The organism is Roseateles sp. NT4, from assembly GCF_051857475.1.
Lineage (GTDB): Bacteria > Pseudomonadota > Gammaproteobacteria > Burkholderiales > Burkholderiaceae_C > Pelomonas.
The window spans coordinates 1,841,865-1,897,687 of record NZ_JBPZGZ010000001.1; the positions used below are offsets into that span (position 1 = coordinate 1,841,865).

A 55,823-nucleotide genomic window follows, 5' to 3' on the forward strand; every position below is an offset into this window, starting at 1 on the left:
GCTCGAATCTCCCGTGAATTTGGAGCGGGTAACGAGGCTCGAACTCGTGACCTCAACCTTGGCAAGGTTGCGCTCTACCAACTGAGCTACACCCGCGCATTTCGCCTGACCTTGCGATCAAACATCGGTGCGACCGATTTTTACTGGAGCGGGTAACGAGGCTCGAACTCGTGACCTCAACCTTGGCAAGGTTGCGCTCTACCAACTGAGCTACACCCGCATGGTGTCTTTTTTGGAGGCGCGATCCGGAGTCGAACCGGACTAACCGGATTTGCAATCCGGGGCATAACCGCTTTGCTATCGCGCCGCTGTAAAACCCAAGCCAAAACCGTTGGTGCGGCTTTGACGAAAAAGGGAAGCCGGGGCTTCCCTTTCAAAAACTGGAGCGGGTAACGAGGCTCGAACTCGTGACCTCAACCTTGGCAAGGTTGCGCTCTACCAACTGAGCTACACCCGCATTGCCGGCGCAATTGCTTGCGCTCTGCAATTTCGCCGAATCACGTTGATTACTCTCTGCGATCTAGCGAAGCTGGCATTGTAATCCAATTTTCAGTCGGATGACAAGCCAGCTGCACTTCTTCAGTGAGGCACCACCGTGCTCTTGGCCGCGCCGTCTTCCGGCTTGGCCGCAGCAACAGGGACTTCCTCGTCGGGCAGCGGCGTCGGCACGGCTTCGAGAGCCACTTCCAGCACACGCTCGATCCAGCGCACGGGCACGATCTCGAGCTGGTTCTTCACGTTCTCCGGAATGTCCTGCAGGTCCTTGACGTTCTCTTCCGGAATCATCACGGTCTTGATGCCGCCGCGGTGAGCGGCGAGCAGCTTTTCCTTCAGGCCACCGATGGCGGTCACTTCACCGCGCAGCGTGATCTCGCCCGTCATCGCGACGTCCGCGCGCACCGGGATGCCGGTCAGTGCAGACACGAAGGCAGTGGTCATGGCCGCACCCGCGCTCGGGCCGTCCTTGGGCGTCGCGCCATCGGGCACGTGGACGTGCACGTCGCGCTTCTCGAAGACCTCGTCCTTGATGCCCAGGCGGCGGGCTCGTGAGCGCACCACGGTACGAGCCGCCTCGACGGACTCCTTCATCACGTCGCCCAGCGAACCCGTGCGGATGATGTTGCCCTTGCCGGGCATCGCAGTGGCTTCGATGGTCAGCAGATCGCCGCCCACTTCCGTCCACGCGAGGCCGACGACCTGGCCGACCTGGTTCTTCTTCTCGGCACGACCGAAGTCGTACTTGCGCACGCCCAGGAAGTCGTGGAGGTTGTCCTCCGTGACGACGACCTTGCTGTCGTAGGTCTTGAGCTGGATGCCCTTGACCACCTTGCGGCAGATCTTGGACATCTCGCGCTCAAGCGAACGCACGCCGGCTTCACGGGTGTAGTAGCGGATGACGCCGCGCACAGCCGATTCGGTGACGTCCAGTTCCTCGTCCAGCACGCCGTTGTTCTTGCGTTGCTTGGGCAGCAGATAGGTCTGGGCGATGTTGACCTTCTCGTCCTCGGTATAGCCCGACAGGCGAATCACTTCCATCCGGTCCAGCAGGGCCGGCGGGATGTTCATCGAGTTGGACGTGGCCACGAACATCACATCGGACAGGTCGAAGTCGACCTCGATGTAGTGGTCACCGAAGGTGTGGTTCTGCTCGGGGTCCAGCACCTCGAGCAGCGCCGAAGACGGGTCGCCACGGAAGTCCATGCCCAGCTTGTCGATCTCGTCGAGCAGGAACAGCGGATTGCGCGTACCGACCTTGGTCAGCGACTGCAGCACCTTGCCCGGCATGGAGCCGATGTAGGTGCGGCGGTGGCCACGGATCTCGGCTTCATCGCGCACGCCGCCCAGGGCCATGCGGATGAACTTGCGGCCGGTGGCTCGCGCCACGCTCTGGCCGAGCGAGGTCTTGCCGACGCCCGGGGGGCCGACCAGGCACAGGATGGGCGCCTTGACCTTGTCGACGCGTTGCTGCACCGCGAGATATTCAAGGATGCGGTCCTTGACCTTCTCGAGGCCGTAGTGGTCTTCGTTCAGCACGTCCTCGGCATTCTTGAGGTCGTGCTTGATCTTGGTCTTCTTGCTCCAGGGCAGGTTGACCAGGGTGTCGATGTAGTTGCGCACCACCGTCGCTTCGGCAGACATGGGCGACATCAGCTTGAGCTTCTTCAGCTCAGCGTCGGCCTTCTTGCGCGCTTCCTTGGGCATGCGGGCCGCGAGGATCTTCTTCTCGAGCTCCTCCATGTCGGCGCCTTCTTCGCCGTCGCCCAGTTCCTTCTGGATGGCCTTGACCTGCTCGTTCAGGTAGTACTCGCGCTGGCTCTTCTCCATCTGGCGCTTGACGCGGCCACGGATGCGCTTTTCGACCTGCAGGATGTCGACCTCATGCTCGAGCAGGTCGAGCAGCTTCTCCAGGCGCTTGGCCACTTCGGCCAGGTCCAGCACGGCCTGCTTGGCGTCGAGCTTGAGCGGCAGGTGGGCGGCGATGGTGTCGGCCAGGCGGCCCGGATCGTCGATGCCGCCGATGGACGTGAGGATCTCGGGCGGGATCTTCTTGTTGAGCTTGACGTACTGGTCGAACTGCTGCGTCACGGCGCGGCGCAGGGCTTCGACTTCAGGGGCGTGCTCGGTCTCGGGCGGGATGGGCGTGACTTCGGCAACGAAGTGCTCGCCCGGCTCGGTGATGGAGCTGGTGGTGGCGCGCTGCAGGCCCTCGACCAGCACCTTCACGGTGCCGTCGGGCAGCTTCAGCATCTGCAGGATGCTGGAGACGCAGCCGACCTCGAACATGTCTTCGGGCTTGGGCTCGTCCTTGCCGGCGGCCTTCTGGGCGACCAGCATGATCTGGCGACCGGCTTCCATCGCGGCCTCAAGCGCCTTGATGGACTTGGGGCGCCCGACGAACAGCGGGATGACCATGTGCGGGAAGACGACGACGTCACGCAGCGGCAGCAGCGGCAGCGTGATCGGGTCGGCGGGGAGGATGGGATGTCCGGACATGAAGACCTCTCTTTCTCAGGCCGATGTGCGGCCTGAGGGGGCGATTGCAAGTTGGAGGGCTCAGTGGCGGTTTACGCGCTGGCCTTTTGTTCGCGGTAAACCAGCAAGGGACGTGCCGATGCGTCCTCGATGTTGTGCTCGTCCAGCACGACCTTCTCGACGCCTTCCAGCGCCGGCAGGTCGAACATGGTGTCGATCAGGGACTGCTCCATGATGGAGCGCAGGCCGCGCGCACCGGTCTTGCGCGCCAGCGCCTTGCGGGCGATGGCGGCCAGGGCCGGCTTGCGGATTTCCAGCTCGACGCCGTCCATCTCGAACAGCTGCTGGTATTGCTTGACCAGGGCGTTCTTGGGCTCGGTCAGGATCTGCACCAGGGCGTCTTCGGTCAGTTCGCCCAGCGTCGCGACGACGGGCAGGCGGCCGACCAGTTCGGGGATGAGGCCGAACTTGATGATGTCCTCGGGCTCGCATTCGCGGAAAACCTCGGAGACGCGACGTTCGCTCTTGCTCTTCACCGTCGCGCCGAAGCCGATGCCCGACTTCTCGCTGCGGTTCTGGATGACCTTCTCCAGGCCGTCGAAGGCGCCACCGCAGATGAACAGGATGTTGGTCGTGTCGATCTGCAGGAAGTCCTGGTTGGGATGCTTGCGGCCGCCCTGCGGGGGCACCGAGGCCATCGTGCCTTCGACCAGCTTGAGCAGGGCCTGCTGCACGCCCTCGCCCGACACGTCGCGGGTGATGGAGGGGTTGTCGGCCTTGCGCGAGATCTTGTCGATCTCGTCGATGTAGACGATGCCGCGCTGCGCGCGCTCGACGTCGTAATTGCAGTTCTGCAGCAGCTTCTGGATGATGTTCTCGACGTCCTCACCGACATAGCCCGCTTCGGTCAGCGTCGTCGCGTCGGCGATCACGAAGGGCACGTTCAGCAGCCGCGCCAGCGTCTGCGCCAGCAGCGTCTTGCCGGAGCCCGTGGGGCCGATCAGCAGGATGTTGCTCTTGGAGAGCTCGACCGAATCCTTGGTCGTGCTCATGTGGCGCAGGCGCTTGTAGTGGTTGTAGACCGCCACGGCCAGCGTGCGCTTGGCAACGTCCTGACCGATGACGTACTGGTCAAGGCTGGACTTGATCTCGCTGGGCACGGGCAGGTCGGACTTGCCGGCACGCGCGGCAGGGGCCGGCGCCGGGATCTCGTCACGGACGATGTCGTTGCACAGCTCGATGCATTCGTCGCAGATGAAGACCGACGGACCGGCGATCAGCTTTTTGACTTCATGCTGGCTCTTGCCACAGAACGAGCAGTACAGAACTTTTTCGCTGGAGGTGCCTTTTTTGTCGGCCATGGGGTCTGCTCGGGGATGCCAGTGGTCAGGCGGGTGCCTGAAATGATGATAGTCCAAACGATCTCGGGGCCCTTGTAGGGATAAGGGCCCCGATTTCGCTGCGAATCCGGGGCCGGTTACGGCCCCTCACAACTCAGGGGCGGTGTTCCAGCACCTGGTCGATCAGGCCGTAGCCCTGGGCTTCGGCAGCGGACATGAAATAGTCGCGCTCGGTGTCGGCCTGGATTTTCTCCAGAGGTTGGCCGGTGCGCTCGGCCAGGATGCGATTCAGGGTATCGCGAGTCTTCAGGATTTCACGCGCATGGATTTCGATATCCGTGGCTTGGCCCTGCGCGCCGCCCAGAGGCTGGTGAATCATCACCTTGGAATTGGGCAGGGAGTAGCGCTTGCCCTTGGCGCCCGCCGCCAGCAGGAAGGCGCCCATGCTCGCCGCCATGCCCATGCACAGGGTCGAGACCTCGGGCTTGATGAACTGCATGGTGTCGTAGATGGACATGCCGGCCGACACGCTGCCGCCGGGGCTGTTGATGTAGAGGTTGATTTCCTTGTCCGGGTTCTCGCTCTCCAGGAACAGGAGCTGGGCGACCACCAGGTTGGCGACGGCGTCATTGACCGGGCCGACCAGGAAGATGACCCGCTCGCGCAGCAGGCGCGAGTAGATGTCGTAGGCACGCTCGCCTCGGCCGGACTGTTCGATGACCATGGGGACCAGCCCCAGGTTGTTGATGTCGAGAGCGCTCATTCAGATCCTTGAAAACAGATTCAGCTGCAGCCGTTATGGGGGCGGATTATGAGGTTGCAAGCAAAAGGGCGCCGAGCCTCGCGGCACGGCGCCCTCGCTGAAGCCAGGGGCTATCAGTTGCCGGCGGCCATCAGCTCGTCGAACGGCAGGGCCTTGTCGGTCACCTTGGCCGTGGTCAGCACGAAGTCCGTGACGTTGTTCTCGACGACAACGGCTTCGACTTCGGCCATGCGCTCGCGGTCACCCAGGTACCAGCGCATCACTTCGGCGGGCTTCTCGTAGCTCTGCGACAGCTCTTCGATGTGAGCCTGCAGCTGGGCCGGCTTGGCCTGCAGATTGTTGGAGCGCACCAGTTCCGAGACCACCAGGCCCAGGCGCACGCGGCGCTCGGCTTGGGGCTTGAAGATGTCGGTGGGGATCTCGGCCTTGTCGGCATCCTTGACGCCACGCTTCTTCAGGTCTTCGCGGGCCTGCTCGACCATGCGGGCGGCTTCACCCTCGACCAGGGCGTTGGGCACATCCAGTTCGGAAGCAGCGACCAGGGCGTCCATGACGGCACCCTTGTTGCGGGCCAGCACGCGGAACTTCACTTCGCGCTCAAGGTTCTTCTTGATGTCGGCGCGCAGGCCGTCAACGGAAGCGTCCTTGATGCCCAGGGACTTGGCGAAGGCCTCGTTCACTTCGGGCAGGTGCTGGGCTTCGATCTTCTTGACCGTCACGAGGAAGTCGGCTTCCTTGCCGGCCACGTCCTTGCCGTGGTAGTCCTCGGGGAACTGCAGCGGGAAGGTCTTGGACTCGCCAGCCTTCATGCCACGCACGGCGGCGTCGAACTGCTCCAGCATCTGGCCTTCGCCGATCAGGAACTGGAAGCCTTCGGCCTTGCCGCCCTGGAAGGGCTCGCCGTCGATCTTGCCTTCGAAGTCGATGGTGACGCGGTCGCCGGCCTGGGCCACATCGGCGGCCGGGCGCTGGGCGAAGTTGCGGCGCTGCTTGCGCAGGATCTCGACGGTCTTGTCGATGGCGTCGTCGGTGACTTCGCTGGTGACGCGCTCGACTTCAGCGGCGGCCAGGTCGCCGATCTTGACTTCGGGGTAGATCTCGAAGGTCGCGTCGAAGGCCATCTGGCCTTCCGGCGCTTCGTTCTTCTGCTCGATGCGGGGAGCGCCGGCGACACGCAGCTGGGCTTCGTTGGCGGCAGTCATGAAAGCCTGACCGACCTTGTCGTTCACGACTTCGTACTGCACCGAGTAGCCATAACGCTGGGCGACGACATTCATCGGCACCTTGCCAGGACGGAAGCCGTCGGCCTTGACGGTGCGGGCCAGCTTCTTCAGGCGCGACTCGACTTCGTTGTTGATGTCAGCGGCCGCGACGTGCAGGGTGATGCGGCGTTCCAGCTTTTCGAGGGTTTCGACGGTGACGGCCATGATGGACTCGGGAGCAGTTGAAGGACAGTGGTGCGCGGGGCCGGACTCGAACCGGCACGCCCGTGAAGGCGTCAGGACCTAAACCTGGTGCGTCTACCAATTTCGCCACCCGCGCAACGGGATGGTTTTTGTTGGGCCGCTTGGAAAGCGACCCCATAGGCGATTCGGCAAACCGGCGATTGTAGCGACCTCGCACGGCTTACCCGCCGCCCCGATGCGCGGGGCGGCAAAACCCTAAAAAATGGAGCCCCTCGCCCAGCCCGGCACCGCTGAACGCGTGCCGGTCTGGTCGGTCTTGCAGACCGCGCAGCCGACGGAGCGGCTGCTCTCCGGCAGGCACGCCAAGTCCACAGGACTTGCCGTGTCCGGCCTCAGCCCCCGAGGGGACGAGGCCGCTTGCGGCATTGAGCCGCTAACGGCCTCAGGCGGGCCGGCTCGGCGAACTGAAGTCGGACACAAGCAGTCCCTGCGGACTGCTTGTGCCTACGGAAGGCCTTGGGCCTCTGGCCCAAGGCAGGCCCAGCGCTCGGCCCGTAATGCAGCATCGACGCTCAGGCTGGTTCGGACGCTTCGGTGTCGGCGAAGCGGCTGTGCAGCCGGCTGTGCTCCTCCTCCTTGGGGCGCACGACGCGGAACCAGGCCGCGTACATGGCCGGCAGGGCCAGCAGCGTCAGCACGGTGGCGACGATGAGGCCACCCATGATGGCCACGGCCATCGGGCCCCAGAACACGCTGCGCGACAGCGGGATCATGGCCAGCACGGCCGCAGCCGCCGTCAGCACGATGGGACGGAAGCGCCGCACCGCCGACTCGACGATGGCCGACCAGTCCGGCACGCCGCGGGCGCGGTCCTGCTCGATCTGGTCGATCAGGATGACCGAGTTGCGCATGATCATGCCCATCAGCGCGATGACGCCGAGCAGTGCAACGAAACCGAAGGGGCGGTTCAGCACCAGCAGGGCCATGGCGACGCCGGCAATGCCCAGCGGCCCGGTCAGGAAGACCAGCATGGCGCGGCTGAAGCTCTGCAGCTGCAGCATCAGCAGCGTAAAGGTGATGAAGAGCATGATGGGCACGCCGGCCGCGATCGAGCCCGTGCCCTTGCTGCTCTCCTCCACCGCACCGGCGATCTGGATGCCGTAGCCCACGGGCATCTTCTTCTGCAGTTCCTCCAGCTGGGGCCAGACTTCCTTGGTGACGGTGGCGCCCTGCAGGCCTTCGGCGACGTCGCCCTGGACCGTGACGGCGTACAGCCGACCTTCGCGCCACATGACGCCCGGCTCCCAGTCGAAATCGACCTTGGCAATCTGGGTCAGCGGAATGGCGCGGCCGGTGCTGGCCGGCACATAGGCGTTGGCGATGTCGGTGATGACGGCGCGCTCGTCCAGGGGCTGGCGCAGCACGATGTCGATGAGCTTGTCCGCCTCGCGGTACTGGCCGATGACGGTGCCCGACAGCAGGGTGCGGGCCGACTGCGCCAGGGTCTGGCTGGACACGCCGAGCGCCCGCGCCTTGTCCTGGTCGACCTTCAGGCGCAGCATCTTGACGTTCTCGTTCCAGTTGTCGTTGACGCCGCGCATATTGGGGCTCGCGCGCAGGATGTCCTTGGCCTTGTCGGCCCAGTCGCGCACGATCTTGGGGTCGGCGCCGGTGACGCGGAACTGCACCGGATAAGGCACCGGCGGGCCATTGGGCAGCAGCTTGACGCGGCCACGCGCCTCCGGGAACTCCTCGGCCAGCACGGCCGGCAGGCGCTTTCGCAACTCCTCGCGCTCGGCCAGGCTCTTGGGCACCAGGATGGACTGCGTGACATTGGCCTGCGGGAAGATCTGGTCCAGCGGCAGATAGAAGCGCGGCACGCCCGAGCCGATCCAGGTCGTCACCGTGGAGATGCTCTGCTCCTTCAGCATGCGCGCCTCGAAGCGCTTGGCCAGGGCCTCGGTCTCCTGGATGGTCGAGCCCTCGGGCAGCCACAGGTCGACCAGCACCTCGGGGCGGCTGGAGTCCGGGAAGAACTGCTGCTGCACCCGGCCCATGCCGACCAGGCCCAGTGCGAACACCAGCAGCGTGATGGCAATCGTCTTCCAGCGGTTCTCCACGCACCAGCGCACGACGCCACGGAAGCGGTTGTAGAAGGGCGTGTCGAAGAGCTCGTGCACCTCGCCATCGGCCGCCGGCTTGCTCTTCAGCAGCAGGGCGCCGAGATAGGGCACGAAATAGACCGACACCGCCCAGGAGATGACCAGCGACGCCGCGGTGACGGCAAAGATGGCGAAGGTGTACTCGCCCACCGTCGACTTGGCCAGGCCGATGGGCAGGAAGCCGACCGCCGTGATCAGGGTGCCGGTCAGCATGGGCATGGCCGTCACGTCGTAGGCATACGTGGCGGCATGCATCTTGTCGTAGCCCTCTTCGAGCTTGCGCACCATCATCTCGACGGCAATGATGGCGTCGTCCACCAGCAAGCCGAGCGCGATGATCAGCGAGCCCAGCGAGATCTTGTGCAGGCCCACGCCCCAATAGAACATGGTCGTGAAGGTGATGGCCAGCACCAGGGGGATGGTGATGCCGACGACCAGGCCCGGCCAGATGTCGATGCGTAGCGGGCGGGTGTGCAGGCCCAGCGAGATGAAGCTGACCGCCAGCACGATGACGACGGCCTCGATGAGGACATGCACGAACTCACCGACCGAGGTCGTCACGGCCTTGGGCTGGTCCTGGATCTGCTCGAGCTGGATGCCGGCCGGCAGTTCGCGCTCGATGCCCTTGAGGGCGCCGGCCAGGGCCTTTCCCATGGCGATGATGTCACCGCCCTTGGCCATGGACACGCCCAGGGCCAGCACTTCCTTGCCCTGGTGGCGGACCTTGGTGGCCGGCGGGTCGACGTATTCGCGCTTGATGGTGGCGATGTCGCCCAGGCGCATCTGGCTGGCCACGCCGGTCTGCGGATTCGTCGCGCGGATGGGCACCTCGGCCAGGGCCTGGGCCGTGCTGAACTGGCCCTGCACGCGGATCTGGAAGTTGGCGCTGCCGGCGTTCAGCACGCCCGCGCCTTCGACGGCGTTCTGCGCACCGATCTGATTGATGACCTGGTTGAAATCCAGACCCAGCTGGGCCAGGCGCTTCTGCGAGACCTCGATGAAGACCTTTTCGGGCTGGATGCCGAAGATCTCGACCTTGGCCACGTCCTTGACCTGGAGCAGGGCCTGGCGCACGCGGTCGGCATGCTCGCGCAGCTCCTCGCGGCTGAAGCCATCGGCCGACAGCGCGTAGATGGAGCCGTAGACGTCGCCGAATTCGTCGTTGAACACCGGCCCCAGCACGCCTTGCGGCAGTGTGGAGCGCATGTCACCGATCTTCTTGCGCGTCTGGTACCAGAGGTCGGCGACCTCCTTGGGCGGCGTGTTGTCCTTGACCTGGAAGACCGTCAGCGACTCGCCTGGCTTGGTGTACGAGCGGATCTTGTCCGCGTGGTTCACTTCCTGCAGTGTCTTCTCGATCTTGTCGGTGACCTGGTCGGCCATCTGCTGGGCCGTGGCACCCGGCCAGAAGGCCTGGATGACCATGGCGCGGAAGGTGAACGGTGGGTCCTCGTCCTGTCCGAGCTGGAAATAGGCGACAAAGCCCATCAGCATCAGCACCACCATCAGGTAGCGCGTCAGGGCCGGGTGCTCGAGCGCCCAGCGCGAGACGTTGAAGCCGCCGACGTGGGGCTGTTTGGTGATATCGGGACTCATGTGCGGTCCCGGTTCAACGTGAGGCAGCAGCAGCCGGCGCCGCCGTCGTGCGCGGCGGCACGTAGCGCTTGACCTTCTGGCCCGGGTTCAGCACATGCACGCCCGCAACAACGACCTCCTGGCCGGCCGTCAGGCCGCTGGCTATCACCACCTCGTTGCCCTCGGCGCCGCCGACCTGCACGGCCACGGGCTTGACCGTCATCGACGGGCCGTCCAGCGCCCAAACCGAGGTCTTGCCGCCCTGCTGCAGCACGGCCGCGAGAGGCAGCTTGATGACGCCGGCCATCTGCGGCAGGTCCAGCACAACGGTGGCGGACTGGCCGAGTCCAACGTCCAGCTTGCCGGCATCGGCCTTGATGAGGAAGGTACGCGTGACCGGGTCCGCCGCGGCGGCCACTTCGCGCAGCGTCAGCGGATAGGTCTTGTCGGCGCCCCAGAGGCGAACCTTGAGCGCCCCCGGCTGGCCCGCCGCGGCCTTCACGCGGGCGATCTGATCCTCGGGCACCGAGAAGACGATGTCGCGCGGGCCATCCAGGGCCACGGTGACGACCGGTGTGCCCGCGGCCAGCACTTGGCCGGGCTCGGCGTTGATGCCGGTGACGACACCGGCGCCATCGGCCGTGAGGACGGCATAGCCGGACTGGTTGCCCTGCACATCGGACTGCGCCTTGGCCTGCTCCAGCTGGGCCTGCGCGGCCTTGAAGGCCGAATCGCGGCGCTCCAGCTCGGCGGCGCTGATGAAGCCCTGGCGCTGCAGGTCGACAAAACGCTTGTAGTCCTGGCCGGCCTGATCACGGTTGGTGCGAGCGGCCATGACGGCGGCGCTGGCGGCCGCTTCGGCCAGTTTCAGGTCCTGGGCGTCAATGCGGGCCAGGGCCTGGCCGGCCTTGACCGGATCGCCCAGGTTGACCGAGCGGCTCAGCAGCTTGCCACTGACGCGGAAGGACAGGCGGGACTCGATGCGCGGCCTCACCTCGGCCGCATACTCATGGCTGGCGCTGGCCGAGCCGGCGCTGACGACTTGCGTGCGCACCGCCCGCTCCGGCTCGGGGGCAGCAGGCTGCTTGCCGCATCCGGACAACAGTGCGGAAAGCAGCGTCGCCAGCAGCAGGGGCGGCGCAAGACGCAGAAGATGGGACATGCAGACCTCGGCAGGGATGAAACGACCAGCCCTGAAATTTAATGACCGGCGGGTCAGTAATGTATTCAGACCCTGTGACAGCTGTCAAACCTCGCCGAATTTCGCTGGAACATCGCGGCTTTGCAAGCGGAACTTGAGAAAAAGCTTGAGCGTCGACCACTACGAGAACTTTCCCGTTGCTTCCGTGCTGTGCCCGCCCGCCCTGCGGCCGGCGGTCGCCGCCATCTACCATTTCGCGCGGACGGCCGACGACCTGGCCGATGAAGGTGACGCCTCCACGGCCGAGCGTGTCCAGGCCTTGCACGACTACCGTGCCGACCTGGCCGCCGTCGTGGCCGGCCAAGCCCCCTCGTCGCGCTGGCCCCACGTCTATGGCCCGCTTGCGCGGGAGATGCATCGGCTGCAGCCGCCGCTGCTGCACGACCTGCTGGACGCCTTCGAGCAGGACCTGACCCCGCCGCGCTACCGCGACCGCGCACACCTGCTGGACTACTGCCGCCGTTCGGCCAACCCGGTGGGCCGGCTGTTGCTGGGCCTGTACGGCGTGGGTGACGCCGTCTCGCTGCGCCAGTCAGACGCCATCTGCTCGGCCCTGCAGCTGATCAACTTCTGGCAGGACTTCAGCCGCGACGGCCCCAACGGTCGCCTCTATGTGCCGCAGAGCGATCTTGACCACCACGGCGTCACAGCCGATGGCGTGCTGGCCTGCCAGGACGGCCCGGCCGCCCGCGCGCTGATTGCTGACCTCTGCGCCTGGGCCCGCGAACTGATGCTCGAAGGCGCCCCACTGGCCCTGACCCTGCCCGGGCGAGCCGGCTGGGAGCTGCGCCTGGTCGTCCAGGGCGGCCTGCTCATCCTCGACAAGATCGAGGCGCGCCACCACGACAGCCTGCTGCACCGCCCTGCCCTCAGGGTTTGGGATGTCCCACGACTGCTGTGGCGCGCCCTGACAATGCGGGCCGCACCATGAGCCCAGAGCAATACGTCCAGGAAAAAGCCGCCGCGAGCGGCTCGAGCTTCTATTACGCCTTCCTCTTCCTGCCGCCGCCGCGGCGGGCAGCGATCACGGCCTTCTATGCCTTCTGCCGCGAGGTGGACGACGTCGTCGACGAAACCCAGGACGCCGGGGTCGCCGCGACCAAGCTGGCCTGGTGGCGCAAGGAAGTGGCCAGTGCCTTTGCCGGCCAGCCCAGCCACCCGTGCATGAAGGCGCTGATGCCGCACACGGCCACCTATGACATCCGGCTGGAGCATCTCAACGCCGTCATCGAAGGCTGCGAGATGGACCTGCAGCAGACGCGCTACCTGGACTACCCCGGCCTGGCGCGCTACTGCCACCTCGTGGCCGGCGTCGTTGGCGAGGTGGCCAGCGGCATCTTCGGCCGCAGCCAGCCGCAGACCGTCGAATACGCCCACAAGCTGGGCCAGGCCATGCAGCTGACCAACATCATCCGCGACGTCGGTGACGACGCGCGGCGCGGTCGCATCTACCTGCCGGTGAACGAGCTGCAGCAGTTCGGCGTCAAGGCCAACGAGATCCTGCTGCGCAGCAAGCCCTGGGGCTACTCCGACCGCTTCACGGCGCTGATGAAGTTCCAGGCGGAACGGGCGCATCGTCTCTACGAAGAGGCCCTGGCCCTGCTGCCCGAGGTCGACCGCGTGGCGCAGAAGCCGGGCCTGATGATGGCCAATATCTACCGCGCCCTGCTCGTCGAGATTGAACGCGAGAACTTCCAGGTGCTGCACCAGCGCATCGCGCTGACGCCGCTGCGCAAGCTCTGGATCGCGATGAAAACCAACTGGCGCGGCAAGTGAGCCGCGTCGCCATCGTCGGCGGCGGCTGGGCCGGCATTTCAGCCGCCGTCGCGCTGGCCGATGCCGGCCATGACATCACCGTCTTCGAGATGGCACCGCAGCTGGGCGGGCGCGCGCGCAGCGTCACGGGAGAGCCGCCCTATGACAACGGCCAGCACATCCTCATCGGCGCCTACCGCGACAGCCTGGCCCTGATGGCGCGTCTGGGCGTGGATACGGGTCAGGTGCTGAAGCGCCTGCCGCTGGCCCTGCCCTATCCCGGCGAACCCGGCCTGCGCCTGCCGCCGGGCTCGCCGCTGATCGCTTTCACCCGCGGCGTGCTCGCGCATCGCGGCTGGCCGCTGTCGGCCCGGATCGGCCTTCTGCTGGCCGCGGGCGGCTGGCTGGCGCGCGGCTTTCGCTGTGACGCCCGCCTCAGCGTCGCCGAGCTCTGCGCCGGCCTGCCCGCCGCCGTGAAGCGCGATCTTGTCGAGCCGCTGTGCGTGGCCGCGTTGAACACGCCGGCTCCGCAGGCCAGCGCCCAGGTCTTCCTGCGCGTGCTGAAGGATGCTCTCTTCAGCGGCCCGGGCAGCGCCGACCTGCTGCTGCCGCGCCGGCCGCTGTCCGAGCTGCTGGCCGGCCCGGCCACGGCCTGGCTGGGCGAACGCCTGCGCCTGGGCAGGCGCGTGCAGCAGATCGAGCCCGGCTGGCGTGTTGACGGCGAGGCTTTTGACGGCGTCGTGCTGGCCTGCACCAGCGTCGAGGCGGCCCGCCTGACAGCCGGGATCGCCCCGGGCTGGTCGGCCACGGCCGGCGCCCTGGACTTCGAGCCCATCATCACCGTCTACCTGAGCAGCCCCGGCAGCGCCCTGCCCTCACCCATGCTGGCCCTGCGCGAGGGGCCGGATGCACCGGCGCAGTTCGTCTTCGACCATGGCGCTCTTGGCGGTGCGCCGGGCCGCTTTGCCTTCGTCGTCAGCGGCGCCGCGGCCTGGGTCGAACGCGGCGGTTGCGCCGAGGCGGTGCTGGCCCAGGCGACACGCGAGATCGACTGGGTCACGCCGCCCGTCAGCGACAGGGTGCTGACGGAGAAGCGTGCCACCTTTGCCTGTACGCCCGGCCTTCAGCGAGCCTCAGCCCGCATCGCTCCTGGCCTGTGGGCCGCGGGCGACTACATCGCCGGCCCCTACCCCGCCACGCTTGAAGGTGCGGTACGCGCAGGTCTCGCTGCCGCTCAGGGCGTGGGCGCCGACGCCGGTACGGGCGCGAAGGGTGCGGCCAGCGGCTCGCCGACAAACACGCCCTGAGCCGGCCAGGCCACGCTGTGCCAATAGGCCTCCAGGGCACTCAGGCCCTGGGCATAGGCCGCGATCAGCATCTGTGGATGCGGGAACTTCTGGAGGTGGTTGCAGGGCTCGCTGACCGTGCCATAACTGGCGATTGCGCCAGCGTCGATCCAGTCGAGGATGTTCATCTGGCCCTCGGTCGCGGGCGGCTTGTCCAGCAGGCCGCCGGCCGAGGTCAGGTGATCAGCCAGGGCGCCGGGCAGCCATTCGCCACCCAGGGGCTTGGGCACGCGCACCAGCCCGGTCTGATAGATGAGGGTGCGGCGCATAGCCGGCAGCGCCTCGCTCCTGACCCTGGCGACCTCGAAACCGGCCACGCCGGGTACCGGGCCCGAAGGCGGGAACAGGCGCTCGCGAACATTGCGGGCTGCGTCCGGCGTGGCCGCCAGATAGGCCATGGCCGGTTCGGCAGAGCCGGCGGCCAGCGTATGGTCGGACGCCATGCCTCGCTCGATCATGGCCATGGCAGCGGGCACCGACCGGGCAGCCAGTTGCATCGTCGGCCGCAGGCCGATGACCAGCCAGGGCTTGGCGCCGAAATAACCCGTGTAGGGGCTGGTGCGGGTGGCGGCGCAGCTGTTCGAGCAGACCTGAGGCTGCAGTCCCATGCCGAGGGCGCTGGTCAGGGCGTTGCAGTCCACGGCATAGGGCGTCACCCAGGCCAGGGCCAGGCCGTTGACGTGCTCGGGCATCTGGTTGCGGATGGCCTGATCCAGGGCCGCGAACTCCTCGCGCGTCAGGCTGGCCCGCAGCGGCAGCTGCACACGCAGGATCTGCTCCGCCGGTATGCCGCGACGCCTGGCGTAGTACTCGCCCACCGTGACGGAGTAGGGGTCGGCCGTGTTGATCACGAGGCCCAGTTCATTGGCGGTGATGCGCCCGTAAAACCTGGGCACCCGGCCCCAGCGCGCCTCATTGGTCGCCGCCGGTGCGGAGGCCGGCTCGGCAGCCTGCACGGCGCCCAGGAAGGCCAAGGCCAACAGCGCACCAATTTGCCATCTTCTGAAGCCCGCTTTCGCCATACAAAACACAGGCAATCTCCCCCACAATGACGGCATGAAATCCAAAGAGGCCCAGCAGACACCGGCGATCCAGGTGCTGGAACGCATGTTCTCGCTGCTGGACGTGCTGGCCCAGCATCAGGATCCGGTCTCGCTGAAGGCCCTTTCCGAGGCCACGGGCCTGCACCCCTCCACGGCGCACCGGATTCTCAATGACCTGACCCTGGGCCGCTTCGTGGACAGACCCGAAGCCGGTAGTTATCGACTCGGCATGCGCATGCTGGAGCTGGGCAATCTCGTGAAGGCGCGCCTGGACGTGCGCGACGCCGCCCTGCCGGCCATGCGCGAACTGCACAAGTTCACCCACCAGCCCGTCAATCTGTCGGTGCGCCAGGGCGACGAGATCGTCTACATCGAGCGCACCTATTCCGAGCGCTCGGGCATGCAGGTCGTGCGCGCCGTCGGCGGCCGCGCGCCGCTGCACCTCACGTCGGTGGGCAAGCTCTTCCTGGCCAGCGACGACAGCCCGCGCGTGCGCGCCTACGCCACGCGCACCGGCCTGTCGGGCCACACGCGCAACAGCCTGACCGACATCGGCTCGCTGGAGCGCGAACTGGCCATGGTGCGCCAGCGCGGCATTGCGCGGGACGATGAGGAGCTGGAACTGGGCGTGCGCTGCATGGCCGCCGGCATCTATGACGACCAGGCCAAGCTGGTGGCCGGGCTGTCCATCTCCGCGCCGGCCGACCGGCTGGAAGAGAGCTGGGTCGTGAGGCTGAAGGAAACGGCGGCGCAGATCTCGGCAGCCCTCGGCCACCGCGCCTGACGCTCAAAAGCAAACGCGGCGCCGAGGCGCCGCGTTTTCATTGGCGTCAGCTGCTCAGAGCTTGGCGGAGACGGCCGCCCCTTCGCTTTGGGTGGACAGCCACTTGCGCATGCGCTCGGCATCGGCAATCCGCGAGGCCTTGCCGCTGGAGTCCAGGAACACCATGATGAGCTTGCGGCCGGCCATGCTGGCCTGCATGACCAGGCATTTGCCGGCTTCGTTGATGAAGCCCGTCTTCTGCAGACCGATGTCCCACAGCGGGTTGGACAGCAGGCCGTTGGTGCTGTGGAACTGCACCAGGCGCTTGCCCAGGGCGACGCGGGCTTCGCGGGAGGTGGACAGGTCGCGCAGCAGCGGCACCTGGCTGGTCACGTTGACCAGCTTGGCCAGGTCAGCGGCGCTGCTCTGGTTGCGGCTGGACAGGCCCGTGGGCTCGACGTAATGGGTGTCGGCCATGCCCAGGCTCTGGGCCTTGGCGTTCATGGCGGCGACGAAGGCGTCCAGGCCGCCCGGATAGTTGCGGCCCAGCGCATGGGCGGCGCGGTTCTCGCTGGCCATCAGGGCCAGATGCAGCATGTCGCCACGCGTCAGCGTCGTGCCGACGGTCAGGCGCGAGCGGGTGAACTTCTCGGTGTCGATGTCCTCGTCGGTGACCGAGATCTTCTCGTCCAGCGACAGGCCGGCTTCGACCACCACCAGGGCCGTCATCAGCTTGGTGATGGAGGCGATGGGCAGCACGGCCTGGGGATTCTTGGAGAACAGCACCTCGTTGGTGTCCTGATCCAGCACATAGGCCACGCTGGACTTCAGGGCCAGGGGGTCGTCCACCTGGTGCAGGCCGGCGACCTGGCCGAAGGTCGGCACGGCCGGAATTACGGGGACAGCCGCCTTGCGCAGCACGACCGAACGCACCTTGCGCGTCGGCGCGGCAGCCGTCTTGGCGGCCGTGCGGGTGGCTTTGGACTTGGTGGAGGTGTCGGCGGCAGCCGAGGCGGCACCGGGCAGTGCGGCCAGGAAGGCGAGGCTCAGAAAAGCGGCGGCAAATGTCTTCAACGGAGGTCCCCAACGCAGGGCGTCAGTGTACGTGACGCCAAAAGTACCGACAAGATAAGAACTTAAGTGAGATACCTCAAGTGAACTCTTGTCCCGTACTGACGGGCCGTCACCTCAGGCTTGCCACCGGCTCTTTCGCTTCGCAGCGGGCTCCAAACGCATGCAAGTAGGCCTTGGCTGACAAGCCAGGGGTATCCGGACAGGCCCGAATGCCCACTTTTACCTTTCAGCCGACCCGCGCGCTGCTCGCGGGTCATCCATGGACTGGATTTTGAAGGGGTAGGCCGGGGTTTGAAGCAGGAGCAGACAGGGCTTTCCGCGCCAGATTCCGCAAGCGCGTGAAAACGTTTGTGAGCGCCGTGATCGCGGTCACGGCGGTTACAGGCGCCTGGCGCCGTCAGCCCTGGGCGGCAACCCGCTCGGCCTTGCTCTGCAGCTTGTTCAGCGCACTCAGATAGGCCTTGGCCGAGGCCACGATGATGTCGGGGTCGGCACCCACGCCGTTGACGACCCGGCCGGCATGCTGCAGCCGCACCGTCACCTCGCCCTGCGACTCGGTGCTGCCGCCGGTGATGGCGTTCACCGAATACAGCAGCATCTCGGCGCCCGACTGCACGACGGACTCGATGGCCTGCAGCGTCGCGTCCACCGGGCCGTTGCCGTCGCTCTCGGCGCGGTGCTCCTGGTGGCCGACGGCGAAGACGATGGCCGCATGCGGGCGCTCGCCCGTCTCGCTGCGCTGGGCCAGCGACAGCAGTCGGTAGTGTTCGACATCGTTGATGACGGACTCGTCCATGACCAACGCAATGATGTCCTCGTCGAAGATCTCGTTCTTGCGGTCGGCCAGGTCCTTGAAGCGCACGAAGGCGTTGTTGACCTCGGCCTCGCTTTCCAGCTCGATGCCCAGCTCCTGCAGGCGCTGCTTGAAGGCATTGCGGCCCGACAGCTTGCCGAGCACGATCTTGTTGGCGGCCCAGCCCACGTCCTCGGCGCGCATGATCTCGTAGGTATCGCGAGCCTTCAGCACGCCGTCCTGGTGGATGCCCGAGGCATGCGCGAAGGCATTGGCGCCGACGACGGCCTTGTTGGGCTGAACGACGAAGCCCGTCGTCTGCGAGACCAGCTTGGAGGCGGGCACGATCTGCGAGGTCTCGATGCCGACGTCCAGGCCGAAATGGTCGCGGCGCGTCTTGACGGCCATGACGATCTCTTCGAGCGAGCAATTGCCGGCGCGCTCACCCAGGCCGTTGATGGTGCACTCGACCTGGCGAGCGCCACCGATCTTCACGCCGGCCAGGGAGTTGGCGACCGCCATGCCCAGGTCGTTGTGGCAGTGCACGCTCCAGATGGCCTTGTCGCTGTTGGGCACCTTCTCGCGCAGGCGGCGGATGAAGTCGCCGTACAGCTCGGGGATGGCATAGCCGACGGTGTCGGGGATGTTGATGGTGCCGGCACCTTCCTTGATGACGGCCTCGCAGACGCGGGCCAGGAAGTCGATGTCGGAACGGTAGCCGTCCTCGGGCGAGAACTCGATGTCGCCGCACAGATTGCGCGCAAAGCGCACGGCCAGCGTCGCCTGCTCCAGCACCTGGTCACGCGTCATGCGCAGCTTCTTCTCCATATGGAGTTCGCTGGTGGCGATGAAGGTGTGGATGCGTGCCCGGTGGGCCGGCGCCAGGGCCTCGGCGGCGCGCGAGATGTCGCGGTCGTTGGCACGGGCCAGCGAGCAGACCGTGCTGTCCTTGACCGCCGCGGCAATCGCCTTGACGGCCTCGAAGTCGCCATTGCTGGACGCCGCAAAACCGGCCTCGATGATGTCGACCTTCATGCGCTCCAGCTGGCGGGCAATGCGCATCTTCTCCTCGCGCGTCATGGACGCGCCCGGGGACTGCTCGCCGTCGCGCAGCGTGGTGTCGAAGATGATGAGTTTGTCGGTCATCGCACGTTTTCCTCTCGAATCTGGGGCACGGCCACCGGCGCCCGCGAAAGGCCGGACAGGATGGCCTGCATGGACGCACGCACGATGCTGCCATCAATGCCGACGCCGTGGCGAGTCACATCCCCTACCCGCAGTTCCAGATAGGCCACCGCGCGCGCATCGGCACCGCTGCCGATCGAATGCTCGTGGTAGTCCAGCACGCGCACGTCCTGGCCCAGGCGCGACGACAGCGCATTGACGAAGGCGTCGATGGGGCCGTTGCCCTCGCCCTGCACATGTCCCATCCAGCCGCCCAGCACAACCTCGGCCGACAGGCGCATCGCGCCGCCCGCCACCTCGGTCATCTGCGGCTGCACGACGGAGGCGCCGGCGTTGCCGATGCCGTACTCGCGCTCGAAGATGGCGTAGATGTCAGCCGCAGTCAGCTCCTTGCCGGCGTCGTCCATGACGCGCTGCACGACCTGGCTGAACTCGATCTGCAGGCGGCGCGGCAGCTCCAGCCCGTACTCGGCCTCGAGCAGATAGGCGATGCCCCCCTTGCCTGACTGGCTGTTCACGCGGATGACGGCGTCATAGCTGCGGCCCAGGTCCTTGGGGTCGATAGGGAGATAGGGCATATCCCAAATCTCCCCCTCCCGGCGCGCCGCAAAGGCCTTCTTGATGGCGTCCTGGTGGGAGCCGGAGAAGGAGGTGTAGACGAGGTCGCCCACATACGGATGGCGCGGGTGCACCGGGATCTGCGTGCAGTGCTCGACGCAGCGGCGCACCTCGTCGATGTCCGAGAAGTCCAGCTGCGGGTCCACACCCTGGGTGTAGAGATTGAGTGCGATGTTGACGAGGTCGACATTGCCAGTGCGTTCGCCATTGCCGAACAGGCAGCCTTCGACGCGATCAGCACCGGCCATCAGCGCGAACTCGCCCGCCGCCGTGCCCGTGCCGCGATCGTTGTGCGGGTGGACGGACAGCACGATGCTGTCGCGACGCTCGAGGTGGCGGTGCATCCACTCGATCATGTCCGCAAAGATGTTGGGCGTGCTGTGCTCGACGGTGGACGGCAGGTTGATGATGCACTTGCGCTCGGGTGTGGGCGCCCAGACAGCCGTCACCGCATCGACGACACGCTTGCTGAAGGCCAGCTCGGTGCCGGAGAACATCTCGGGCGAATACTCGAAGCGCCAGTCCACGCCGGGACGAGCCGCGGCCAGCTCCTTGATCTGACGGGCATGCGAGGCGGCGAGTTCGACGATGCCGTCTTCGTCCGTGCCCAGCACGACGCGCCGCATGATGGGCGCGACGGCGTTGTAGACGTGGACGATGACCTGCTTGGCGCCGTCCAGCGACTCGAAGGTGCGCTCGATCAGGTGGGCCCGCGCCTGGGTCAGCACCTGGATGGTCACGTCGTCGGGGATGTGGCCGCCGTCGATGAGCAGGCGCACGAAGTCGAACTCGGTCTGCGACGCCGAAGGGAAGCCGACCTCGATCTCCTTGAAGCCGATCTTCACCAGCTGCTGGAACATTCGCAGCTTGCGGGCGATGTCCATGGGCTCGATCAGGGCCTGGTTGCCGTCACGCAGGTCGGTGCTCAGCCAGATCGGCGCACGCGTCAGCACGGCGTCGGGCCAGGTGCGGTCCGGCAATGCGATCGGGGCGAAGGGGCGGTACTTTTGCTGCGGTTGCTTCAACATGGTGAGTCCATCCGGTTGGGGTGGGCGCAACCTGCAGCATTCGGAAAACGAGAAAGGCCCGCTGCGGTTGCATACGGGCCGTTGGTGTCAGGTGTGAGCGTGTACGTGCGTGACTGACTAGCGAACCCGTGGTTCCTCTAGGGCTAGTAGCAGGCTAATTCGCGCGGCGCAGCTCATGGGTCGGGAATCTAGCACGAAAGCTTATTGATGCAAGCCACGTTCATCGGGCTCGTCGGTGCTGGTGGAGATGACGCTGACCTGTTTTCCCTTGGCCTTGCGCCAGCCGTAGATGACATAGCCGGACAGCCCATACACACAGAAGATCACGAACAACACTGTGGGCGGATCGAGGGCGATGAGGCCGATGCCGAGCATGATGGCCACCAGCACGATGAAGGGAACGCTGCGCCGGCGGTCGAAGACTTTGAAGCTGTAGAAGGGCGCATTCGTGACCATCGAAAGCCCGGCGAACAGGGTCACGCCAAACGCGACCCAGCGCAGCCAGGGCATGTTGCCCACACCGGAGTACCAGGGCGCGTCGATCGCGCACCAGATCAGGCCCATTACGATGGCGGCTGCCGCGGGACTGGGCAGCCCTTGGAAGAAGCGCTTGTCGACGACGCCGATGTTGACGTTGAAGCGCGCCAGCCGCAGCGCCGCACCGGCGATGTAGACGAAGGCCGGGATCCAACCCGGCTTGCCCATGTCCTTCAAGGCCCACATATAGATGATGAGGGCCGGCGCGGCGCCAAAGGCGACCATGTCGGACAGGCTGTCCATCTGCTCGCCGAAGGCCGATTGGGTGTTGGTCATGCGCGCAACGCGGCCATCCAGGCTGTCGAGGATGGCGGCGGCGAAGATAGCGACGCAGGCCACTTCGAAACGGCCGTTGATGGCCATGACGATGGCGTAGAAAGCGCTGAACAGCGCGCTCAGCGTGATCGCGTTGGGCAGGGCGTAGATGCCTTTGCGCCGGGGACGGACGGCGACGCTGGGCTCGTCGTCCTCGATGGGGTCAGGGGTCATAGGCCGGCAGGATAGCTGACAGGTCCCGGCAAAAGACGCTCCTAGCATTCACGAAAACGACAGGAGACCGCCATGAAACTCATCGAAGTCCGCACCTACCGCCTCAAGCCCGACAGCGCCGAACGCTTCGTCGCCGCCGTGCGCGCGGCCCTGCCCCTGGTGCGCGCCAGCGGCATGGATGTCGTCGCCTTCGGCCGCTCCGACCACGAGGAAGAGAGCTTCTTCCTGATCCGCGCTTTCGACAGCCGCGAGCAACTGGTCGCCCAGCAGGACGCCTTCTACGGCTCGGAGGTCTGGCGCCAGGGCCCACGGCAGGCCTTGGTCGACTGCCTGGACACCTATCTGAACACCCTGCTCTGGCTGCCCAAGGATGCCGTTGAGGCGCTGCGCGCCAACCACCAGCCCTGAATAAAAAAGGCCGGCATGCGCCGGCCTTTGTGTGCAAGCACCAGGTGCTCAGTTCTTGGCCTTGTCGACCAGCTTGTTGGCCTTGATCCAGGGCATCATTTCGCGCAGCTTCTCGCCGACCTGCTCGATGGGGTGCTCGGCGGTCAGGCGGCGACGGCTGATCAGCGTCGGGGCGCCGGCCTTGTTCTCAAGGATGAAGGACTTGGCGTATTCGCCGGTCTGGATGTCCTTCAGGCACTGACGCATGGCGTTCTTGGTGTCTTCGGTGACGACGCGCGGACCGGTCACGTACTCGCCGTACTCGGCGTTGTTCGAGATCGAGTAGTTCATGTTGGCGATGCCGCCTTCGTAGATCAGGTCCACGATGAGCTTGAGCTCGTGCAGGCACTCGAAGTAGGCCATCTCGGGGGCGTAGCCGGCTTCCGTCAGCGTCTCGAAGCCCGCCTTGATCAGCTCGACAGCACCGCCGCACAGCACGGCCTGCTCGCCGAACAGGTCGGTCTCGGTCTCTTCGCGGAACGAGGTCTGGATGATGCCGGCCTTGCCGCCGCCATTGGCCGCGGCATAGCTCAGCGCCAGGTCACGCGCCTTGCCGGTCTTGTCGGCATAGATGGCGATCAGATGGGGCACACCGCCGCCTTGGCGGTAGGTGTTGCGCACCGTGTGGCCGGGGGCCTTGGGAGCGACCATCCAGACGTCCAGGTCTTCGCGCGGCTGGACCTGGCCGTAATGGACGTTGAAGCCGTGGGCGAAGGCCAGCGACGCGCCCTGCTTGATGTTGGGCTCGACTTCCTTCTTGTAGACGTCGGCAATCTGCTCGTCGGGCAGCAGGATCATGACCACGTCGGCGGCCTTCACGGCTTCGGCGATCTCGGCGACCTTGAGGCCAGCGCCTTCGGCCTTGGACCAGGACGCGCCGCCGCGACGCAGGGCGACGGTGACCTTGCAGCCGCTGTCGTTCAGGTTCTGCGCGTGGGCGTGGCCTTGTGAGCCGTAGCCGATGATGGTGACGTTCTTGCCCTTGATGAGGCTGAGATCGGCGTCCTTGTCGTAGTAGACGTTCATGATGGGTCGCTCCAGGAAAAAAACTGTGAATGTGTGGGGGTGAAGACGGATCAGACGCGCAGGATGCGCTCGCCGCGGCCGATGCCGCTGGCACCCGTCCGTACGGTTTCGAGGATGGACGCGCGGTCGATCGCGTCGATGAAGGCGTCGAGCTTGCTCGCGTCGCCGGTCAGCTCGATGGTGTAGGTCTTCTCGGTGACGTCGATGACGCGGCCACGGAAGATGTCGGCGGTGCGCTTGATCTCCTCGCGCTCCTTGCCGACGGCGCGAACCTTGATGAGCATCAGCTCGCGCTCGGTGTAGTTGCCCTCGGTCAGGTCGACGACCTTGACGACCTCGATGAGGCGGTTCAGATGCTTGGTGATCTGCTCGATGACTTCATCGGATCCCGTGGTCACGATGGTCATGCGCGACAGCGACGGGTCTTCCGTCGGCGCGACGGTCAGGCTCTCGATGTTGTAGCCACGGGCCGAGAACAGCGCCACGACGCGCGACAGCGCGCCCGGCTCGTTCTCGATGAGCAAAGCAATGATGTGTTTCATGGGGATGTCGTCCTTCGCGCTCTTCAGTGCCGACGGCGGTAACCGACGGACCTTGGCTGCGGGTTCGAATCGTTAAAAAGGACTGCCGTCTCGGCCGTTCTCTGCGTCCGCCGCCGGTCTCAACGAGGACGGTAACCCTCGCCAAAACCCGCGGCTTCAGCCGATCACAGGTCTTCCGAGCCCAGCAGCATTTCCGAAATACCCTTGCCCGCCTTGACCATGGGCCAGACGTTCTCGGTCGGATCGGTACGGATGTCGAGAAAGACCGTGCGGTCCTTCAGGCGCATCGCTTCCTTCAGCGCCGGCTCGACGTCGCTGGGCTTCTCGACCAGGATGCCGACGTGGCCATAGGCCTCGGCCAGCTTCACGAAGTCGGGCAGCGCGTCCATGTAGCTGTGCGAGTAGCGGCCTTCATAGTCGAGCTGCTGCCACTGGCGCACCATGCCGAGATAGCGGTTGTTCAGCGAGACGATCTTGACCGGCGTGCGGTACTGGAAGCAGGTCGACAGCTCTTGGATGCACATCTGGATGCTGCCTTCGCCGGTGATGCAGAACACATCCGACTCCGGCTTGGCCAGCTTGATGCCCATGGCATAAGGCAGACCCACGCCCATGGTGCCCAGGCCACCGGAGTTGATCCAGCGGCGCGGCTCGTCAAACTTGTAGTACTGCGCGGCCCACATCTGGTGCTGGCCGACGTCCGACGTGATGTAGGTGTCACGGTCGCGGGTCAGCTGCCAGAGCTTGTCGACCACCATCTGAGGCTTGATGACCTCGTCCGAGCCCTTGAAGGCCAGGCAGTCGCGGCCACGCCATTCGTTGATCTGGCTCCACCAGGCGTTGACGGCCGTCGCGTCCGGCTTGGCCTGGGCTTCCTTCAGCTGGGCGATCAGTTCCTGCAGCACATCCTTCACATCGCCCACGATGGGGATGTCGACGCGCACGCGCTTGGAGATCGACGAAGGGTCGATGTCCACATGGATGATCTTGCGCTCGACCGAGCCGAAATGCTTGGGGTTGCCGATGACGCGGTCGTCGAAGCGCGCGCCCACGGCCAGCAGCACGTCGCAGTGTTGCATGGTCATGTTGGCTTCATAGGTGCCGTGCATGCCCAGCATGCCCAGGAAGCGCGGGTCGGTGCCAGGCATGGCGCCCAGGCCCATCAGCGTGTTGGTGCAGGGGAAGCCCAGCATGTCGACCAGCTGGCGCAGTTCGGCCGTCGCTTCACCCAGGATGACGCCGCCGCCCGTGTAGATGTAGGGGCGCTTGGCCTGCAGCAGCAGCTGCACGGCCTTGCGGATCTGGCCGCTGTGGCCCTTCTTCACCGGGTTGTAGGAGCGCATCTCGATGCGGTCCGGATAGCTGAAGGCCGTCTTGGCCAGCGACACATCCTTGGGGATGTCCACCACGACCGGGCCGGGGCGGCCGGTGCGGGCGATGTGGAAGGCTTTTTTGAGCGTCAGCGCCAGGTCGCGCACGTCCTTCACCAGGAAGTTGTGCTTGACGATGGGACGGGTGATGCCGACGGTGTCGCATTCCTGGAAGGCGTCCAGGCCAATGGCAGGCGTCGGGACCTGACCCGTGATGATGACCATCGGGATCGAGTCCATGTAGGCGGTGGCGATACCGGTCACGGCATTCGTCACACCCGGGCCCGAAGTGACCAGCGCCACTCCGACCTCGCCGCTCGCACGGGCAAAGCCGTCGGCGGCATGGACGGCGGCCTGCTCATGGCGCACCAGCACGTGCTGGATGCTGTCCTGCTTGTACAGGGCGTCGTAGATGTAGAGCACCGCGCCGCCGGGGTAACCCCAGAGATGGCGCACCCCTTCGGCCTGCAGGCAGCGAACGAGGATCTCGGAGCCATTGAGCTCCGCGGTGGAGGAATTGGGGGATTGGGAATTCGGCTGCGCCAGAGCGGCGCGCTTGATATCCGCGGCAGACATGTCCATTTTTCGAACCTCTGTGAATTTCTCTAACGAAAAACCATTGGTGCCCCTCCTCTCGCCCTCGTGAGGCGGATTCGGAACCTGCGCGATCAACCGGTGGGGCCCCAGTCGGGCGGCCACGGTGAGAGCTTTACTCTTTGTGCGAAGCAGCATTATGCCGAGCAAAATCGTGTGAGCCTTCGTATCAGACGAATGCCATAATCCGCGCTGCTGTCCGGACCCGCTCCAGCCTTGGCCACCGACAAAGAACTCAACGATTTCCTGCGCACCGTGGACCGTCGCGCCTTCAAGCGCACGGCCTATCTGGTTCGTGACGACGATGCCGCCCTGGACATCGTGCAGGACGCCATGATCAAGTTGGCCGAGAACTATTTCGACCGCCCCGCGGCCGAACTGCCCCTGCTCTTCCAGCGCATCCTGTCCAACGCGACGATGGATTACTTCCGTCGCCAGAAGGTGCGCAAGGCGGTCATGACGAATATGTCTGACTTCGAGGGCGCCGACGCCGACGGCGACTTCGATCTGCTTGAAATCCTGGAAACGCAGGATGGCGCCATGGGTGCCCTCAGCGCGGCCGACGAAGTCAGCCGGGCGCAAATCTTGCAGTCCATCGATGCAGAAGTTCAGCAGCTGCCGACGCGTCAACGCGAAGCCTTCCTGCTGCGTTACTGGGAGGAACTGGATGTTGCAGAGACCGCGTCTGTGATGGGTTGCTCGGAAGGCAGTGTCAAAACTCACTGTTCCCGTGCCGTCCATGCGCTGGCGAAGTCGCTCAAGGCCAAGGGGATCACGCTATGAAGTCGCCGCAAAATTTTTCCGCCCTCCCTGCTGACCTGGACGCTCGCGTTACACGTTTCGGCCTGCGCGTCGCTGCCGGCCTGACCGAGCGCAGTGCCGCCCTGCCGCACGACGTGTCCGAGCGCCTGCGCTTCGCCCGCGAACAGGCCATGGCCCGCGCCGCCCAGGCCCGCGCCGCACGCACCTCGGTGAGCACCGCAAGCCCCGGCGTGGTGCAGATGGGTTCGACGCTCGCCCTGAGCGGCGGCCCCCGCGGTGCAAGTGGCGACAACGGCCTGTGGGCCAAACTGGTCTCCGCCCTGCCCCTGCTGGCCCTGCTCGCCGGCCTGCTGCTGATGCAACAGAGCCAGATCCACGAACAGATCGTCGCTGCAGGTGAAGTCGACACCGCGCTTCTTAGCGACAACCTGCCGCCCTCCGCCTTCAGCGATCCCGGCTTCGCTGAATTCCTGAGAGATGGTCAAGAATGACCGGATGCCCATGAGTCGAGTCGCGCGAACAGGTTCCACCTCTCTTCGCCCACTGATGGCCCTGCTGCTCGCTGCAGCGGGGTTTTCTGCTTTTGCGCAGGGCCCCGAGGCGGCTTCGGCACCTGAAGCCACGGCGGTCACTGCACCCGCCGCACCGCCCCAGGCTGTGCGGCCGGCTGCGCCAGTCTTGCCTCCCGTCTCCGCCCTGGCCTCTGCGCCGACCTGGCAGGCACTGACGCCCGCCCAGCGCGACTTGCTGGCACCTCTGGCGAAGGATTGGGACACCCTCGGCCCCAACCAGCGCAGCAAATGGCTGAACGCAACTCCTCGCCTGGCCGCGCTGCCCGCCCCCGAACTTGCACGCCTGCATGAGCGCATGCGCGACTGGGCCCATCTGAAGCCTGGCGAACGGGTGGATGCGCGCATCGGCTTCCAGGTCGCCAAGCAGGTGGATGCCGAGCAACGCCAGGCCAAGTGGGAGGCTTACCAGGCCTTGCCGCCGGAAAAGCGCCAGGAACTCGCCGACAAGGCGGTGGCCCGCCGCCAGGCGCAGACCAAGGCGGCCGGGTCGGTGCCCAAGACCCTGGAAGCAGCGCCGAAATCCAATATCGTGCCCGCCGCACCCAAGCTCCTCACACCCACGCCCGTCGCCGGCAGCCTGATCCAGGCCAAGCCCGGCGCCACGACCGTGCTGATCACGCGCGGATTCGTCTTGCCCGCCCATCACGCCGCGGGGGAGACCAAGGTCGTGGCAGACCCCGCCCTGGTCGACCCCAAGACCCTGCTGCCCAAGTCGTTGAGAGCGCAGCCCGCATCCGCCCCACGCACATGATGGCGGCAGCGGACTTGAACGCCGCGCCCGCGGGCCTGGCGAGGCGGTTTGCGGCCTTCCTCTATGAAGGCGTGCTGCTGTTCGGCGTCGTCTTCTTCACCGGCTTCCTCTATTCGGTGCTGACGCGCCAACAGCATGCGCTCGAGGGCCGCACCGGCCTCGGCATCGTGCTGCTCCTCGTGCTGGCCCTGTATTTCATCGGCTTCTGGACCCACACCGGCCAGACACTGGCCATGAAGACCTGGCATCTGCGTGTCGTCGACTCGGCAGGCCATCCCCTGGGCTGGGGTCGAGCAGCGCTGCGCTATCTGCTGAGCTGGCTGTGGTTCCTGCCCGCCCTGGTCAGCGTCTGGGCCCTGGGCCTGCATGGCGGTGGCGCCATCGTCGGCAGCCTGATTGCCGGCATCGCTGCCTATCTGCTGATCGCCCGTCTGCACCCACAACGACAATTTCTGCACGATACGATCGCCGGCTCGCGCATCATCACCCAGCTCCCGCAGCGTTCATGAGCAACCCCCACAAAGGCCGCACCGGCTTCGATCGCGTCATCCACGCCGCCGGCTATTCCTGGGCTGGCTTGAAGGCCGCCTACACCGGCGAAAGCGCCTTCCGCCAGGAGACCTGGCTCTGCGTCATCGCCGCGCCGCTGGCCTTCTGGCTGGCCAAGACCTGGGAACAGGCCGCTCTGCTGCTGGGCTCGCTGCTGCTCATCCTCATCGTCGAGCTGCTGAACTCGGCCATCGAAGCCGTCGTGGACCGCGTGTCCTTCGAACGGCATGAGCTGTCCAAGCGCGCCAAGGACATCGCCAGCGCCGCGGTGCTGATGGCTTTGGTGCTGGCCGCCGGCATCTGGGGATCGGCCATCTGGCAATACCTGCGTTGACAGTGTGACACTCGGGCCATGACTTCGGCCCGAGGCTTCCAGCTGCTGCGCTCCGGCATGGCCGGCGTCGAGGTCGTGGTGGCCGATTCGGCCCACGCCTTCGGCCGGCATACCCATGATGAATTCGGCATCGGCCTCATCGAGCGCGGCGCGCAGAAGTCGGCCAGCGGACGCGGCGTCGTGCAGGCCTGCGCCGGCGACATGATCACCGTCAACCCCGGCGAGGTGCATGACGGCAAGCCCTTCGACAACAGCGGCCGGCGCTGGCGCATGCTCTATATCGCGCCACCCCAACTGCTCGAAGCCTCAGACGACATTGCGCCCGGCACGGCCTTCGAATTCACCGCGCCCGTCATCCGCGACGCTGTGCTGACGGCTCGCTTTCGCGAGCTCTTCGACGCCGCAACGACTGCAGGAGCCTTGCGATCCGATGCCGCCTTGCTCTCTCTGGTCGCGCGCCTGCTGAAACCCGTGCCGCAAGAGCGCCCTGCCCTCGTCGCCGGCGTCACGGCGGCGCGGGAGCGCATGGACGACGCGCCGGACCTCACCCCAACGCTGCAGGCCCTGGCTGCAGATGCCGGCTTGAGCCGCTATCAGTTCCTGCGCGCCTTCACCCGCCTCACTGGCCTGCCGCCCCACGCCTATCTGCTGCAACGCCGCGTTCAGCATGCCCGTGGGCTGGTGCGGGAGGGCATGGCGCTCGCCGATGTGGCCGCCGCCAGCGGTTTCGCAGACCAGAGCCACATGACACGCTGCTTCGTGCGCAGCTTCGGCCTGACACCCGGCTCGTTCGTCCAGCGCTGAAATTTCGTTCAAGACGGCGCCCAGCCGGCACCGCAGCATGCGCCCATCCAAGGAGCGCCTGCATGAACCTCGAATTCCTGACCGTCTCGCTGCTCGTCGTCGCCTCGCCAGGCACGGGGGCAGCGATCACCATCGCCACCGGCCTGTCGCGTGGCGCGCGCACCGCGGCCATCGCCGCCTTCGGCTGCACCCTCGGCATCGTGCCGCACATGCTGGCGGCGGTGACCGGTCTGGCAGCCCTGCTGCATGCCAGCGCCCTGGCCTTCGAGACGGTGAAGTTCGCCGGCGTCGCCTACCTGCTCTACCTCGCCTGGATGACCTGGCGTGAGCGCGGTGTCATGACGATAGAAGCCGATGGCGTCGAACGCTCGAGCTGGCAGGTCATCCGGCACGCCGTGCTGGTGAACCTGCTCAACCCCAAGCTGTCGATGTTCTTCCTGGCTTTCTTGCCGCAGTTCATCGCCAAGGATGAAGCGGCGCCGACGCTGGCCATGCTGCAGCTCTCGGCCATCTTCATGGCCATGACCTTCGCGGTGTTTGCCGTCTATGGGGCCTTCGCGGCACGCATGCGTGAGCATGTGCTCGGTAGCCCGACGGCCATGGCTTGGCTCAGGCGCAGCTTCGCGGCCACCTTCGTGGCACTGGGCGCCAAGCTGGCGCTGACGCAGCGCTAAACAGCGGCTTCGTCCGTCTCGCCGGTGCGGATGCGGATGACCTGCTCGACGGGCACGACGAAGATCTTGCCGTCGCCGATCTTGCCGGTCTTGGCGGCCTTCAGGATGGCGTCGATGCAGCGGTCCACCTCGTCGTCCTTCACGACCACCTCGACCTTGACCTTGGGCAGGAAGTCGACGACGTACTCGGCGCCGCGGTAGAGCTCGGTGTGGCCCTTCTGGCGGCCAAAGCCCTTGACCTCGGTGACCGTCAGACCCGAGGCACCCACCTCAGCCAGCGCCTCGCGGACCTCGTCGAGCTTGAAGGGTTTGATGATGGCGGTGATCTGCTTCATGGGGCGAGGCTCCTGATTTCGTCTGTCGTCGATTTAAGCACGTTCATCCGGGATCCGGTCCACGTCGGCGAGCCAGACAACAGCTTCGGAATCGCTCGGCGCCCGCCAGTCGCCACGCGGCGACAGCGAGCCGCCGCTGCCCACCTTGGGCGCATTGGGCACGCAGCTGCGCTTGAACTGGCTGCCCTTGAAAAAGCGCTGCACGAAGATGCGCAGCACGCGCTTGATTTCGGCCAGCGCGTAGACCTCACTCCACGCATGACGCGCCAGGAAGGCGATCTTGGTCGGCGCGTAGCCATGGCGCAGCGTGTAGAACAGGTTGAAATCCTGCAGCGCATAGGCACCCACCGTCGCTTCCGTGCTCTGCAGGCCGCCTGGCACCAACTCGGGGCTGATCTCGGTGCCGAGGATGTCCAGCAGCACCTGGGTGTCGGTGCCGGCACCGAGCTGGCCGGTCTCGGCCACCCAACGCACCAGGTGCTGGATCAGCGTCTTGGGCACGCTGGCATTGACGTTGTAGTGCGACATGTGGTCGCCCACGCCATAGGTGCACCAGCCCAGGGCCAGTTCAGACAAATCGCCCGTGCCCAGCACCAGGCCGCCGCTCAGGTTGGCCAGGCGGAAGAGATGGCTGGTGCGCTCGCCGGCCTGCACGTTCTCGAAGGTGACGTCGTAGACCGGCACGGCCTCGCTGTGGGGATGACCGATGTCCTGCAGCATCTGTGTGCAGCTGGGCCGGATGTCGATCTCGCGCGCCTCGCAGCCCACGGCCACCATCAAGCGACGCGCTTGCTCAAGGGTGCGCTCGCCGGTGGCGAAGCCCGGCATGGTCACGCCGATGATGTGGGTACGCGGCAGGCCCAGCGCGTCCATGGCGCGCGCAGCGACGAGCAGCGCATGCGTGGAATCCAGCCCGCCCGAGATGCCAACGACCAGCTTCTTGATGCCGCTCGAGGCCAGGCGCTGGGTCAGGCCCTGCACCTGGATGTTGTAGACCTCCTGGCAGCGCTCGTCGCGACGGCTGGGGTCCGCGGGCACATACGGATAGCGCTCGACGCGGCGCCGCAAGGCCAGCGGCTGGTCGCGATCCAAGTCGAGCTTGAACGAGACCTGCCGGAATGCAGCAACCGCCGCCGCATGCAGGCGCACCGAATCGCCAAAGCTCGTCTGCCGCATGCGCTCGCGAGCCAGTCGCTCCAGGTCCACGTCCGCCGTCACGAGCTGCGAACCGCGCAGGAAGCGCTCGGACTCGACGAGCAGCTCGCCGTTCTCGCAGACCAGGGCCTGGCCGTCCCAGGCCAGATCGGTGGTCGACTCACCGGCACCTGCCGACGAGTAAACATAGGCCGCCAGGCAGCGCGCCGACTGCTGCGACACGAGCTGTCGCCGGTAGGCGGCCTTGCCGATGACGACATTGGATGCCGACAGATTGACGAGCACGGTGGCGCCAGCGAGGGCAGCGAAGGAGGACGGCGGGATGGGTGTCCACACGTCTTCGCAGATCTCCACGTGCAGCCGCAGCAGCGGCAGGTCGTCGGCGGCGAAGATCTGCCGGCTGCCAAAGGGCACGCGTTGGCCCAGCAACATCACGGTGTCGACCGTCGCCTCCTCGCCCGAGCAGAACTGGCGCGCCTCGTAGAACTCGCCGTAATTGGGCAGGAAGGTCTTGGGCACAACGCCGAGGATGCGGCCGCGCAGCAGCACGACGGCGCAGTTGAGAAGCCGATGCTCGACACGCAACGGCATGCCGACGATGGCTACCGGTGGCAGCTCCGCAGTAGCCGCCAGCACCTCGGCCAGCGCCGCCTCGCAGCCATCCAGCAGGGCCCGCTGGTGGAAGAGATCGTCGCAGCTGTAGGCCGACAGGCCCAGCTCGGGAAAGGCGATGACGGCCACGCCCTCGGTCGCCGCCTGTCTGAGCAGGGCAATCGTCTGCCCGGCGTTGAAGGCGGGATCGGCCACGCGACACTGGGGCACACCCACGGCGACGCGGGCAAAGTTATGGCTGTAGAGGTTGTCGAAACGCATGGGCGGCATCAGCAAAACCCCAGTCTAGTGCGGCGTTCCGCGGCTGCATTCCAATAGGCCGCCATGCCCACCCTCCGCGTCCACGATTCGCCCGCAGACTTACCCGCCGACGCCTGGAATCGCCTGCTCGCCGCGTCGCCACGGCCCACGCCTTTCATGCGCCATGAATATCTGCAGGCCCTGCACGACTCGGGCTCAGCAGTGGCCAAGACCGGCTGGGCGCCCAGCTTTCTGGGCGTCTGGGACGACGATCAACTGATCGCCGCCTGCCCGGCCTATCTGAAGACGCACAGCTATGGCGAATATGTCTTCGACTGGGCCTGGGCCGACGCCTACCACCGCCATGGCCTGAGCTATTACCCCAAGCTGCTGGTGGCCGTGCCCTTCACGCCGGTGCCGGGCAGCCGGCTGCTGGCGGTCAACGACGAAGCCAGGGCGCTGCTCGCCCAGGCGCTGCGGGCCCTGGCCAAGGAGACCGAAGCCTCGTCCCTGCACGTGCTGTTCGGCGACGAGGCCGACCAGGCCGCGCTGGCGGCGGCGGGCTGCACGGCGCGTGCCGGCGTGCAATTCCACTGGACGGCCGAGGGCGACGCCGACTTCGCCGGTTTCCTCGCCCGGCTGCAGCGCGACAAGCGCAAGAAGATCCAGCAGGAGCAGCGCCGCGTGCGCGAGTCCGGCGTCGTCTTCGAAGCTCGCACCGGTGCCGACATCACGACCGAAGACTGGGACTTCTTCTACCGCTGCTACCAGCAGACCTATCGCGAGCACCACAGCAAGCCCTATCTGAGCCGCGACTTCTTTGCCCGCATGGCCAGCGACATGCCCGACAACTGGGTGATGTTCACCGCCCGCCGTGGCGGCGAACGCGTCGCCACCTCGCTGGTCGCCCTGGACCCCGAGCGCCGCGCCGCCTTCGGCCGCTACTGGGGCGCCGTCGAGCACATCCCCAACCTGCATTTCGACGCCTGCTACTACCAGCCGCTGGCCTGGTGCATCGCCAACGGCTACCAGCGCTTCGAGGGCGGCGCCCAGGGCGAACACAAGATGGCCCGCGGTCTGATGCCGACGCCGACGGCCTCCAGCCATTGGCTGGCCCACCCCTCATTCGCAGACGCCGTGAACGACTTCCTGGCTCGTGAGGGCGAGGCCATGTCGGGCTATATCGACGAGCTGGGCGAGCACGCCCCCTTCAAGACCGCGAAAGCGGGCTCGTAAAAAAAACAAAACGCCGCAGATGCGGCGTCTTGAGTAGGGCGAAAAACCGGATCAGGCCTTGGCGTAGTTCGCCATGCCTTCGGTGATCTCGGACTTGGCCTTCTCCGGGCCTTCCCAGCCCTTGACCTTGACCCACTTGCCCTTCTCCAGGTCCTTGTAGTGCTCGAAGAAGTGCTGGATGGCAGCCAGGCGGGCCGGGTTCACGTCCTCGATCTTCTGCCAGTGGTCGTACATCGGCAGGATCTTGCTGGTCGGCACGGCCAGCAGCTTGGCGTCGCCGCCGGCTTCATCGTCCATCATCAGCACGCCCAGGGGGCGGCAGGTCACGACTACACCAGGCTGAAGCGCGAAGGGGGTGATGACCAGCACGTCGACCGGGTCACCATCGTCCGCCAGCGTCCTGGGGATGTACCCGTAGTTGCACGGGTAGTACATAGGCGTTGTCAGGAAGCGGTCGACGAACAGCGCGCCGCTCTCCTTGTCCACCTCGTACTTGATCGGGTCGGCATTCATCGGGATCTCGATGATGACGTTGAACTCGTCAGGCACCTTGGCGCCGGGGGTCACGTTGTGCAGGCTCATGGTCGTTTTGTTGGCTAAGGAAAACCCGCATTCTAGGTTTCCCGTACTGCACTGGTAAACGTGCAATCCGACCGTCAAACCCGGACCTTAAGCTCGGCCGTCGAGCCCCGGCATACCCCCGCCGTCGGCCACAGATGACACGCTAAACAGGAGACTCATACATGTCGACGGAAATGGCGCTGTATTTCGCGCTGGCTTGCGGCCTCGCGGCCGTTCTTTATGGCTTCATCCAAAGAAGCTGGATCCTGAGTCAGGATGCGGGCAATGCCCGCATGCAGGAGATCGCCGCGGCGATCCAGCAAGGGGCCGCGGCCTATCTGGGCCGGCAGTACCGCACCATCGGCATGGTCGGCGTCGTGCTGGCCATCGCGATCGCGGTGTCGGGCCTGGGCACGACGACCGCCATCGGCTTCGTCGTCGGCGCGGTGCTGTCGGGCATCTGCGGCTTCATCGGCATGAACATCTCGGTGCGCGCCAATGTGCGCACCGCCCAGGCCGCCTCCAAGGGCATCGGCCCGGCGCTGGATGTGGCCTTCAAGGGCGGCGCCATCACCGGCATGCTGGTCGTGGGCCTGGGTCTGCTGGGCGTGGGTGGCTTCTACATGGCCATCGGCGGCGGGCATGACAGCACGGCGCTCAAGCCCATGCTGGGTCTGGCCTTCGGCTCGTCCCTGATCTCCATCTTCGCCCGCCTGGGCGGCGGCATCTTCACCAAGGGCGCTGACGTCGGCGCCGACCTGGTGGGCAAGGTCGAGGCCGGCATCCCGGAAGACGACCCGCGCAACCCGGCCGTCATCGCCGACAACGTCGGTGACAACGTCGGCGACTGCGCCGGCATGGCCGCCGACCTGTTCGAGACCTATGCCGTCACGCTGATCGCCGCGATGGCGCTGGGCGCGCTGATGGTCACCGGCTCGAGCGCGCTGGCCGGCGTGGTCTACCCGCTGGCCCTGGGCGGCGTGTCCATCATCGCCTCCATCATCGGCTGCTACTTCGTCAAGGCCAGCCCCGGCATGAAGAACGTGATGCCGGCCCTGTACAAGGGCCTGATCGTGGCCGGCGTTCTCAGCCTGATCGCCTTCTTCTTCGTCACCAAGGCGATGTTCCCCGGCGACATTGAGCTGAGCACCGGCGGCACGACCAACGCCATGGCCCTGTTCGGCGCCTGCGCGGTCGGCCTGGTGCTGACGGCGGCCATGGTCTGGGTCACCGAGTACTACACCGGCACCCAGTACCACCCGGTGCAGCACGTGGCACAGGCCTCCACCACGGGCCACGGCACCAACGTCATCGCCGGCCTGGGCGTGTCCATGAAGTCCACCGCCTGGCCGGTGCTCTTCGTCTGCGCGGCCATCTACTCGGCCTACGCCATGGCGGGCCTCTACGGCATCGCGGTGGCCGCCACGTCCATGCTGAGCATGGCCGGCATCATCGTGGCCCTGGACGCCTACGGCCCCATCACCGACAACGCCGGCGGCATCGCCGAGATGGCCGAACTGCCGGCTGCCGTGCGTGACGTCACCGACCCGCTGGACGCCGTCGGCAACACCACCAAGGCCGTCACCAAGGGCTATGCCATCGGCTCGGCCGGCCTGGCAGCCCTGGTGCTGTTTGCCGACTACACCCACGCGCTGGAAGCGCGCGGCATGCATGTCGCGTTTGATCTGTCCGACCACAAGGTCATCCTGGGCCTCTTCATCGGCGGCCTGATCCCCTATCTGTTCGGCGCCATGGCCATGGAAGCCGTGGGGCGCGCCGCGGGTGCTGTCGTCGTCGAAGTGCGCAAGCAGTTCGCCGACGGCGCCATCATGGCCGGCCAGCGCAAGCCCGACTACAGCGCCGCGGTCGACATGCTGACCACCGCCGCGATCAAGGAAATGGTCGTGCCTTCGCTGCTGCCCGTGGCCGCGCCCATCATCGTGGGCCTGACGCTGGGTCCCGCGGCCCTCGGCGGCCTGCTGATGGGCACCATCGTGACCGGCCTCTTCGTCGGCATCTCGATGTGCACCGGCGGCGGCGCCTGGGACAACGCCAAGAAGCTGATCGAAGAAGGCTTCACCGACGCTGCGGGTGTGCTGCACAAGAAGGGCGGCGAAGCGCACAAGGCCGCCGTCACCGGCGACACCGTGGGCGACCCCTACAAGGACACCGCCGGCCCGGCCGTCAACCCGCTGATCAAGATCATCAACATCGTGGCCCTGCTCATCGTGCCGCTGCTGCCGATGACGGCGGGCAGCAAGGCCCCGGAAGCAACGCCGGCTCCGGTCGCCGCGATGGCGGCCAGCGAGCCTGCGCCGGCGCTCGTGACGCCGGCTGCGAGCATGGCAGAGATGCCAGCCTCGGCCGCGTCACAGTAAATCCAGCGTAAACCCGGTAAATAACGGCCCGCTTGCGGGCCGTTCCCACGTCTGGCCACGGCAAAATCGCAGCTCATGGCAAGCATGGCGATCACGAGGCACGAACTGACGCGGCGACGCGAGCAATTGCAGGATCTGCAGCGCTACCTCGCCGTGCTGGAGGCCGACCATGATGGGGCCCGCGCCAAGCTGCTGGGTTTTCGCCTGCGCTACCTCGAGGCGTTAGGCCCCTTGATGCGCGAGCTCGACGAGCTCGAGACCCAGCTCCACCAGGCCACCGCCCTGCTGTCCGAGGCCTTGAAGCGCCAGGGTGTCGACGCGCCGGTGTCGGCCATTCCGCGCACCAAGGCCTGGCCCGACATCCCGGCCTTGCCCGACGCGACGCCGCTGCCGACAGAGCCCACCGGCCCGACCATGGACCTACCGCCGCCCAGCCTGAAGACGCTGTACCGGCGCGCCGCCATGCGTTTCCACCCCGACCTGGCGCCGTCCGGCCCCGAGCGCGAGGTCTGCGAGCAGCGCATGATGGTCGTCAACGAAGCCTATGCCAACAGCGACCGCGCCAGGCTCGAAGCCCTGCTGCTGGCCGCCGGCGAGGCGCCGGAAAAAGTCATCGGCGGCCCGGCGGACGCCGTGCGCGCCTGGCTGGGCCTGTGCGAGCACATGGTGCAGGGCCGCATCCGCGTCGTGCAGGCGCAGACCGCCCTGCTGCACAACCTGCAGATGCACCAGCTGCGCATCGCGGTCGAGCGCGCCGAGACCGGCGGCATGAAGCCGCTGGACATCATGGCCAACCGGCTGCGCGCCCAGATCGGCGAGCGCCGCCAGGAGCTCTACATCGGCGAGCGCGTGGGCACCGATGCCCGCCTGGCGGCGGACTTCCTGCGCAAGCGCTACCAGCGCATGACAGGATTGGGGCTGGGCTGAAGCACAGGCCGGCCCCGGCTTCCCTTATTCGGGATCGTTCTGGGTCTGCGGGTCGGCGCTGGGGACGAAGGCCACCATATTGCCGTTGTTGTCGACAATGGCAAACAGCAGCACCACACCACGCGTGGTGTAGGTATTGGGCGACCAGGGCACCGTCAGGTAGTCGACCCAATCCCCTTTCTCCGACTGCTCGCGCACCGCATAGAGGTAGTTGTAGGTCTGCATGGTGGGGTCGTTGCCCACGGTCTTGACCGCGGCACCCAGCAGGCGCAGGTTCTGGCCACCCACAACCGTCTCACCGAAGTCAAATTCGAGGCTGCCGTCCGCATTGGCGGGCGTCTGGGTGGTCAAGGTGACGCCGGGCGGCACGGTCACGCCATTGCCGTCCACATAGGTACATGCAGCCAGCCCGCCCGCCGTGGAGGTGACGGTGACTTGGTAGGGGGAAACATAGGTCGTCATGAGGGGTCCTGTTGGGGTTGAGAAATCAGCGTTCAAGCTGCTGTTGAAGCCAGCCACGCGCAGCTTGCCAATCGGCGTGCTGGGAAGACGCGGGATCCAGACACTCCTGCACCTGCAGCCAGCGTCGAGTCAAGTCGGCGTTCATTTGCATCCAGCCCTCACGTTGAGACAGCAGGGCGGAGGCCTGGGTGCAGGCGGCCTGGCGGTCACTCGCAGTCGCCGTCGATGCACGCAGCAGGGCGAGATGGACGGCCGTGGCCAGCATTTGCTGGTCACCGGGGCTGCGCTTCAGTGCCGCGTCCAGGCGTTGCTGCAAACGGTCCGGCGACACACAGTCGTCCGCCTGGCAAGCCAGACCGCGTGACGCCTCCAGCAGCTTGACCTGACGCGACAGCGAACTCTCTGGCGGCGCCTTGCCGGGACGCAAGGTCTCGATGCGGCTCAGCAGACGCTGCGCTGCGCGCGCCCGCTCCTGGGCATCGGAAAGATGCAGAGCCTGCCACTCCGCCTCGATATTGATTGCCAGCAGCGCCCACGCCAGGTTGGCGGGGTCGCCACGGGTCAGCGTCTGCGCGGCTTCGCGAGCCTGCCCAAGCAGCGGCTTGCCCGTGCCATCCAGTTCCTGCTGCGTCAGCGCAAGATAGAACTGGATGCTGGCTTCCTTGGCCAGCCAGGCCAGGTCACGTGGGCGCTGCTCGCGCAGCCGGGTTACGCCGCTCAGCGCCGATTCATAGTGGCTGCGCGCCGTGCGCAGCCGGCCCGCACGCGTCAAGGTCGTGCCCAACCAGCTCGCGGTGTCGGCCCAGTTGCTTTGCAGTTCCGCGTCATCGGGCCGCCCCTGCATGGCCCTCTCCTTCAGGGCCAGCGACTCTCGCAAGGCATGGTCAGCGGCGTCCAGCCGTCCCTGACGCAATTGCAGGACCCCCAGGCTGCTCTGGGCGTACGACAACTCCACCAGCGCGTCGATCGAATCCGGCGCAGCAGCCAGCCAGCGCCGCCCGTAGTCGAGGTATTGCTCCCAGGCCCGTTGGGCCAGTTCCAGTTCGCGGCGCTGGTGGTGCACTTCGCCCGTCCAGAAGGCCGCCGCGCCCTGGGCCTTGCGCCAGTCATCCCTGAGTTGAAGGCTGGGTGGGTCGGCATCGAGCAATTGGCTGGCGAGCTTGAGCGGCTCCAGCGCGCCGTCCAGTTCGCGCTTGGCCACGCGCACTTCGGCGATCACGGTCAGGGCCTTGGCGCGCTGCAGGCGCTCCATGGGGCCGGGGGAGCGCCCGCCCTGGTCCAGCTGGCCCAGGGCTTTGCTGCCGATGCTGTCCAGCAACTCCAGGCGCCCGATCGGCCGCAGCTTGTCGGCGAATTCACCCAGCATGAAGCTCAGCGTCTCCTCGGCCTCCTGGCGCTTGATCTGGGCTTCGCGCTCGGCTTCGGCAGCCCGGTGAGCCTGCCAGGTGCTGAACACCGTCAGGCCGACCAGGGCCAGACCGGCGAGGCTGCTGAAGGCGACGGCCCAGCGATGCCGCTGCACGAAGCGGCTGAACACGTAGAGCCGGCTGTCCGGATGGGCCTGGATGGGTTCATGGGCCAGCCAGCGCTGCAACTCGTCGGCCAGGGCCTGGGCGTTGACATAGCGCTCGGTCGGCGACTTCTTCAGGGCCTTGGCGACGATGGTGTCGAGGTCGCCGCGCAGGCGACGCGACTGGCTGGCGATAGAACTGTCATCCTGGCGCGCAGCCACATCCGACAAGCGCTTCGGCACATGGTCCACAACGGCCTTGAGCCGGTCCAGCTGGGTCTGGGTGTCGTCGGCCGTCGGGTGGCTGCCTCCCAGCAGCAGGAAGAGCAGCACGCCCAGCGCATAGACGTCGGTGGCCGTCGTCACGTCGGCCTGCTGCACCTGTTCGGGCGCCGCGAACTGGGGCGTGAAGGCGCTGCCGGCGCGCTGTGTCAACTCGGTGGCGGCCGCACCCTCCTGGGCCTGGCTCGCATCGGCCAGCAGCTTGGCGATGCCGAAGTCCAGCAGCTTCACCTCGCCGTCGCGCGTGACGAGGATGTTGCTGGGCTTGAGGTCGCGATGCAGGATCAGCCGCGCATGCGCGTGGGCCACGGCGGCCAGCACGTCGAGGAAGAGGCGCACCCGGGCCTCGATGTCGAGCTGGTGCTGTCGGCAATAGACGTCGATGGGCTGGCCGTCCACATACTCCAGCACCAGATAGGGCTGCTGGCCCTGGTGCAGGCCGGCATCCAGCAGCCGGGCGATATGCGGGTGGGACAAGCGCGCCAGGATCTCGCCCTCGCGCGCGAAGCGGCCCGCGTCGCCGCGCCCGAACAGGCCGGCCATCAGGAACTTGACCGCCACCTGGCCTTCGAACCGGCCATCGGCACGCCGCGCCAGCCAGACCGTGCCCATGCCGCCCTGCCCCAGCTGGCGCTCCAGCACATAGGGGCCGATGGACTGGCCGGACAGGTCGGGGGGCGGCGGGATGTCGTCCGGCACCGAAGCCAGCGCCTCCTGCCACTGGGCAACGACGGGCTCGCTCAGGAATCCCTGGCTCTGCAGTTCCCGGGCCCGCGCCAGCATGCGTCCCAATTGATCGGCCGCCTCCGGGTCTTCGATCTGCAGTTGGGACAGCCGCAGCTCGCGGGCCGCCAGCGGCAGGTCCAGCAACTCATCCAGCAGAGGGCTCAGCGAGAGCCAGCGTTGCTTGTCCATGACTCAGGCTGCCAGGCTCATCGACAGGAAGAGGCGCGCCTTCTGCCAGTCACGCTGCACGGTGCGCTCGGTCACGCCCAGGGCCTCGGCGATCTCGGGCTCGCGCAGGCCGGCGAAATAGCGCATCTCCACGACCTGGGCCAGGCGGGGTTCGACCTGGGCCAGCTCGTCCAGGGCCTCGTGCACGCGCAGCACATCCTCGTCCGCCTGCGGCAACTGGTCGGCCAAGGCGGTGTCCAGCGTCAGATGGGCTTCGCCGCCACCGCGGCGCTCGGCGCGGCGGGCGCGCACCAGGTCGACAACGACCGAGCGCATGGCCTGGGCGGCATAGGCCAGGAAGTGGCGCCGGTCCGGAAACTCGGCCCCCTGTGAGCCGGCCACGCGCAGCCAGGCTTCGTGGACCAGGGCCGTGGTATCGAGCAGCGTCAGATGACCCGCGTCGCGCACATGCCGGCGCGCCAGGCGCTGCAGGTCGACATAGAGCTGCGCCACCACCTGGTCGGCGGCGGCGCGGTCGCCCGAACGGGCGGCCTGCAGCAGTTGGGTGATGGCTTGCACGGGCGGTGACTCTAACGGTTGGTCACGGTGGCGCAGGGCTTGGTTACGAGCTGGCAAGCAGGCAGAAGCAATTTTTTTGCAGCTCGATGTCGGGTTTGGCGGACAGCCACCGTTTTAAAGGATGAGGAGCGATGGCCCAGCCCGGCCAGGGAGCCGGCACTGCCGGGGCCGCGCCGCCGTCGCGCCTCAACCCATCGTGCCCTCCCACCCCATGGATGCCATGTCCCAGCCCCTGCTCGTCAACAATCTCCCCGCTTCCGAGCGCGCTGGCGCTTTCACCCAGTTGCCGCAGGCCGACTCGGCCGCCGCGTTCGGCCTGCGCGTGTCGCGCCAGTTCGCCCAATGCCGCCGCAAGGGCGAGCAGCTCGCCCTGCTGTGGCTGGAGGTCGAGTTGAAGATGAAGCCAGACGCCAGCCTGGCGCCGGCGGAGCGCGATCAGCTGATCCAGACCGTCAGCCTGCGCCTGCGCAACCGCGTGCGCGGCGCCGACGAGGTCGTGCACATGGGCGAGCAATGCTTTGCGGTGCTGCTGGTGGCAGCCGGCGCCGACGAGGCTGAGCTGGTCGAACAGCGGCTGCGCCAGGCACTTCGAGGCTCCTACGGCGTCGACGGGCGGCTGACGCAGGTCGGCGTGCGCCTGGGCACGGCGGTGTATCCGGAGGCGGGGCGCAATGGCGCCGAGCTGGCGGAGGCAGCGCGCGGGAATCTGTCGGAAGCCGGCGGCGCCTGAGCGCCGCCCCCATCACACCTCCAGCCACTCCTTGCGGATGTAGGCGTTGGCGCGCAGATCGGCCGGCGAACCCTCGAAGACGATGCGGCCGTGGCCCATGACATAGCAGCGTTCGGAGATTTCCATCGCGATGGCCAGCTTCTGCTCGACGAGCAGCACCGCGATGCCGCGGTTCTTCAGCTCCTTGAGGTACTCGGCCACCAGCTCGACGATCTTGGGCGCCAGGCCTTCGGTGGGCTCGTCGATCATGATGAGGTCGGGGTCGCCCATCAGCGTGCGGCAGAGCGTGAGCATCTGCTGCTCGCCGCCGGACAGCACGCCGGCTTCGGTGTGCTGGCGCTCGCGCAGCCGCGGGAACATCTTGTACATGTCCTCGAAGCCCCAGCGCGGCTTTCTGGCACCCGACTTCTCGCCCAGCATCAGGTTCTGGTGCACCGTCAGCTTGGGGAAGATGTCGCGGTTCTCGGGCACATAGCCCAGGCCCATGTGGGCGATCTCGTAGGCCTTGCGACCGACCAGCTCCTGCTCGCCCCAGCGCACCGAGCCCTTGGCATCGACCTGGCCCATGATGGTCTTGACGGTGGTGGAGCGGCCCGCGCCGTTGCGGCCCAGCAGGCTGACGATCTCGCCCGGCTTCACTTCCATGCTGACGCCATGCAGCACATGGCTCTTGCCGTAGAAGGCATGGACGTTGTCGAGCTTGAGGATTCTTCCGGTGCTCATGCTGCCGCCGCCTGTGTTTCTGCGAGCACGGAGCCCAGATAAGCCTCCTGCACCCGCGCATTGGCACGCACCGCGTCGGGTGCGTCGAAGGCGATGACCTCGCCATAGACCAGCACCGCGATCTTGTCAGCCAAGCCGAAGACCACGCCCATGTCGTGCTCCACGGTCAGCAGGGTCTTGCCGACGGTCACGTCGCGGATCAGCTGGATGAAGCGCTTGGTCTCGCTCTTGCTCATGCCCGCCGTGGGTTCGTCCAGCAGGATGACGCTGGAGCCGCCGGCAATGGTGATGCCGATCTCCAGCGCCCGCGCCTCGGCATAGGTCAGGTTCATGGCCAGCACGTCGCGGCGCTTGTCGAGCTTGATCATCTCCAGGATCTGCTCGGTGCGGTCGTTGGCGTCGTCCAGGTCGGCCAGGAACTTCCAGAAGGCATAGCGGTGGCCCAGGCTCCACAGCACGGCGCAGCGGATGTTCTCGAACACGCTGAGGCGCGTGAACAGGTTGGAGACCTGAAAGCTGCGCGACAGGCCCTGGCGGTTGATCTCGTAGGGCTTCTTGCCATCGATGCGCTGGCCGTGCAGATGGATCTCGCCCGAGGTCGGCGCGAAGCGGCCGCTGATAAGGTTGAACAGCGTGCTCTTGCCCGCGCCGTTGGGGCCGATGATGGCGACGCGCTCGCCGGCCTGCACGGCCAGGTTGGCCCCCCGGATGATCTCGCTCTTGCCGAAGCTCTTGCGGACGTCGCGCAATTCAACGGCGTAGGAACTGCTGCTCAAAGCGCTTCCCTCCGCTTGATTTCCTTCTCGATGTCTTCCTGGATCTCGCCCCACTCGTGCACGTACTGGCGCCGCACCAGTTCGAACAGGGCCACGCCGATGACGACGAGGAAGCCGGCGCCGAACCAGGCATCCAGACCCGCGCTGTTCAGCGTCGCACCCATGAACTTCAGCTCCGGTCCGAGGGCCTCGTTGAGCTGGCGGTGGTAGACCATCTCGATCATGGTGGCCGCACCGACGAGGGCCGCCAGCGCCGTGCCGGCCAGGGCCAGATAGGACGTCCACAGCTTCTTCAACTTGCCGAAGGCCGCGACGCGCAGGTTCATCAAGATGAGGCTGGCGAAACCGCCCGGCGCGTACATGACCATGAAGAGGAAGATCAGGCCCAGATAGAGCAACCAGGCCTTGGTCAGCTCCGACAGGAGCACGCCGCAGATGACCATCAGCACCGCGCCGATGATGGGGCCGAAGAAGAAGGTCGCCCCGCCCAGGAAGGTGAAGAGCAGATAGGCGCCGGACCGGGCGGCATGCAGCACATCGCTGCCGTTGACGATCTCGGCATTGATGGCGCCCAGGCCGCCCGCGACGCCAGCGAAGAAGCCCGAGATCGTGAAGGCCATGAAGCGCACCCAGTGGGTGTCATAGCCGATGAACTCAACGCGCTCCGGGTTGTCGCGCACGGCGTTCAGCATGCGGCCCAGCGGCGTGCGCGTCAGGGCGAACATGGCCGCCGTGCAGATGAAGCAATAGACGGCAACGAGGTAATAGACCTGGATCTGCGGCCCGAAGGTGATGCCCATGAAGGGCTGGCCGATGACGCGGTTGCTGGACACGCCGCCCTCGCCGCCCGAGAACTCCGGCAGCATCAGGGTCAGTGCAAACACCAGCTCGCCAATGCCCAGCGTGATCATCGCGAAGGGCGTGCCGGATTTCTTGGTGGACACATAGCCCAGCAACGCCGCGCACACCAGGCCGGCAAAGCCGCCCACCAGCGGGATCAGGCTGACGGGAAGGCCCAGCGTACCCGCCCCGGCCATGTTCAGCGCATGGATGGCGAGGAAGGCCCCCATGCCGCTGTAGACCGCGTGGCCGAAGCTCAGCATGCCGCCCTGGCCGAGCAGGATGTTGTAGGCCAGGCAGGCGATGACGCCGATGCCCATCTGGGTGAGCATGGTCTGCGCCAGGCCCGTCGTCCAGATGCGCGGGGCCACGAACAGCATCAGCGCGAACAGGCTCCAGATGAACCAGCGCCCGACGTTGTGGGGCTTGAAATGGAATTCCTTGGCCTGGCTCATCAATCCTCCCGCGTGCCCAGCAGACCCTTGGGCCGGAAGATCAGGATCAGCACCATCAGCAGATAGGGCAGGATGGGCGCGACCTCGGCCATGGTCAGGCGCAGCAGCGGGTAGCCCGGCGTGCTCGCGGTGACGGTGAAGCCCATGTGGGTCAGGAAAGTGGCGAGCGATCCGTTGATGGTCAGCGGCAGAGTCTGCAGCAGGCCCACGACGATGGAGCCCACGAAAGCCCCGGTCAGAGAGCCGATGCCGCCCACGACGACCGCCACGAAGATGATGGCGCCGATGAAGGCCGCCATGTTTGGCTCGGTCACGATGGTGATGCCGCCGATGACGCCGGCCAGTGCCGCCAGGGCGCAACCGCTGCCGAACACCAGCATCAGCACGCGCGGCACGTTGTGCCCCAGCGCTTCCACCATTTCCGGGTGGGTCAGCGAAGCCTGGATGATCAGCCCCACGCGGGTGCGCGTCAGCAGCAGCCACAGCGCCAGCAGCATCAGCAAGGCCACCAGCATCATGAAGGCCTTGGTGGCGGGGAAGGTCGAACAGTTGGTGGCGGCCGCGCAGATCTCGGGTGAGGCCTTGCCCAGCACCAGCGACATCCCTTGCTGCGCATGGGACACGACGGTCAGGGCCGAGCCCTCCAGCAGCGCCGGCGGCGTGAACGGCACGGCCGTGCGCCCCCAGACGAGTTGCACCAGCTCGAGCACCACATAGGACAGGCCGAAGGTGATCAGCAGCTCGGGCACATGGCCGAACTTGTGCACGCGCCTCAGCGCCAGGCGCTCAAAGCCCGCACCCATCATGCCCACGATCACCGGTGCGAGCAGCAGCGCGGGCCAGAAGCCCACCACACCCACCAGCGAATAGGCGACGTAGGCGCCCAGCATGTAGAAGCTCGCGTGGGCGAAGTTCAGCACGCCCATCATGCTGAAAATCAGCGTCAGGCCCGAGCTCAGCATGAAGAGCAGCAGGCCCGACGACAGGCCGTTCAGCAGGTTGATGAAGACTTGATCCAAGACGGCAGCCGGCAAGGTCTGGGGATCGCGCCGCCACTCAGGGCGGCGCGGCCGTGGCAGGGCTCAGGCGATCAGCCCGGGCGCTTCATCTGGCAGGACGTGGGCGTCGACGACACATAGCTGTCGTACTGTTTGACCGGCGCCAGCGTCATGCCCGTCTTCTCGGGGCTGTAGGGGTATTTGGCATCGGCCTTCTGCCAGACCGAGATGAACAGCGGCTGCTGCAGCTGGTGGTCGGTCTTGCGCATCGTCACTTCGCCGTTGAAGCTCTTGACGGTCAGGCCTTCCAGCGCTGCCGCCACCTTCACCGGGTCGGTGGACTTGGCATTGGCCATGGCCTGGCTCAGCAGCGTGTAGATGTGCTGCACGCTGAGGGTGTACATGTCGTCGCCGAACTTCTTGTTGAACTCCTCGGCATCCTTCTGCGCCTGGCCGCCCATGTTGTAGTGGCTGTAGGCGACCTGGAAGACGCGACCCGCGCCGCCCGTGCCCAGGGCCGTGGGCGTGCCGGTCACGCCGGTGTAGTAGGTGAAGAACTTGCCGTTGTAGCCGGCCTCGTTGGCGGCCTTGACCATCAGCGCCAGGTCGGAACCCCAGTTGCCGGTGATGACGGTGTCGGCACCGCTGGCCTTGATCTTGGCGATGTAGGGCGCGAAGTCGCGTACCTGGGCCAGCGGGTGCAGGTCCTCGCCGACGATCTGGATGTCGGGGCGCTTGCGGCCCAGCATCTCCTTGGCGTACTTGGCGACCTGGTGGCCGTGGGCGTAGTTCTGGTTCAGCAGGAAGACCTTCTTGACGTCGGGCTGGTCCTTCATGAAGGTGGTCAGCGCTTCCATCTTCATGGAGGTGTCGGCGTCGAAACGGAAGTGCCAGTAGCTGCACTTGCTGTTGGTCAGGTCGGGGTCCACCGCCGAGTAGTTCAGGTAGACGATTTCCTTGCCGGGGTTGCGCTCGTTGTGCTTGGTGACGGCATCGCTCAGCGCCAGCGCGACACTGGAACCATTGCCCTGCATGATGTAGCGGATGCCCTGGTCGGCGGCGGCCTTCAGCAGGTTCAGCGACTCGGCCGGGCTCAGCTTGTTGTCGAAGGTGACGACCTCGAACTTCACGCCGGCGGGATTGCTCTTGTTGGTCTTCTCGCCCAGGAACTGGAAGGTCTTGACCTGGTTCTGGCCCACCGGGCCCATCAGGCCGGACAGCGCGTCGATATAGGCCAGCTTGACCGTCTCGCCCTTCTGAGCCTGGGCGGCACCGGCCGCCAGGGCCAGCACGGCGACGGCCGTCAATGCGCGCGGCAGGCGGCGGACTTGGGCCGAAGTGATCTCGAACATGCTTGTCTCCTGTTGTGGCTCTGAATGTGAACGAAAGTTAATCCAGCCCGGCTGCCGCGCAGTCCCGTGCTTACCCCAGACGTTTCAGCTCGTCGGCAACTTGTGCTCGATGAACTGGTCGCGCAGCTTGAGCTTCTGCACCTTGCCGGTGGCTGTGTGCGGAATCTCGGCGACGAAGACGACGTCGTCGGGGATCTGCCACTTGGCGATGCGGCCGTCGTAGAAGGCCAGCAGCTCCTCGCGCGTCAAGGCCGCGTCGGGCTTCTTGACGACGACCAGCAGCGGTCGCTCGTCCCACTTGGGGTGTTTGGCGGCGATGACGGCGGCCTCGTGCACCGCCGGATGGGCCATGGCGATGTTCTCAAGGTCGATGGAGGAGATCCATTCGCCGCCGGACTTGATGACGTCCTTGCTGCGGTCGGTGATCTGCATGAAGCCATCGGCGTCGATGGTGGCCACGTCGCCGGTGGGAAACCAGCCCGGCTCGCCATCCACGCCGACCAGCGGCGACTCGTCATGGTTGTAGTAGCGCGCAATGACCCAGTGGCCGCGCACGACGAGATTGCCCGAGCTCTCGCCGTCCCAGGGCAGGGAGCGGCCTTCGTCGTCGATGATGGCCATGTCGACGCCGTAGATGACGCGACCCTGCTTCTCCAGCAGGCGCTGCTGCGCTTCAGCCGGCAGGTTGAGCTGGCGCGTCGTCAGCTTGGACAGCGTGCCCAGCGGCGACATCTCCGTCATCCCCCAGGCGTGGATGACCTCGACGCCATAGTCCTGCTGCAGCGACTTCATCATGGCGGGCGGACAGGCCGAGCCGCCGATGACGGTGCGCTTGAAGGTCGTGAACTTGAGGTTGTTGGCCTTGACGTAGTTCAGCAGGCCCAGCCAGACCGTCGGCACGCCGGCGCTGAAAGACACCTTCTCGCTCTCGAACAGCTCGTACAGGCTCTTGCCGTCCAGATGCGGCCCAGGCAGCACGAACTTGCAGCCGACGATGGCCGCGCTGTAGGGCAGGCCCCAGGCGTTGACGTGGAACATCGGCACGACGGGCAGGATGACGTCGCGGCTGGAGCAGTCCATCGCATCCGGCAGCGCCGCGGCATAGGCGTGCAGCACCGTCGAGCGGTGGCTGTAGATGGCGCCCTTGGGGTTGCCCGTGGTGCCCGAGGTGTAACAGATGCTGGAGGCGGTGTTCTCGTCGAACTGCGGCCACGTGTAGTCGCCGGTCTCGGCGGCCAGCAGGTCATCGAAGCACAGCAGATTCGGGATGCCTGTGCTGGCCGGCATGTGGGCCCGCGAGGTCATCAGCACGAAATGCTGCACGCTCTTCAGCAGCGGCGCGATCTTCTCGACCAGCGGCAGGAAGGTGGCGTCGAAGCACAGGATGCGGTCCTGCGCGTCGTTGGCGATCCAGACGATCTGCTCGGGAAACAGGCGCGGGTTGATGGTGTGGCAGACCAAGGCCGAGCCCGAGCTGCCGTAATAGATCTCCATGTGGCGATGGCCGTTCCAGGCCAGCGTCGCGACACGGTCGCCGGGTTCGCAGCCCAGGCGTGCAAAAGCCTGCGCGGCCTGGCGCGAACGGCGCGCCACCTCGCGCCAGTTGCTGCGGTGCAGGTCGCCCTCGACCCGCTTGCTGACGATCTCGGTCTCGCCCGAATGCCGCTCGGCGTGCTTCAGCAGCGACGAGATCAGCAGCGGATCCGACATCATCCGGCCCATCAATGCCATGGTTGTCTCCTGGCGGTCTTATCGACCCAGTCTAGTCGCCACTGTGTTGACAGAAACGTCACAACCGCGACCCTCGGACCCCGGGGAAACACCCGGATGAGCGAGGTGAAAGGCCCCCTCACTAAACTGGTGCGATGAACCCCTTCGACGGCCTCGCCTGGACCAACCGTTTCGCTGGCCTGGGGCCCGACTTCTTCACCGAACTGCCGGCCCAGGGCCTGCCCGATCCGCACTGGGTGGCGCAGAGCCCCGACTGCGCGCAACTGCTCGGTTTGCCTGCCGACTGGACGGCTCGCCCCGAGGCCCTCGCCGCCCTGTCCGGCAATGGCGCATGGCCCGGCATGCAACCCCTCGCCTCGGTCTACAGCGGCCACCAGTTCGGTGTCTGGGCCGGGCAGCTGGGCGACGGCCGCGCACTGTGGCTGGGCGAGCTCGACACGCCGAGCGGCCCTCAGGAACTGCAACTCAAGGGCGGCGGCCTGACGCCCTACTCCCGCCGCGGCGACGGCCGCGCCGTGCTGCGCTCGTCCATCCGCGAGTTCCTGTGCTCGGAGGCGATGGCCGCCCTGGGCGTGCCGACGACGCGCGCCCTGTGCATCACCGGCTCGCGCCTGCCCGTCATCCGCGAGACGGTCGAGACGGCGGCCGTCGTCACCCGCGTCGCGCCCAGCTTCATCCGCTTCGGCCACTTCGAGCACTTCGCCCATCACGACCAGCTCGACGCGCTGCGGCGCCTGGCGGACTGGTTCATCGCCCATCACGCGCCCGAATGCGCCAACGACCCCGAGCCCGCCGTCGCGCTGCTGCGCAAGGTGTCGTTGCAGACCGCTGATCTCATCGCGCATTGGCAGGCCGTGGGCTTCTGTCACGGCGTCATGAACACGGACAACATGTCCATGCTGGGCCTGACCTTGGACTACGGCCCCTTCGGCTTCATGGATGCCTTCGACCCGGGCCATGTCTGCAACCACAGCGACGACCGCGGCCGCTATGCCTATGCGCGCCAGCCGGCGGTCGGTTTCTGGAACCTGCATGCGCTGGCCCAGGCCTTTGTGCCGCTGCTCGAAGGCGAGCAGGAAGCCGTCGGCGAGCGCCTGCTCGAGGCCGTCGAGGCCTACCGCGAGCGCTTTGCCAGCCAGATGCTGGGCCGGCTGCGCGCCAAGCTGGGCCTGGAAGGCGAGGACGCCGGCGACCAGGCCCTGGCCGACGACTTCCTGAAGCTGATGGCCGCGTCCAGCGCCGACTTCACGATCACGTTCCGCCGCCTGTCCCGCGCGCCGACCAACCCCGAGCCGCTGCGCGACATGTTCATCGACCGCGAGGCGATTGATGCCTGGCTGGCTCGCTGGCGCGCCCGCGTCACGCCGGGCGCCGAGGCGCGCATGCTGGCCGTCAACCCGGCCGTGGTGCTGCGCAACCACCTGGCCGAGGGCGCCATCCGTGCAGCCCAGCAGAACGATTTCACGGAGACAGCCCGGCTGCTGAAAGTTCTGGGCCGCCCGTTCGACGAACCCGCAGTCCCCAGCGACGCGGCTCTGCCGCCCGACTGGGCCTCCACTCTCGAAGTGTCCTGTTCATCATGAGCCAAGACTCCAGCAAGACCTATCCCGTCCAGAAGAGCGACGCCGAATGGCGCGAGCAGCTGGACCCCATGCAGTACCAGGTCGCCCGTCATGCCGCGACCGAGCGCGCCTTCACCGGCCAGTACTGGGACCATTTCAAGGACGGCCACTACAACTGCATCGGCTGCGGCACGCCGCTGTTCGAGTCCGACACCAAGTTCGACGCCGGCTGCGGCTGGCCGAGCTACTGGGCGCCGGTCAACAGCGAGGTCATCGAGCGCGTGGTCGACCGCAGCCACGGCATGGTGCGGGTCGAGGTGCGCTGCAACAAATGCGGGTCTCACCTCGGCCACGTCTTCCCCGACGGTCCCGAGCCGACGGGAGAGCGTTACTGCATCAACTCGGCCGCCATCGATTTCGTGAAAGACAATCCCGGCGCATGAAGCTGCTGCTCGACTTTCTTCCGCTGATCCTGTTCTTCATCGTCTTCAAGGGCGCTGAAGGCCATGCCGATGCAGCCGCCGCGTTCTCGACCGAGCATTTCGGCTTCCTCGTCTCCGGCGGCGTCGTCGGCGCCCAGGAGGCCCCGGTGCTGCTGGCCACGCTGGTCGTCATGATCGCCACGCTGGTGCAGGCCGCCATCCTGAAGCTGCGCGGCAAGAAGATCGACCTGATGCTGTGGATCAGCCTGGTGCTGGTCGTCACGCTGGGTTCGGCCACGGTCTGGTTCCACAACGAGACCTTCATCAAGTGGAAGCCCACCGGCCTGCATTGGGCGATGGCGCTGACGTTCTGGATCTCCCAGGCCTGGTTCGGCAAGAACCTCATCCAGTCCATGCTGGGCGCCGAGCTGACGCTGCCGGACGCCATCTGGCTCAAGCTCAACCGCGCCTGGGTGCTGTTCTTCGCCGTCATGGGCGTCGTCAACATCTATGTGGCCTACAACTTCTCGACCTCGGCCTGGGCCAACTTCAAGGTCTTTGGCGTCACCGGGCTGATGCTGCTGTTCACGCTGCTTCAAGGCCTCTACCTCGGCAAGCACCTGCCTCCCGAAGAGGACAGCAAGCCGTGATCAGCGCCGAGATCGAGACCCGCCTGCGCGCCGAACTGGCGCCGCTGGAACTCCACATCCGTGACGACAGCGCCCAGCACGCCGGCCATGCCGGGGCCCGCGAAGGCGGCCACTTTCATGTGGCTGTCGTGTCAGATCGCTTTACAGGTCTGCAAAGATTGGCCCGGCACCGCCTCGTTTATCATTGTTTGTCCGACCTGATGCAGCGCGGCATCCACGCGCTGGCCATCGACGCCCGTGCCCCGGGTGAACCCTGAAGCAGGTCGAGCGTGATTGAAGAACCGCGCGCCCGGCACCGGGCGCGATTTTTTTAGCCTGACTCACATTCCCCACCCATGAAGAAGCTTGCGCTCGCCGCCGTCGTCGCGGCCACCGTTTCGGCACTGGTTCCGGCCGCTGCTGTTGCGCAGAACGTCGCCACCGTCAACGGCAAGCCCGTGCCCAAGGCACGTGTCGAGACGCTGATCCAGCAGGTCACCAAGAGCGGCCAGCAGCAGCGCTCGCCCGAGCTGGAAGCCCAGGTCAAGGACGAAGTCGTCCGCCGCGAGATCTTCATCCAGGAAGCCGAGAAGCGCGGCATCCCCCAGGGCGCCGACTACAAGGCCCAGATGGACCTGGCCCGCCAGATGCTGCTGATCCGCGGCCTGATGGAAGACTTCAAGGCCAAGAACCCCGTCAGCGACGCTGAAGCCCAGGCCGAGTACGAGAAGTTCAAGGCCGCCAACGCTGGCAGCGAATACCGTGCCCGCCACATCCTGGTCGAGAAGGAAGAAGACGCCAAGGCCCTGATCGCCCAGATCAAGGCCGGTGCCAACTTCGAAGAACTGGCCAAGAAGAACTCCAAGGACACCGGCTCTGCCGCCAACGGTGGCGACCTGGACTTCGCCAACCCGAACAACTTCGTGCCCGAGTTCAGCAAGGCCATGGTCGAGCTGAAGAAGGGCGAGATGACGCAGGAGCCGGTGAAGAGCCAGTTCGGCTATCACATCATCAAGCTCGAAGACATCCGCGCCGCCACCTTCCCGGCCTTCGACGACGTCAAGGCCCAGATCAAGCAGCGCATCGAGCAGCAGAAGATGGCCGAGTTCCAGGACGGCCTGATCAAGAAGGCCAAGACCGACTACACCTTCAGCAAGTAAAGCGCAGCGCGCACTTGTCGCAAGACCCGCTCCGGCGGGTCTTTTGCCATCTGGACCCGAAAACACCATGTCCGACGCCCTCAGCACCCGCCTCGTCCATGCAGCCGGTGGCGACCGCCCCTCCGGCGGCGTCCACCCACCCGTCCACCCCTCGGTGCAATACGCCTACGAGAACGTGGAAGACCTGATCGGCGTCTTCCAGGGCAAGGTCAAGGGCAGCTTCAACTACGCCCGCCAGGGCACGCCGACGACGGCGGCGCTGGAGGCCGTCATCACCGAGCTGGAAGGCGGCACCGGTACGGTCAGCTTCGCCACCGGCATGGCGGCCCTGAGCGCCCTCTTCCTGACCCTGCTGAAGGCGGGCGACCATCTCGTCACCAGCGCGCGCGTCTTCGGCAACACCAACAGCCTGTTCCAGACGCTGGAAGGCTTGGGCATCGCGGTCAGCCGCGTGGACGCCGGCGATGTCGAGGCCGTGCGAGCCGCGCTGCGGCCCGAGACCCGGCTGGTCTTCGTCGAGACCATCGCCAACCCCAGCACGCGCATCCCCGACCTCGAGGGCATGGGCGCCCTGTGCCGCGAGCGTGGCCTGCTCTACGTCGTCGACAACACCGTCACCTCGCCGGCCCTGTGCCAACCCAAGCGTTTCGGTGCCGGCCTGGTCATGAACTCGCTGACCAAGACCCTGGCAGGCCATGGCGAGGCCCTGGGCGGCGCCATCACCGACACAGGCTGCTTCGACTGGTCGACCTATCCCAACATCTTCCCGGCCTACCGCCAGGGCGACCCGCGCGGCTGGGGCCTGCAGCAGATCCGCAAGAAGGGCCTGCGCGACATGGGCGGCACCCTGTCCAGCGAGGCGGCGCATCGCATCCTCGTCGGCGCCGAGACGCTGACCCTGCGCCTGCAGCGCAGCAGCGAGACCGCCCTCACCCTGGCTCGCCATCTGGCCGCCCACCCGGCCATCGCCCAGGTCCACTACCCGATGCTCGAAACCCATCCCGAGCACGCCAAAGCCAAGACCTGGTTCGGCGGCAACGGCTCGTGGATGATGAGTTTCGAGCTGCGCGACCCGGATCGCCTCGTCGAGGTGCTGAACCGGCTGCGCCTGCCGCTCAAGGCCACCGGTCTGGCGGACACGCGCACGCTGATCATCCCGGTGGCGCCGACAATCTTCTGGGAGATGGGCCGCGAGGCGCGCGCCGCCATGGGCATCGCCGAAGGGCTGGTGCGGCTGTCGGTGGGCCTGGAAGCGGCTGAAGACCTGATGGCCGATTTCGACCGGGCGCTGGCCTGATCAGACGGCCAAGCGGCCGGCCTCGATCTTCAACTGGCGCTCGCAGCGCGCCGCGATCTCGCGGTCGTGGGTGACCAGCACCAGCGTCGTGCCGGCCTCGCGATTCAGCTCGAACATCAGCTCCATCACCGAAGCGCCGGTCGCGAAGTCCAGGCTGCCTGTCGGCTCGTCGGCCAGCAGCAGGGCCGGGCGCTGCACGAAGGCACGCGCCAAGGCCACGCGCTGCTGCTCGCCGCCCGACAGCACGCGCGGGTAATGGCCCAGGCGCTCACCCAGGCCGACACGGGTCAGCATGGCCGCGGCCTGCTCACGGGCGTCGCGGGCTCCGCGCAACTCCAGCGGCAGCATCACGTTCTCCAAAGCCGTGAGATTGGGCAAGAGTTGAAAGCTCTGGAACACGAAACCCAGCTCGCGGGCGCGCACCGCGGCGCGCTCGTCCTCGTTCAGCGTGAACAGGTTCTGGCCCCGCAGCTTCACGGAACCGTCGCTGGGCGTGTCCAGACCGGCCAGGATGGCCAGCAGCGTGCTCTTGCCGGAACCCGAGGCGCCGACGATGGCGACTGATTCCTGCGCGGTCAGCTCGAAGCTGATGTCATGCAGAATCGTCAACTCCCCGGTCGCGTCGCGCACGCGCTTGGTGATCTGGTCAACTTGAACAAGGGCTTCGGGCATGTCGGGACTGCGGCGGCGATGGGTGTTGGCGCACTTTAGCCTGGGGGTGATGGCCGGCTGGTCGTCAGGGGTCGCGGCTGCTGCCGAGGCGCCGGTCGTGCTGGTCGTCGGCGACAGCCTGTCGGCCGAATACGGCCTCAAGACCGGTGACGGCTGGGTGGCCCTGCTGCAGAAGCGTCTGGCGGAACAGAAGAAGCCCTACCGCGTCGTGAACGCCAGCATCAGCGGCGACACGACCTCGGGCGGCCGCAGCCGGTTGCCGGTGGCCCTGCGCAGCCACAAACCGGCCATCGTCATCCTCGAGCTCGGCGGCAACGACGCCCTGCGCGGCCTGCCGCTGTCCAGCACGCGCGACAACCTATTGACGATGGCGCGAGCTGCTCAGGAGGCCGGCGCCAAGGTGGTCATCGCCGGCATGCAGGTACCGCCCAACTATGGCGCCAGCTACGGCAAGGAATTCGAGGCCGTGTTTGCGCAAGTGGCCAAGGATTCGCGCGCGAGCCTCGTGCCGTTTCTGCTCAAGGGCGTGGCAGACCGGGCCGACGCCATGGACTGGTTCCAGGGTGACCGCATCCACCCGCTGGCCAAGGCGCATCCGCTGATGCTGGACAACGTCTGGCCGGCGTTGAAGCCGCTGTTGTAGCGCGCGTTACCGCTCGTTCTGCCGCTTCTCGTCGCCGCGGCGCTCCTTGGCCGGGCCGTCCTGGCGGCCGCGCTGCGGGCCTTCGTCACGCGGCTGGGCGCGGGGCTGGGCCTGAGGTTGCGGCTGCTGCTGCGGCACCTGGACACGCGGCGGCTCAGCCTGCCGCTGGGGCTCGGGCTGAGGCAT

General features: G+C 66.5%; 51 protein-coding genes and 5 tRNA genes (1 of these 56 only partly in view). 23 read left to right on the forward strand and 33 right to left on the reverse strand.

The annotated features are described in order from the left end of the window. Positions 1-20 precede the first annotated feature (20 nt). The 11 genes from ACS5PN_RS08650 to ACS5PN_RS08700 form a co-directional block, all read right to left on the reverse strand. A tRNA-Gly gene (locus tag ACS5PN_RS08650) sits at positions 21-96 on the reverse strand. A gap of 48 nt (positions 97-144) precedes the next feature. Continuing rightward, positions 145-220 (reverse strand) — tRNA-Gly (locus ACS5PN_RS08655). Positions 221-233: 13 nt separating this feature from the next. Beyond that, a tRNA-Cys gene (locus tag ACS5PN_RS08660) sits at positions 234-307 on the reverse strand. 74 nt (positions 308-381) lie between these two features. Further along, positions 382-457, reverse strand: a tRNA-Gly gene (locus ACS5PN_RS08665). Between the two features lie 122 nt (positions 458-579). After that, positions 580-2,994 (reverse strand): endopeptidase La, encoded by a 2,415-nt coding sequence (gene lon, locus ACS5PN_RS08670; RefSeq protein WP_439463517.1) that lies wholly within the window; start codon positions 2,992-2,994, stop codon positions 580-582. Positions 2,995-3,065: 71 nt separating this feature from the next. Next, positions 3,066-4,334: an ATP-dependent Clp protease ATP-binding subunit ClpX gene (gene clpX / locus ACS5PN_RS08675; RefSeq protein WP_439463518.1), complete on the reverse strand. Its 1,269-nt coding sequence runs from the start codon at positions 4,332-4,334 to the stop codon at positions 3,066-3,068. A 133-nt stretch (positions 4,335-4,467) separates the two neighbouring features. Next, positions 4,468-5,076 (reverse strand): ATP-dependent Clp endopeptidase proteolytic subunit ClpP, encoded by a 609-nt coding sequence (gene clpP / locus ACS5PN_RS08680; RefSeq protein ID WP_439463519.1) that lies wholly within the window; start codon positions 5,074-5,076, stop codon positions 4,468-4,470. Positions 5,077-5,189: 113 nt separating this feature from the next. After that, positions 5,190-6,503, reverse strand: a complete 1,314-nt coding sequence (tig, locus tag ACS5PN_RS08685) for a trigger factor (RefSeq protein ID WP_439463520.1) — start codon at positions 6,501-6,503, stop codon at positions 5,190-5,192. Between the two features lie 28 nt (positions 6,504-6,531). Then, positions 6,532-6,618 (reverse strand) — tRNA-Leu (locus ACS5PN_RS08690). A 436-nt stretch (positions 6,619-7,054) separates the two neighbouring features. Then, positions 7,055-10,240 carry an efflux RND transporter permease subunit gene (locus tag ACS5PN_RS08695; RefSeq protein WP_439463521.1) on the reverse strand — a complete coding sequence of 1,062 codons (3,186 nt, stop codon included), beginning with the start codon at positions 10,238-10,240 and terminating at the stop codon, positions 7,055-7,057. A gap of 13 nt (positions 10,241-10,253) precedes the next feature. Beyond that, entirely contained in the window at positions 10,254-11,381 is a 1,128-nt protein-coding gene (locus tag ACS5PN_RS08700; RefSeq protein ID WP_439463522.1) for an efflux RND transporter periplasmic adaptor subunit, read from the reverse strand. A 145-nt stretch (positions 11,382-11,526) separates the two neighbouring features. On the opposite strand from ACS5PN_RS08700, the gene hpnC reads away from it, so the two are divergent. Genes hpnC through hpnE form a run of 3 tightly spaced genes read left to right on the forward strand, consistent with a single transcriptional unit; the run spans position 11,527 to position 14,482 of the window. Continuing rightward, complete coding sequence (gene hpnC, locus ACS5PN_RS08705) at positions 11,527-12,351, forward strand: squalene synthase HpnC (protein ID WP_439463523.1); 825 nt, start codon at positions 11,527-11,529, stop codon at positions 12,349-12,351. Continuing rightward, a complete protein-coding gene (gene hpnD / locus ACS5PN_RS08710; RefSeq protein WP_439463524.1) occupies positions 12,348-13,196 on the forward strand; it encodes a presqualene diphosphate synthase HpnD in 849 nt (282 codons plus the stop codon). The genes hpnC and hpnD overlap by 4 nt, the downstream gene beginning before the upstream one ends. Beyond that, positions 13,193-14,482, forward strand: a complete 1,290-nt coding sequence (gene hpnE / locus ACS5PN_RS08715; protein ID WP_439463525.1) for a hydroxysqualene dehydroxylase HpnE — start codon at positions 13,193-13,195, stop codon at positions 14,480-14,482. The genes hpnD and hpnE overlap by 4 nt, the downstream gene beginning before the upstream one ends. Here the strand turns inward: hpnE and ACS5PN_RS08720 are convergent. Continuing rightward, positions 14,410-15,501: a TIGR03790 family protein gene (locus ACS5PN_RS08720; RefSeq protein ID WP_439463526.1), complete on the reverse strand. Its 1,092-nt coding sequence runs from the start codon at positions 15,499-15,501 to the stop codon at positions 14,410-14,412. The two genes, hpnE and ACS5PN_RS08720, sit on opposite strands and share 73 nt — an antisense overlap. Positions 15,502-15,577: 76 nt before the next feature. Between ACS5PN_RS08720 and ACS5PN_RS08725 the strand changes: the two genes are divergently transcribed. After that, positions 15,578-16,348 carry an IclR family transcriptional regulator gene (locus tag ACS5PN_RS08725; protein WP_310261887.1) on the forward strand — a complete coding sequence of 257 codons (771 nt, stop codon included), beginning with the start codon at positions 15,578-15,580 and terminating at the stop codon, positions 16,346-16,348. 54 nt (positions 16,349-16,402) lie between these two features. On the opposite strand, the gene pbpG is transcribed toward ACS5PN_RS08725, so the two are convergent. The 4 genes from pbpG to pssA form a co-directional block, all read right to left on the reverse strand. Continuing rightward, complete coding sequence (gene pbpG, locus ACS5PN_RS08730) at positions 16,403-17,401, reverse strand: D-alanyl-D-alanine endopeptidase (RefSeq protein ID WP_439463527.1); 999 nt, start codon at positions 17,399-17,401, stop codon at positions 16,403-16,405. Positions 17,402-17,798: 397 nt separating this feature from the next. Further along, positions 17,799-19,340 carry a 2-isopropylmalate synthase gene (locus ACS5PN_RS08735; RefSeq protein WP_439463528.1) on the reverse strand — a complete coding sequence of 514 codons (1,542 nt, stop codon included), beginning with the start codon at positions 19,338-19,340 and terminating at the stop codon, positions 17,799-17,801. Further along, a complete protein-coding gene (leuA, locus tag ACS5PN_RS08740) occupies positions 19,337-21,025 on the reverse strand; it encodes a 2-isopropylmalate synthase (RefSeq protein WP_439463529.1) in 1,689 nt (562 codons plus the stop codon). The genes ACS5PN_RS08735 and leuA overlap by 4 nt, the downstream gene beginning before the upstream one ends. Before the next feature lie 201 nt (positions 21,026-21,226). Further along, positions 21,227-22,051: a CDP-diacylglycerol--serine O-phosphatidyltransferase gene (pssA, locus tag ACS5PN_RS08745; protein WP_439463530.1), complete on the reverse strand. Its 825-nt coding sequence runs from the start codon at positions 22,049-22,051 to the stop codon at positions 21,227-21,229. 72 nt (positions 22,052-22,123) lie between these two features. On the opposite strand from pssA, the gene ACS5PN_RS08750 reads away from it, so the two are divergent. Then, positions 22,124-22,459 (forward strand): NIPSNAP family protein, encoded by a 336-nt coding sequence (locus ACS5PN_RS08750; protein ID WP_439463531.1) that lies wholly within the window; start codon positions 22,124-22,126, stop codon positions 22,457-22,459. A 48-nt stretch (positions 22,460-22,507) separates the two neighbouring features. Here the strand turns inward: ACS5PN_RS08750 and ilvC are convergent, their stop codons facing one another. The 3 genes from ilvC to ACS5PN_RS08765 all read right to left on the reverse strand — a co-directional run bounded on the left by ilvC (position 22,508) and on the right by ACS5PN_RS08765 (position 26,018). Further along, a complete protein-coding gene (ilvC, locus tag ACS5PN_RS08755) occupies positions 22,508-23,524 on the reverse strand; it encodes a ketol-acid reductoisomerase (RefSeq protein ID WP_119045329.1) in 1,017 nt (338 codons plus the stop codon). A 50-nt stretch (positions 23,525-23,574) separates the two neighbouring features. Continuing rightward, on the reverse strand, positions 23,575-24,066 hold the full coding sequence (gene ilvN / locus ACS5PN_RS08760) for an acetolactate synthase small subunit (RefSeq protein WP_310261914.1): 492 nt from the start codon (positions 24,064-24,066) through the stop codon (positions 23,575-23,577). 164 nt (positions 24,067-24,230) lie between these two features. Continuing rightward, the gene (locus ACS5PN_RS08765) at positions 24,231-26,018 is read right to left on the reverse strand and encodes an acetolactate synthase 3 catalytic subunit (RefSeq protein ID WP_439463532.1); all 1,788 of its coding nucleotides are present in this window, start codon (positions 26,016-26,018) and stop codon (positions 24,231-24,233) included. A gap of 228 nt (positions 26,019-26,246) precedes the next feature. Between ACS5PN_RS08765 and ACS5PN_RS08770 the strand changes: the two genes are divergently transcribed. The 7 genes from ACS5PN_RS08770 to ACS5PN_RS08800 all read left to right on the forward strand — a co-directional run bounded on the left by ACS5PN_RS08770 (position 26,247) and on the right by ACS5PN_RS08800 (position 30,476). Then, entirely contained in the window at positions 26,247-26,813 is a 567-nt protein-coding gene (locus ACS5PN_RS08770) for an RNA polymerase sigma factor (RefSeq protein WP_439463533.1), read from the forward strand. Next, the gene (locus tag ACS5PN_RS08775; protein WP_439463534.1) at positions 26,810-27,283 is read left to right on the forward strand and encodes a DUF3619 family protein; all 474 of its coding nucleotides are present in this window, start codon (positions 26,810-26,812) and stop codon (positions 27,281-27,283) included. Before ACS5PN_RS08770 ends, ACS5PN_RS08775 begins: the two co-directional genes overlap by 4 nt. Before the next feature lie 187 nt (positions 27,284-27,470). Further along, positions 27,471-28,115: a DUF3106 domain-containing protein gene (locus tag ACS5PN_RS08780; RefSeq protein ID WP_439463535.1), complete on the forward strand. Its 645-nt coding sequence runs from the start codon at positions 27,471-27,473 to the stop codon at positions 28,113-28,115. Positions 28,116-28,129: 14 nt separating this feature from the next. Continuing rightward, entirely contained in the window at positions 28,130-28,624 is a 495-nt protein-coding gene (locus ACS5PN_RS08785) for an RDD family protein (protein ID WP_439463536.1), read from the forward strand. Further along, positions 28,621-28,998: a diacylglycerol kinase gene (locus ACS5PN_RS08790; protein WP_439463537.1), complete on the forward strand. Its 378-nt coding sequence runs from the start codon at positions 28,621-28,623 to the stop codon at positions 28,996-28,998. The genes ACS5PN_RS08785 and ACS5PN_RS08790 overlap by 4 nt, the downstream gene beginning before the upstream one ends. An 18-nt stretch (positions 28,999-29,016) precedes the next feature. After that, positions 29,017-29,802 (forward strand): AraC family transcriptional regulator, encoded by a 786-nt coding sequence (locus tag ACS5PN_RS08795; protein ID WP_439463538.1) that lies wholly within the window; start codon positions 29,017-29,019, stop codon positions 29,800-29,802. Between the two features lie 62 nt (positions 29,803-29,864). Further along, a complete protein-coding gene (locus ACS5PN_RS08800) occupies positions 29,865-30,476 on the forward strand; it encodes a LysE family translocator (protein ID WP_439463539.1) in 612 nt (203 codons plus the stop codon). On the opposite strand, the gene ACS5PN_RS08805 is transcribed toward ACS5PN_RS08800, so the two are convergent. Together ACS5PN_RS08805 and ACS5PN_RS08810 are read right to left on the reverse strand one after the other, a co-directional pair. After that, positions 30,473-30,811 (reverse strand): P-II family nitrogen regulator, encoded by a 339-nt coding sequence (locus ACS5PN_RS08805; RefSeq protein ID WP_268151514.1) that lies wholly within the window; start codon positions 30,809-30,811, stop codon positions 30,473-30,475. The genes ACS5PN_RS08800 and ACS5PN_RS08805 overlap by 4 nt on opposite strands. 33 nt (positions 30,812-30,844) lie before the next feature. Further along, the gene (locus tag ACS5PN_RS08810; protein ID WP_439463709.1) at positions 30,845-32,848 is read right to left on the reverse strand and encodes an NAD(+) synthase; all 2,004 of its coding nucleotides are present in this window, start codon (positions 32,846-32,848) and stop codon (positions 30,845-30,847) included. 54 nt (positions 32,849-32,902) lie between these two features. Here ACS5PN_RS08810 and ACS5PN_RS08815 point away from each other — a divergent pair, with 54 nt between their 5' ends. Then, positions 32,903-34,054 carry a GNAT family N-acetyltransferase gene (locus ACS5PN_RS08815; protein WP_439463540.1) on the forward strand — a complete coding sequence of 384 codons (1,152 nt, stop codon included), beginning with the start codon at positions 32,903-32,905 and terminating at the stop codon, positions 34,052-34,054. A gap of 51 nt (positions 34,055-34,105) precedes the next feature. Here the strand turns inward: ACS5PN_RS08815 and ppa are convergent, their stop codons facing one another. Further along, positions 34,106-34,636 carry an inorganic diphosphatase gene (gene ppa / locus ACS5PN_RS08820; protein WP_439463541.1) on the reverse strand — a complete coding sequence of 177 codons (531 nt, stop codon included), beginning with the start codon at positions 34,634-34,636 and terminating at the stop codon, positions 34,106-34,108. Positions 34,637-34,797: 161 nt separating this feature from the next. On the opposite strand from ppa, the gene ACS5PN_RS08825 reads away from it, so the two are divergent. Beyond that, the gene (locus tag ACS5PN_RS08825) at positions 34,798-36,993 is read left to right on the forward strand and encodes a sodium-translocating pyrophosphatase (protein ID WP_439463542.1); all 2,196 of its coding nucleotides are present in this window, start codon (positions 34,798-34,800) and stop codon (positions 36,991-36,993) included. A gap of 84 nt (positions 36,994-37,077) precedes the next feature. Further along, positions 37,078-37,920 carry a hypothetical protein gene (locus tag ACS5PN_RS08830; RefSeq protein ID WP_439463543.1) on the forward strand — a complete coding sequence of 281 codons (843 nt, stop codon included), beginning with the start codon at positions 37,078-37,080 and terminating at the stop codon, positions 37,918-37,920. Positions 37,921-37,944: 24 nt separating this feature from the next. Here the strand turns inward: ACS5PN_RS08830 and ACS5PN_RS08835 are convergent, their stop codons facing one another. The 3 genes from ACS5PN_RS08835 to ACS5PN_RS08845 are packed head-to-tail and all read right to left on the reverse strand — an operon-like array spanning position 37,945 to position 41,647. Beyond that, positions 37,945-38,382 (reverse strand): hypothetical protein, encoded by a 438-nt coding sequence (locus tag ACS5PN_RS08835; RefSeq protein WP_439463544.1) that lies wholly within the window; start codon positions 38,380-38,382, stop codon positions 37,945-37,947. Between the two features lie 25 nt (positions 38,383-38,407). Then, a complete protein-coding gene (locus ACS5PN_RS08840) occupies positions 38,408-41,089 on the reverse strand; it encodes a protein kinase domain-containing protein (protein ID WP_439463545.1) in 2,682 nt (893 codons plus the stop codon). A gap of 3 nt (positions 41,090-41,092) precedes the next feature. Continuing rightward, the gene (locus ACS5PN_RS08845; RefSeq protein ID WP_439463546.1) at positions 41,093-41,647 is read right to left on the reverse strand and encodes an ECF-type sigma factor; all 555 of its coding nucleotides are present in this window, start codon (positions 41,645-41,647) and stop codon (positions 41,093-41,095) included. Between the two features lie 220 nt (positions 41,648-41,867). Here ACS5PN_RS08845 and ACS5PN_RS08850 point away from each other — a divergent pair, with 220 nt between their 5' ends. Beyond that, positions 41,868-42,377: a diguanylate cyclase domain-containing protein gene (locus tag ACS5PN_RS08850; protein ID WP_439463547.1), complete on the forward strand. Its 510-nt coding sequence runs from the start codon at positions 41,868-41,870 to the stop codon at positions 42,375-42,377. A 12-nt stretch (positions 42,378-42,389) separates the two neighbouring features. On the opposite strand, the gene ACS5PN_RS08855 is transcribed toward ACS5PN_RS08850, so the two are convergent. From ACS5PN_RS08855 to ACS5PN_RS08880, 6 genes are all read right to left on the reverse strand, one after another. Beyond that, the gene (locus ACS5PN_RS08855; RefSeq protein WP_439463548.1) at positions 42,390-43,100 is read right to left on the reverse strand and encodes an ABC transporter ATP-binding protein; all 711 of its coding nucleotides are present in this window, start codon (positions 43,098-43,100) and stop codon (positions 42,390-42,392) included. Next, on the reverse strand, positions 43,097-43,876 hold the full coding sequence (locus ACS5PN_RS08860; RefSeq protein ID WP_439463549.1) for an ABC transporter ATP-binding protein: 780 nt from the start codon (positions 43,874-43,876) through the stop codon (positions 43,097-43,099). Before ACS5PN_RS08860 ends, ACS5PN_RS08855 begins: the two co-directional genes overlap by 4 nt. Then, positions 43,873-45,171 carry a branched-chain amino acid ABC transporter permease gene (locus tag ACS5PN_RS08865; protein ID WP_439463550.1) on the reverse strand — a complete coding sequence of 433 codons (1,299 nt, stop codon included), beginning with the start codon at positions 45,169-45,171 and terminating at the stop codon, positions 43,873-43,875. The genes ACS5PN_RS08860 and ACS5PN_RS08865 overlap by 4 nt, the downstream gene beginning before the upstream one ends. Then, a complete protein-coding gene (locus tag ACS5PN_RS08870; protein ID WP_439463710.1) occupies positions 45,171-46,133 on the reverse strand; it encodes a branched-chain amino acid ABC transporter permease in 963 nt (320 codons plus the stop codon). The genes ACS5PN_RS08865 and ACS5PN_RS08870 overlap by 1 nt, the downstream gene beginning before the upstream one ends. A 128-nt stretch (positions 46,134-46,261) precedes the next feature. Next, the gene (locus tag ACS5PN_RS08875; protein ID WP_439463551.1) at positions 46,262-47,521 is read right to left on the reverse strand and encodes a branched-chain amino acid ABC transporter substrate-binding protein; all 1,260 of its coding nucleotides are present in this window, start codon (positions 47,519-47,521) and stop codon (positions 46,262-46,264) included. Positions 47,522-47,605: 84 nt separating this feature from the next. After that, positions 47,606-49,252, reverse strand: coding sequence for a 3-(methylthio)propionyl-CoA ligase (locus tag ACS5PN_RS08880; RefSeq protein ID WP_439463552.1), 1,647 nt, complete (start codon positions 49,250-49,252; stop codon positions 47,606-47,608). 134 nt (positions 49,253-49,386) lie between these two features. On the opposite strand from ACS5PN_RS08880, the gene ACS5PN_RS08885 reads away from it, so the two are divergent. From ACS5PN_RS08885 to ACS5PN_RS08910, 6 genes are all read left to right on the forward strand, one after another. Next, complete coding sequence (locus tag ACS5PN_RS08885) at positions 49,387-50,835, forward strand: protein adenylyltransferase SelO (RefSeq protein ID WP_439463553.1); 1,449 nt, start codon at positions 49,387-49,389, stop codon at positions 50,833-50,835. Beyond that, the gene (gene msrB, locus ACS5PN_RS08890) at positions 50,832-51,257 is read left to right on the forward strand and encodes a peptide-methionine (R)-S-oxide reductase MsrB (RefSeq protein WP_439463554.1); all 426 of its coding nucleotides are present in this window, start codon (positions 50,832-50,834) and stop codon (positions 51,255-51,257) included. Before ACS5PN_RS08885 ends, msrB begins: the two co-directional genes overlap by 4 nt. Further along, on the forward strand, positions 51,254-51,886 hold the full coding sequence (locus ACS5PN_RS08895) for a septation protein A (protein WP_439463555.1): 633 nt from the start codon (positions 51,254-51,256) through the stop codon (positions 51,884-51,886). Before msrB ends, ACS5PN_RS08895 begins: the two co-directional genes overlap by 4 nt. Then, entirely contained in the window at positions 51,883-52,143 is a 261-nt protein-coding gene (locus ACS5PN_RS08900; RefSeq protein WP_439463556.1) for a BolA family protein, read from the forward strand. The genes ACS5PN_RS08895 and ACS5PN_RS08900 overlap by 4 nt, the downstream gene beginning before the upstream one ends. Before the next feature lie 78 nt (positions 52,144-52,221). Then, positions 52,222-53,025: a peptidylprolyl isomerase gene (locus ACS5PN_RS08905; protein WP_439463557.1), complete on the forward strand. Its 804-nt coding sequence runs from the start codon at positions 52,222-52,224 to the stop codon at positions 53,023-53,025. Between the two features lie 67 nt (positions 53,026-53,092). After that, the gene (locus ACS5PN_RS08910; RefSeq protein WP_439463558.1) at positions 53,093-54,322 is read left to right on the forward strand and encodes a cystathionine gamma-synthase family protein; all 1,230 of its coding nucleotides are present in this window, start codon (positions 53,093-53,095) and stop codon (positions 54,320-54,322) included. Here the strand turns inward: ACS5PN_RS08910 and ACS5PN_RS08915 are convergent, their stop codons facing one another. Continuing rightward, a complete protein-coding gene (locus ACS5PN_RS08915) occupies positions 54,323-54,994 on the reverse strand; it encodes an ABC transporter ATP-binding protein (RefSeq protein WP_439463559.1) in 672 nt (223 codons plus the stop codon). A 49-nt stretch (positions 54,995-55,043) separates the two neighbouring features. Between ACS5PN_RS08915 and ACS5PN_RS08920 the strand changes: the two genes are divergently transcribed. Further along, positions 55,044-55,637, forward strand: a complete 594-nt coding sequence (locus ACS5PN_RS08920) for an arylesterase (protein ID WP_439463560.1) — start codon at positions 55,044-55,046, stop codon at positions 55,635-55,637. Between the two features lie 6 nt (positions 55,638-55,643). Here the strand turns inward: ACS5PN_RS08920 and ACS5PN_RS08925 are convergent, their stop codons facing one another. After that, positions 55,644-55,823, reverse strand: partial view of a DUF6600 domain-containing protein gene (locus ACS5PN_RS08925; protein WP_439463561.1) — the final stretch only. The gene runs 1,845 nt beyond the window's last position; 180 of the gene's 2,025 nt are visible here — the last part of the coding sequence; its start codon lies beyond the right edge, outside the window; its stop codon occupies positions 55,644-55,646.

What these genes read in the sequence shown, in the direction of transcription:
- ACS5PN_RS08870 (WP_439463710.1), bottom strand. Translation starts at nt 46,133, where the DNA reads ATGCTGAGCTCGGGCCTGACGCTGATTTTCAGCATGATGGGCGTGCTG.
- pssA (WP_439463530.1), bottom strand. Translation starts at nt 22,051, where the DNA reads ATGACCCCTGACCCCATCGAGGACGACGAGCCCAGCGTCGCCGTCCGT.
- ppa (WP_439463541.1), bottom strand. Translation starts at nt 34,636, where the DNA reads ATGAGCCTGCACAACGTGACCCCCGGCGCCAAGGTGCCTGACGAGTTC.
- ACS5PN_RS08885 (WP_439463553.1), top strand. Translation starts at nt 49,387, where the DNA reads ATGAACCCCTTCGACGGCCTCGCCTGGACCAACCGTTTCGCTGGCCTG.
- ACS5PN_RS08910 (WP_439463558.1), top strand. Translation starts at nt 53,093, where the DNA reads ATGTCCGACGCCCTCAGCACCCGCCTCGTCCATGCAGCCGGTGGCGAC.
- ACS5PN_RS08880 (WP_439463552.1), bottom strand. Translation starts at nt 49,252, where the DNA reads ATGGCATTGATGGGCCGGATGATGTCGGATCCGCTGCTGATCTCGTCG.
- clpP (WP_439463519.1), bottom strand. Translation starts at nt 5,076, where the DNA reads ATGAGCGCTCTCGACATCAACAACCTGGGGCTGGTCCCCATGGTCATC.
- ACS5PN_RS08805 (WP_268151514.1), bottom strand. Translation starts at nt 30,811, where the DNA reads ATGAAGCAGATCACCGCCATCATCAAACCCTTCAAGCTCGACGAGGTC.
- ACS5PN_RS08765 (WP_439463532.1), bottom strand. Translation starts at nt 26,018, where the DNA reads ATGGACATGTCTGCCGCGGATATCAAGCGCGCCGCTCTGGCGCAGCCG.
- msrB (WP_439463554.1), top strand. Translation starts at nt 50,832, where the DNA reads ATGAGCCAAGACTCCAGCAAGACCTATCCCGTCCAGAAGAGCGACGCC.
- ACS5PN_RS08875 (WP_439463551.1), bottom strand. Translation starts at nt 47,521, where the DNA reads ATGTTCGAGATCACTTCGGCCCAAGTCCGCCGCCTGCCGCGCGCATTG.
- ACS5PN_RS08810 (WP_439463709.1), bottom strand. Translation starts at nt 32,848, where the DNA reads ATGCCGCCCATGCGTTTCGACAACCTCTACAGCCATAACTTTGCCCGC.
- ACS5PN_RS08735 (WP_439463528.1), bottom strand. Translation starts at nt 19,340, where the DNA reads ATGACCGACAAACTCATCATCTTCGACACCACGCTGCGCGACGGCGAG.
- ACS5PN_RS08895 (WP_439463555.1), top strand. Translation starts at nt 51,254, where the DNA reads ATGAAGCTGCTGCTCGACTTTCTTCCGCTGATCCTGTTCTTCATCGTC.
- ACS5PN_RS08905 (WP_439463557.1), top strand. Translation starts at nt 52,222, where the DNA reads ATGAAGAAGCTTGCGCTCGCCGCCGTCGTCGCGGCCACCGTTTCGGCA.
- ACS5PN_RS08835 (WP_439463544.1), bottom strand. Translation starts at nt 38,382, where the DNA reads ATGACGACCTATGTTTCCCCCTACCAAGTCACCGTCACCTCCACGGCG.
- ACS5PN_RS08775 (WP_439463534.1), top strand. Translation starts at nt 26,810, where the DNA reads ATGAAGTCGCCGCAAAATTTTTCCGCCCTCCCTGCTGACCTGGACGCT.
- ACS5PN_RS08865 (WP_439463550.1), bottom strand. Translation starts at nt 45,171, where the DNA reads ATGAGCCAGGCCAAGGAATTCCATTTCAAGCCCCACAACGTCGGGCGC.
- ACS5PN_RS08920 (WP_439463560.1), top strand. Translation starts at nt 55,044, where the DNA reads ATGGCCGGCTGGTCGTCAGGGGTCGCGGCTGCTGCCGAGGCGCCGGTC.
- clpX (WP_439463518.1), bottom strand. Translation starts at nt 4,334, where the DNA reads ATGGCCGACAAAAAAGGCACCTCCAGCGAAAAAGTTCTGTACTGCTCG.
- ilvN (WP_310261914.1), bottom strand. Translation starts at nt 24,066, where the DNA reads ATGAAACACATCATTGCTTTGCTCATCGAGAACGAGCCGGGCGCGCTG.
- ACS5PN_RS08800 (WP_439463539.1), top strand. Translation starts at nt 29,865, where the DNA reads ATGAACCTCGAATTCCTGACCGTCTCGCTGCTCGTCGTCGCCTCGCCA.
- ACS5PN_RS08750 (WP_439463531.1), top strand. Translation starts at nt 22,124, where the DNA reads ATGAAACTCATCGAAGTCCGCACCTACCGCCTCAAGCCCGACAGCGCC.
- ACS5PN_RS08795 (WP_439463538.1), top strand. Translation starts at nt 29,017, where the DNA reads ATGACTTCGGCCCGAGGCTTCCAGCTGCTGCGCTCCGGCATGGCCGGC.
- ilvC (WP_119045329.1), bottom strand. Translation starts at nt 23,524, where the DNA reads ATGAACGTCTACTACGACAAGGACGCCGATCTCAGCCTCATCAAGGGC.
- ACS5PN_RS08695 (WP_439463521.1), bottom strand. Translation starts at nt 10,240, where the DNA reads ATGAGTCCCGATATCACCAAACAGCCCCACGTCGGCGGCTTCAACGTC.
- ACS5PN_RS08815 (WP_439463540.1), top strand. Translation starts at nt 32,903, where the DNA reads ATGCCCACCCTCCGCGTCCACGATTCGCCCGCAGACTTACCCGCCGAC.
- ACS5PN_RS08915 (WP_439463559.1), bottom strand. Translation starts at nt 54,994, where the DNA reads ATGCCCGAAGCCCTTGTTCAAGTTGACCAGATCACCAAGCGCGTGCGC.
- ACS5PN_RS08850 (WP_439463547.1), top strand. Translation starts at nt 41,868, where the DNA reads ATGTCCCAGCCCCTGCTCGTCAACAATCTCCCCGCTTCCGAGCGCGCT.
- ACS5PN_RS08790 (WP_439463537.1), top strand. Translation starts at nt 28,621, where the DNA reads ATGAGCAACCCCCACAAAGGCCGCACCGGCTTCGATCGCGTCATCCAC.
- ACS5PN_RS08855 (WP_439463548.1), bottom strand. Translation starts at nt 43,100, where the DNA reads ATGAGCACCGGAAGAATCCTCAAGCTCGACAACGTCCATGCCTTCTAC.
- lon (WP_439463517.1), bottom strand. Translation starts at nt 2,994, where the DNA reads ATGTCCGGACATCCCATCCTCCCCGCCGACCCGATCACGCTGCCGCTG.
- ACS5PN_RS08825 (WP_439463542.1), top strand. Translation starts at nt 34,798, where the DNA reads ATGTCGACGGAAATGGCGCTGTATTTCGCGCTGGCTTGCGGCCTCGCG.
- tig (WP_439463520.1), bottom strand. Translation starts at nt 6,503, where the DNA reads ATGGCCGTCACCGTCGAAACCCTCGAAAAGCTGGAACGCCGCATCACC.
- ACS5PN_RS08840 (WP_439463545.1), bottom strand. Translation starts at nt 41,089, where the DNA reads ATGGACAAGCAACGCTGGCTCTCGCTGAGCCCTCTGCTGGATGAGTTG.
- ACS5PN_RS08830 (WP_439463543.1), top strand. Translation starts at nt 37,078, where the DNA reads ATGGCGATCACGAGGCACGAACTGACGCGGCGACGCGAGCAATTGCAG.
- leuA (WP_439463529.1), bottom strand. Translation starts at nt 21,025, where the DNA reads ATGTTGAAGCAACCGCAGCAAAAGTACCGCCCCTTCGCCCCGATCGCA.
- ACS5PN_RS08700 (WP_439463522.1), bottom strand. Translation starts at nt 11,381, where the DNA reads ATGTCCCATCTTCTGCGTCTTGCGCCGCCCCTGCTGCTGGCGACGCTG.
- hpnD (WP_439463524.1), top strand. Translation starts at nt 12,348, where the DNA reads ATGAGCCCAGAGCAATACGTCCAGGAAAAAGCCGCCGCGAGCGGCTCG.
- ACS5PN_RS08725 (WP_310261887.1), top strand. Translation starts at nt 15,578, where the DNA reads ATGAAATCCAAAGAGGCCCAGCAGACACCGGCGATCCAGGTGCTGGAA.